We start from the raw sequence: 47,346 nt of genomic DNA, 5'->3' as shown, positions 1-47,346 counted from the left end.
CAAAGCTCAAGGGCCTGAGCCCGGTGCAATACCGAGCCCAGGCCCTCGCGGCTTAGGATCTTATTTGGCCAGTCCAACTATCGGGGACCAGTTCATGACCCGGTCGGGGCTTTCTTGCTGTTTCGGTGGCAGGTGGAGTGTTAGGGCCGAGACGCTGCGATCTCAGCGCGCAGCTTCATGAGGGAGAGGCCGAGATGGTTCTCGCCTTTGCCCTGGTGGCGGGGGCAGGTGCAGGCGCCCCAGATGGTGTTGTGTCAGTGATTGGATTCGATGATCTCGGCTGTTCCCGTCTCCAAAAGCCATTCAGTCCGAGAACCGCCGGGCCACACCTCCGGGTCACTCGTTCGGACCGACGTCATACTCATATGCGTCCCGGGCGGCCTTGAGGTCGTCATACGCGACGACCCAGACCCTGCCCTTGGGTGTGAGCTGGTCCACCCCGGTGGCATCGAGCTCGGCGATTTCCCGGCGGTAGTCTGCCGCGGCCATGCGTTCCGTGTCCGCGGCCAGGCGCACGGCCTCTTCCAAGGCTGCTTTGTCCATGGGACTAGGCTCGCATGCCCGGCCCTCGAATTCCAGAGCCGGGGATCGCCCCTTCAGCGCCCGTCCGGCGACTGCTGCCCGCCTGATTCAGGCCGCTCTCGGCGGAGGTGGCCTTCCGGCAAAGGGACGGAAGTCGTCCCGATCGGGTCCGTAGAAAGCTCTTGGAGCAGCCAAAGCCGCGCGCTAGTATTGGTGCCCCAATCCCGACGCGGAGAGGATCGATGAAGTGAAGATAGAGATAACCGACACCGAGGTTGAGGACCTGGCAGGATACGTCCGCGGGCTGGCCGGCGCCGGTGACGGACCCAGCGCCGAACAGGCGATCCGGGAAGCGGTCACGGAGGTGCAATCCAATCTGGAGGCGCAGGTCGTCGCGCGAGCGATTCTGAAGCTCAAGTGACGCCCTGGCCCGGTCCGGCTCCGCCAGGCTCCCGGACCCTGCAGGACGCTTTGCCAGGACGGAGGACCGGACCTGCAAACCGGAGTAGTGGGCGGAGCGCGGCAAGGCGGCCCGCCGCCGATCGCCCGAGAAACGAGATCGAAGGGGCACCCGCACTCTTTGACCCTTTGACCGCGGTGGTCGAATAGACACAGCAAAAAGAAAGCCGCTCCGGGTGACCCGGAGGGGCTTTGTTGCTGCTCAGAGCGACAGAGGTGCTGCCTGGTCCAAGGGACCGAGGCTGGTGAACTTCCCGGCGACGGGATGCTCGCCCCTGTAAACCCAGACCAGGGGCCACTGCAGCGCCAGCACCGCGTGGTCGCGGCCGCCGGCCCTGTGGAGGTTGTGATACTGGCGGACGGTGAAGTCGACGTCGTAGCTCCAGGCTTCGTCCTGGATGCGTACCCAGCCGTGGTAATCCGCCATGGGGTGCTCTGCGCCTTCTGCCAGCACAGCGATCGCGTTCCAGCCCCGCTCCCGGCTCACGGAGCAGGACCAAGCGTCAAGGCGATCGGTATCCGATCGAGCACCAGCACGTCGGCCACGCACTCGTCCTGGTTGCGGACGTCCCGGCCAGTGTAGTCACCAGGTGGGGTAAGGAAACGGGGGCGTATCCGTTGACGACACGAACCCAGCAGTTGACTATGCGGCGGCTCTGACCGCGCCAGAACCCCCGCCTCGTGGTCCTTGGGCCTTTCGCTTTCATCAAGGGATGGCTCACACTTCTGTGGAACCTCTCACGGCGGCCGTTTTCGGACCAAGCTGACCCACCCAAAGGTCAGCTTGGTCCGAGTCAGGTCAACTAGTTCCGAAAGATCTCAACTAGCTCCGAATCTCGCAGCTCAGCTACTGCGAAATTGCTCAGTTAGGTCGGGGTCTCACAGCGACTTAGAAGTCCCAGTCCTCATCCTCGGTGTTGACAGCCTTGCCAATCACATAGGACGAACCCGAACCCGAGAAGAAGTCGTGGTTCTCGTCCGCGTTCGGCGACAGGGCCGAGAGGATGGCCGGGTTCACGTCGGTGACGGAGGCCGGGAACATGGCCTCGTAGCCCAAGTTCATCAGGGCCTTGTTGGCGTTGTAGTGCAGGAACTTCTTGACGTCCTCGGCCAGGCCCACGGAGTCGTAGAGGTCGTGCGTGTACTGGACCTCGTTCTCGTACAGCTCGAAGAGCAGCTCGAAGGTGTAGTCCTTGATCTCCTGGCGGCGCTCCTCGGAAACCTTCTCCAGGCCCTTCTGGAACTTGTAGCCGATGTAGTAGCCGTGCACGGCCTCATCGCGGATGATCAGGCGGATCAGGTCGGCCGTGTTCGTCAACTTGGCCCGCGAGGACCAGTACATCGGCAGGTAGAAGCCCGAGTAGAACAGGAAGCTCTCCAGCAGCGTGGAGGCCACCTTGCGCTTCAGGGGGTCGTCGCCCTGGTAGTAGTCCATGACGATCTGTGCCTTCTTCTGAAGGTTCTCGTTCTCGGTGGACCAGCGGAACGCCTCGTCGATCTCCTTGGTGGAGGCCAGCGTGGAGAAGATGGAGGAGTAGCTCTTGGCGTGCACGGACTCCATGAACGCGATGTTCGTGTAGACGGCTTCTTCGTGCGGGGTGAGCGCGTCCGGAATCAGCGAGACAGCGCCGACGGTGCCCTGGATGGTGTCCAGCAGGGTCAGGCCGGTGAACACGCGCATGGTGAGCTGCTGCTCGTCCGGGGTCAGCGTGGCCCACGACTGGACGTCGTTGGACAGCGGCACCTTCTCCGGAAGCCAGAAGTTGTTGACCAGACGGTTCCAGACATCCACGTCCTTGTCGTCCTGGATGCGGTTCCAGTTAATGGCTTCAACGTGGCTAAGCAGCTTGACCTTCTCGGTCATGTCATCCCCTCAAGGTTTGGGTTTAGTTCTCTGGTTAAAGCGTACGACGGCGGGCGGGCGCCCGCCGTCGTACCGTAACGATTTAGTTGAAGCTACAACATGCAGCTGACGCAGCCCTCTACCTCAGTCCCTTCCAGCGCGAGCTGGCGGAGACGGATGTAGTAGATGGTCTTGATGCCCTTCTTCCAGGCGTAGATCTGGGCCTTGTTGATGTCGCGCGTGGTGGCGGTGTCCTTGAAGAACAGCGTCAGGGACAGGCCCTGGTCCACGTGCTGGGTGGCTGCGGCGTAGGTGTCGATGACCTTCTCGTAGCCGATCTCGTACGCGTCCTGGTAGTACTCCAGGTTGTCGTTCGTCAGGTACGGCGCCGGGTAGTACACGCGGCCCAGCTTGCCTTCCTTGCGGATCTCGATCTTGGACGCCACCGGGTGGATCGAGGAGGTGGAGTTGTTGATGTAGGAGATCGAACCCGTCGGCGGGACGGCCTGCAGGTTCTGGTTGTAGATGCCGTGCTCCATGACGGAGGCCTTCAGCTCGCGCCAGTCATCCTGGGTGGGGATGTGGATGTTCTTGAACAGCTCCGCGACCTTCTCGGTCTGCGGGACCCATTCCTGCTCGGTGTACTTGTCGAAGAACTCGCCGGAAGCGTACTTGGACTTCTCGAAGCCGCCGAAGGTCTGGCCGGTCTGGATGGCCAGCAGGTTGGAGGCGCGGACCGCGTGGAACACCACCGAGTAGAAGTAGATATTGGTGAAGTCCAGACCCTCTTCGGAGCCGTAGTGGACCCGCTCGCGGGCCAGGTAGCCGTGCAGGTTCATCTGGCCGAGGCCAATTGCGTGGCTCTGGTCGTTACCGCGGGCAATCGAGGGTACCGAGGTGATGTTGGACATGTCCGAGACGGCCGAGAGGGACCGGATGGCCGTCTCGATGGTCAGGCCGAAGTCCGGCGAGTCCATGGTCTTGGCGATGTTCAGCGAGCCCAGGTTGCAGGAGATGTCCTTGCCGGTCTGGTCGTAGGACAGGTCATCGTGGTACGTCGTGGGCTGCGAGACCTGGAGGATCTCGGAGCACAGGTTGGACATGATGATCTTGCCGTCAATCGGGTTTTCCCGGTTCACGGTGTCCTCGAACATGATGTACGGGTAGCCGGATTCGAACTGGATCTCGGCGAGGGTCTGGAAGAACTCGCGCGCCTTGATCTTGGTCTTCTTGATCCGGGAATCGTCCACCATCTCGTAGTACTTCTCGGTGACCGAGACATCGGAGAACGGCATGCCGTAGACCTTTTCGACGTCGTACGGGGAGAACAGGTACATGTCCTCGTCCCGCTTGGCCAGCTCGAAGGTGATGTCCGGGATGACGACGCCGAGCGAGAGGGTCTTGATGCGGATCTTCTCGTCCGCGTTCTCGCGCTTGGTGTCCAGGAAGCGGTAGATGTCCGGGTGGTGCGCGTGCAGGTACACCGCGCCGGCACCTTGGCGGGCACCGAGCTGGTTGGCGTAGGAGAAGCTGTCTTCGAGGAGCTTCATCACGGGGATCACGCCGGAGGACTGGTTCTCGATCTGCTTGATCGGCGCGCCGACCTCGCGGATGTTGGTCAGCGCGAAGGCCACGCCGCCGCCGCGCTTGGAGAGCTGCAGCGCGGAGTTGATCGACCGGCCGATCGACTCCATGTTGTCTTCGATGCGCAGCAGGAAGCAGGAGACCAGCTCGCCGCGCTGCTTCTTGCCGGCGTTCAGGAACGTCGGGGTGGCCGGCTGGAAGCGGCCTTCGATGATCTCGTCCACCATCTGGGTGGCGAGCTTCTCGTCGCCGCGGGCCAGGTGCAGGGCCACCATGCAGACGCGGTCCTCGTAGCGCTCCAGGAAGCGCTTGCCGTCAAACGTCTTCAGCGTGTAGGAGGTGTAGAACTTGAACGCGCCAAGGAAGGTCTCGAAACGGAACTTCTTCTTGTAGGCGCGGTTGAACAGGTCACGGATGAAGTTCATCGTGTACTGGTCGAGGGTCTCGCGCTCGTAGTACTCGTTCTTGACGAGGTAGTCGAGCTTCTCCTCGAGGTCGTGGAAGAACACGGTGTTGTTGTTCACGTGCTGCAGGAAGTACTGGTGCGCGGCCTCGCGGTCGGCCTCGAACTGGATTTCTCCGCTGGGGCCGTAGAGGTTCAGCATGGCGTTGAGCTCGTGGTAGCCCAGGCCCTTGTAGGCGGCCGGCATTTCGGGCTTCTTCTTAGGTTCGACAGCGGTGCCGGCGTGCAGGCCCGCGCCCTCAGTTACTGCTGTGTCTGCGACAGTCGTGTCCAAAACTCTTCCAATCCTTGTTGTACGCGGTTGACGTCTTCCGGCGTCCCCATGAGTTCGAAGCGATATAGGTGCGGGACCTGGCACTTGGCGGCGATGATGTCCCCGGCCATGCAGTAGTTGTCCCCGAAGTTGGTGTTCCCTGCGCCGATCACTCCGCGGATCAGCTTCCGGTTGCCCGGGTCGTTCAAAAACCTGATGACCTGCTTTGGAACAGATCCCTCTCCCCCGGTGCCGCCATAGGTCGGCACCACCAGCACGTAGGGCTCCCGGGCCGCCAGCGGAGCGTCCCTCGCGTAGAGGGGGATCCTGGCGGCGTCGATGCCCAGCTTCGCAACGAAGCGTGCGGTGTTTTCGGAGGTGGAGGAAAAGTAGATGAGGCGGCAGTGCGTTAGCTCGGGAGCCGCTGTGCTGACCGCTTCCCCGCTGTCAGCCGCGGCAGCCACCCGATCTTGAGTTGTTACAGCCACGGTGGTCACCTCATCTACCGTGTAAATCCTGCCTGGTGGCGGCCTTCGGAGCGTTTCAGGCTACAGCGACGGCGGCAGCCTGCGCCAGTTCTTCGATCTTGTCCGGGCGGAAACCGGACCAGTGGTCCTGGTCGGTGACGACAACCGGGGCCTGCATGTAGCCCAGGGACTTCAGGCGCTCAAGGGCCTCGGCATCCTGGGAGATGTCGACGCTCTGGTAGGCGATGCCCTTCTTGTCCAGTGCGCGGTAGGTCGCGTTGCACTGAACGCAGGCCGGCTTCGTGTAAACCGTAACGGTCATGGTCCTGTCCCCTTTGTTGAAGTCTTCTGTGGAGCGCTTTCCCGGCTCCGGCTGTCCCGCGCTGATGCTCTGCTGGAACTGTATGTCGATACTACATGTAGTGCAAGAGCCTCACGCGGACCCCAAGATGATGTATTACAAGTATGTCATTTAACCCACCGTTAATCCACAGGAGGGGGTCCGCCAAATGTCCGGAATTCCGCCATTTTGGCGGACGAAATCCACACCCTGTGGAGTAGTTAGCCACATTAATCACCCCCGCGTGTCGCACCGCAGACGGCGTGTCGCGCCTGTTTGCGGGGAGGCCGGACGGTGGCGCCGGCCACTACATCTGGTGTCCGGGCACACGAAAGGGGCGGGCACCGTGGTGCTCGCCCCAGGGAATCGTGATTGTTCTAACAGCCCGCGTTCCCGGTGCCCCGTGACCGGCGCCACGGGATGCCGCACCAGGGACTTAGCCGAGCGGCTCCGGACGGCTGCAGAGGATCTGGTCCACGCCCATCCGGGCCTCGGCGAAGCTGCGCAGCGCACCCACCAGGTACAACCGCCAGACGCGGGCGATTTCCTTCCCCATCATGGCCACGGCGGCGTCGTGGTTCTCCTCGAACCGGTCATACTAGGCCTCCAGCGTGCGGACGTAATGCCGGCGCATGCCCTGCACGCCCTCGATCTCGAATCCGGCGTCCTCGAGGAAGCCCAGCGTCTCCCCCACGGGCCTCATGTGCATGTCCGGGGCGATGAACGACTCGATGAACGGGCCGCCGCCGGGGTGCTTGCCCTGCCGGGACATCTGCTGGACCAGGACCCGGCCGCCGGGGTTGACGTTGCCGAACAAGGCGGCGGTGTAGATGGGGTAGTTGCGCTGGCCCACGTGCTCGCCCATTTCCAGGGAGGCCACGGCGTCGAAGGGCCCGTCCGGGATCTCCCGGTAATCCTGGACCCTGATCTCCACGCGCCCTTCCAGCCCCCGCTCCTTGACGCGGGCGTCGATGAACGCCTTCTGCTCCACGGAGAGGGTGACGCCGACGACGTCGACACCGTAGTACTGCGCCGCGTGCAGGCTCAGCGAGCCCCAGCCGCAGCCGACGTCGAGCATCCGCATCCCCGGCGCCAGGCCGATCTTGCCGCACACGAGGTCCAGCTTGTCCCGCTGCGCGTCCTGGAGCCCGTATCCGGGGGCGGATTCGGTCCAGTACCCGCTGGAGTAGGCCATCTGCGGGTCCAGGATCAGGGCGTAGAAGTCGTTGCTGAGGTCATAGTGGTGGCTGATGGCCGCCCGGTCCCGGAGCAAGCTGTGCAGCCGACCCTTGACCTTCGCCTGGCTGGCCGGCGGCTGGGGCGGGGTGCCCAGGGCCCCGGTTGCCGTGGCGATCCGGGCGACGCCGGCCAGCAGGACGGCGCGCCGGACGGGCCTGCCTCGCTGCCATCCCAGACGACGAGCCGGACGGGCAGTTCCCCGCCCACGACCGGGCGCAGGACCTCGGCGATGCTGTCCGCGAGCGTCGCCGTCATGCGACAGCGTCCGCGGCCGCGGCCGTGCCGGCGGCACTCTTCGTGGCAGCGTGGTCGAGCACGATCTGCTGCACGTCGAGGTAGCCCGTCTCAAACCCGGCCCGGGAATAGCACAGGTAGAACAGCCACATCCGCTGGAAGACGGCGTCGAAGCCCATGGCCCCGACCTCGTCCGCGTGCGCCATGAATTGCTCCTCCCAGAGCCGCAGGGTCTGGGCATAGTGTTCGCCCATGGCCAGGCGTTCGCGGACGCGCAGTCCGGTCTGCTTCCCGGTGATGTCCTCGATGGCCCGGACGGACGGGATGACCCCGCCGGGGAAGATGTATTTGTGCACCCAGGTGTAGCTGGTGCGGGTGGCCATGAGCCGGTCATGGGCGATCGTGATGGCCTGGATCGCCACCTTGCCGCCGGGGGCCAGGACCCGTTCGATCGTCTGGAAATACGTGGCCCAGTACTGGAAGCCGACGGCCTCGATCATTTCGACCGAGACGACGGCGTCGTACTCGCCCTCCACGGCGCGATAGTCCTTCAGCTCGATCGTGACGGCGTCGGCATAGCCGGCCTCGGCCACGCGCTGGCGGGCCAGTTCCTGCTGTTCGCTGGAGAGCGTGACGGAGTAGACCATGGCGCCGCGGGCGGCGGCGCGCAGGGCGAGCTCGCCCCAGCCGGTACCGATTTCCAGCACGCGGGTGCCTTCCTTTACGCCGGCCTTATCCAGCAGGCGGTCAATCTTGGCCTGCTGCGCTGTGGCCAGCCCGTCCCAGGTCACGTTCCGCAGGGCGTTTCCGCGTTCCGGGAAGAGGGCGCTGGAGTACGTCATGGTGCTGTCCAGGAAGGAGGCGAAGAGCTCGTTGGAGAGGTCATAGTGCCGGGAAATGTTGGAGCGGGTGTTCCTTTCGGTGTTGCGTTCCCGGCGTGGCTGGCGCGGAAGGTACAGGCCGCGCAGCTTCTGCAGCGGCTCGGGTACCAGCGTGCCGACCCGGGCGGCAAAGACCTCCATGACCGCGGTGAGGTCATCGGCGTCCCAGTCGCCGGCCATGAAGGACTCGCCCAGGCCGATCAGGCCGCCGTCGCCGAGCCGGGCAGCGAAGGCCGCCGGCCGGTTGATGGTCATGACGGGGTAGGCGGTGCCGGCGGACGCATCTGCCGCGGCGGCCTTGCCCAGGACAGTGCCGTCCGGGTACCGGACTGCCAGGGGCAGGCTGCGCACGGCCGCCCTGAAGATGGCGTCCGCGGCGCGCCCGGCCACCCGGGCCTTCAGGCTCGAGGGCACGGTCGCGATGCTGGGCCAGATGGCGGCGTCGATGGTGACGGGCGGCTGGGGGACCGTGTACGGCACCCCAGTGTTTACGGTGCTGCCGTTGACGGCGCCGGTGCTCGTGGTGCCCTGTGCCCGACCCGTACCGGATCCGGTGGCTTCGGTCATTGTCACTGAACTGCCTCCTGTGAAGGGTGGTGTGGTTTCTTGATGATCGGAAGGCGGCGCGCCCAGAGCCTGATGCCCTGCCAGCGGATCTGCGCCACGACGCGCAGCGGGGCCAGTGGAACCGCGAGCGCCGCGGACAGGATGTTCCGCACTGTCGCGTCGTGGCGGACGCCGTCCATGGTGGCGACGAAGGGTTGGTGGCCCTCCCGTTCCAGGACGATCGATATGGCGAGCCGGTCGCCCGGTTCGGGGAGCTTCATCCGGTACTCGCCATCGACGTCGTTGAACGGCGAGACGTAGAAGGCTTTCGGGACGCTCGCCCGGCCTGCGCCGTCGGTTTCGAGGAGGTAGCAGTGCCGCTCCCCGTAGGTGTTGTGGACCTCGACGACGACGCAGCGCAGCTCGCCAGCGCCGTCTTGGCACCAGAACACGCTCAGCGGGTTGAACACGTGGCCAAAGACCCGGGCGCTGGCGAGCATCGTGATGCGTCCGCCGTCGAGCCCGATTCCTTGAATGGCGAGGTAGCGTTCGACGTTGCCGCGCAGGGTGCCCTCCGGGTCGCCGAGGTGGTCCTCCACCCGGAAGCCGGCCAGCGGCCGGAGCAGGCGCGGCAGTTGCGGGAGGTGGTCGACGTCGACATACCAGCTGTAGCTGCGGTACGTGAAAGCGTTGCGCAGCGGGGTGCGCCGCACGTGCGAAATGGCGGTGCGGTAGATGGACGAGGTGTGGCTGGCGGTGGGGTGGCCGGCGCCGCGCTGGACGGCGCTGCGTCGGATGGAGTCCCGGGCGCTCATGGCGCCTCCGCTGTGGCCAGCTGGACTGTAGCCGGCTGGTCCCAGTCGCGGCCCAGCCGGGCGGCTGCCTTGAGGCCGGACAGGGCGCCGTCCTCATGGAATCCCCAGCCGTGGTAGGCGCCGGCGAACGCCAGCCGACCGTCGCCGAGCCCGAGGATCCGCTCCTGGGCCTTGAGCGAGTCCGGGGTGTACTGCGGGTGCTCGTAGACCATCCGGTCCAGGACTGTGGCGTCATCGATCAGTTCGGATTCGCCGAGGCTGACGATGTACCGGCCGCCGTCCACCGGCTGCAGCCGCTGCAGCCGGGTCATGTCGTAGCTGACCAGGACCTTGTCCGGCCGGGCGTCGCAGGAGGGCAGACGGTAGTTCCAGGAGGCCCGGGCGTTGGGGCTGGCCGGCAGCACGGCCTCGTCGCGGTGGAAGATGGTCTGGTTCACCGAGTACGGCATGCCGCCAAGGGCGTCCCGCTCGGCGTCCGAGGCGTCGGTGAGCATTCGCAGGGCCTGGGCCGGGTGGGTGGCGATGACGACGGCGTCGAAGCTCTCGCGCACGGTCCCGGCGCCCGGCGCGGAGGTGACGTCGACGCCGTCGGCGTGCCGGTGCACGGCGGTGACAGGGCTGGCGAGCCGGATGTCCGGCAGGGCCGCGGCCACCTTGTCGACGTAGCGGCGTGAGCCGCCGGCGACCGTCCGCCACTGCGGCGAGCCCTTAACGTCGAGCAGGCCGTGGTGGCCCAGGAACGTAAAGAGGTAGCGGGCCGGGTAGGCCAGCGCGGTGGTCGGGTCGCAGGACCAGACGGCGCTGACCACCGGTGTCATGAAGTGGGAGATGAAGTAGCCGCTGAACTTCTCCTGGGCCAGGAACTCGCCCAGGGTAAGTTCCTCTCCGCTGCCCGCGCCTGCTTCTCCCCCGGTGGCGGGTCCCGCCAGCAGGGCGCGGGCCCGGCGGTGGAACCGGGTGATTTCCAGCAGCATCCGCAGGTACCGGCCGCGCAGCAGGGTGGACGGACGGGGAATGATGCCGCTCGCGTTGGGCCGGGCGCCGGCGTATTCCAGGCCGCAGCCGTCGCAGCGGACGGACATGCTCATTTCGGAGTCCTGGGTTTGGACGCCGAACTCGGCGAACAGGCGCAGGAGTGTGGGGTAGGTCCGCTCGTTGTGGACGATGAAACCGGTGTCCACGCCCAGGGTGGGCCCGTCCGGCTGCGGCACGTCGTGGGTGTGGGCGTGGCCGCCGAGCCGCGAGTCCGCCTCGAAGAGGGTTACCCGGTCCTGCCCGTTCAGCACGTATGCGGCGGTCAGCCCCGCCACGCCGCTGCCGATGACGGCCACCCGCCGGCCTGCCGGAATCCCTGCTGCTTGCGACACTGGTCTGCTCTCCGTTGTTAGCCCGAAATTGTTTAGCCCGAAATGTTCCCTGGTCCGAAACGTCTTATGGGCAATTCGTCGCCGTCCGGCGGCCGGATGAGTCTGACTTTGGCAATCTTTTGGCTTCCGCCGGCCGGCAGGGGGTGCCGGATAGAATGAAGCGGCAAATCCGGTCCCTCCGTGGACCCGCGACCAGGCGAAGGGCAGCCCTTGATCAACCCCGTCCATCTGCGGACCCTCGTGGAAGTGATCCGGCTTGGATCGTTTGCGGCCGCCGCTGCCCGGCTCGGCTACACGGCCTCGGCCGTCTCCCAGCAAATGTCGGCGCTGGAACGCGACACCGGCGTCACGTTGTTCCAGCGTGCGGCCCGCAGCATCCAGCCCACGGAAGCCGCCGTCGTCATGACCCGGCACGCCGCCAAGGTGCTCACCGATATCGAGACGCTCATGGCGGCCGCCTCCCGGGCGCAGGAGAGCCCCAGCCAGGAGCTGCGGCTGGGCATTTTCCCGAGCCTGGCCACCTACGTGCTGCCGCCCATCCTGCAGAACCCGGCCTGGAAGAAGCTCGGCATCGACCTGCGGGTCTCGGTCGCGGAACCGGCCCAGACCATCCAGGGGCTGCGGACCGGCGGCGAACTCGACGTCGCCCTGGTGTACCAGGTGGGACAGTCCGGCCTCGCCTGGCCGCACACGGTGGACCGGCAGTGGATCGGCGACGACGACTTCCGGGTGGTGCTGCCGGCGGCCTGGGGCATCGGCACCGAATCCAAGGTGGCCGCCTCCCATCTCTCGGACATGCCCTGGATCCTGCACCACCCGGGCACCTCCGACGCCACGGTGATCGAGCGCCTCTTCGCAAGCTGCAATCTTCACCCCCGCGTGGTGGCGTACAGCGACGACTTCCATGCCAGCCTGGAGATGGCGGCCGCCGGGCTCGGCGCCGCCCTGGTCCCCGAGCTCGCGCTGCGGCACCGGCCGGCCGGCGTGGTGGTCCTCGACGTGCCGGAGATCCGGCTGGCCAGGAATGTTTTCGCCCTGCTGCTGAACGAGAAGCGGACCGCCCAGGTCCAGCTGTTCGTGGAGCTGCTGGCCGAAACGATGCACAAGCTCGGGACCGTGCGGAAGGACTGAGCCGGGGACGGCGGCGGGGGTTCCCTTGGCGGGGCCGATCCAGAAGGATGGGGTTTATGAGCAAAACCTATTCAGCGTCCCGTCCTGTCTCCGCCGACACCCCGGAGGACGTGGCTGCCGCCGTCCGGGCCGCCACCGAGGAACTCCGGGACACCCTGCGGCGCCAGGGCATCGAATCGAGCTTCGAGGACATCGCCCTGCTGGGCCACTCGGAATCCTTTGACAACGAAGGGCAGCGCTGGGTCCACGTCGAATGGGACGGTCCGGAGGCCGGTTAGGGCCTGAGCCGCTTTCCGACCGGCGCGATCAGGGTGCTGATGAGCCGGTGTTTGGTCCGGGTGTACGGCGGGTAGATGAGTTCCAGCGTGTCCGGCCACGGCCGCTTGTCCAAGGTGGGACGCTCATGCGAGAACGTCCGCACCGAATGCTCCCCGTGGTAGGCGCCCATGCCGCTGCCGCCGACCCCGCCGAAGGGAAGGCCGGGGACGGACAGGTGGGCCGCGGGGACGTCGAAGCATAGGGCCCCGGAGGAGGTCCGCTCGGCGAAGGCTCGGCGCGTCTGCGGATCCTCGCTGAAGACGTAGAGAGCCAGCGGCTTGGCGCGCCCGTTGACCTGCCCGATCGCATCCTCGAGCCCGGCCACAGGCACCAGCGGCAGCAGGGGCCCGAAGACTTCTTCGGCCATGACGGCGTCCCCGGGCACCGGCCGGAGCAGGGTCGGCGCAAAGTACCGGCTGGCGGCGTCGCGCTGTCCGCCGTGCACCACCGTGCTTCCGTCCGCCAGCGCAGCGAGCCGGGCGAAGTGGCGGTCGTCGACAATCCGGCCGTAGGACGGGCTCGCCGCCGGGTCCGGTCCGAAGAGCGCCGCGACGGCCTTGATCAACTCGGCCTGCAGCGGCGCCAGGACGTCCTCCCGGGCCAGGACGTAGTCCGGGGCCACGCACGTCTGGCCCGCGTTCATGAACCGGACCCAGGCGATCCGTTTGGCCGCCGTGGCCAGGTCCGTGGTCGCATCGACGTAGGCCGGGGACTTGCCGCCGAGCTCCAGCGTCACGGGTGTCAGGTGCTCGGCCGCCGCGCGCATCACCGCCTTGGCCGCAGCCTCTCCCCCGGTGAAGAAGATGTGGTCGAAGCGTTCGGCCAGCAGCGCCGAGGTCTCCGTGATGCCGCCCTCAATAACCTCGGCGGCGCCGGCGAGATATTCGGGGATCCACCGGGCCAGCGCGGCCGAGGTGGCCGGAGCGTGTTCGCTCGGTTTGAGCACCACAGTGTTCCCCGCGGCCAGGGCGCCGGCCAGCGGGGCGAGCAGCAGCTGCACCGGGTAGTTCCACGGCCCGATCACCAGCACCACGCCCAGCGGGGTGAGTTCGGTCCAGGCACGGGCCGGCTGCACCGTGAGCGGCACCGGCACGCGGCGCGGCCGCAGCCAGTCTTCGAGGTGCCGCTCCATGTGGGCCGCCTCGGCGTCGACAAACCCGATCTCCGCCAGTTGCGCCTCGGTGTGGTGTTTGCCGAGGTCGAGCGCGAGGGCCTCGGCGAAGGCCGCCTGTTGTTCCGCCAGCATGCGCCGCAGCCCGCGCAATTGATCCAGCCGCCAGGTCAGCGGACGGGTGGTCCCGGTGTCGAACACGGCCCGGGCACGGAGAACGGGTGAGGTTACATGCTGCATCCGATCAATGTACAGTCACGCTGCACTCCGCCGGTCCGGTAGCGGATAAAACCTTTCCAACGCTGGAATGGTCCGGTTTTCAGGACTATGTTGAAGATATGAACAAGGTAGCGAGCAAGCACTTCGGCGAGGTCGAGCTCAATCACGGAAGGGACCATAATCTCACCGCCACGCATGAGCTGGCGGGCCAGACCGTGGAGCTTGACTTGAATGTCAACGCGCATGACCACTTCGACGAAGCAGCCATGCATAAAGTTGACTACCGCTTGCGCTTCCTGCCCGAACTTGTGGACCAGGTCCGGGAAATGATCGCAGAGGAACTGGACCAGGAAGGCACCAGCCCGCAGGAGTACCGCCACTTCCATTGCAACGCGATCAAGGCAGAACACCTCAAGAAGGTCTTCGGCGTCGACGACAAGAGCCAGCTGACCGACGAGGTCTTCCTCAAGGCGCTCAAGCTCGGCCACGTGGGCATCTACCCCGGCCAGCCGGAACGCTACTTCGTCCTCGACTTCACGCTGGGCCAGCACTTCACCGACGAAGTGCTCGTAGCCTCCGCGGACGAGGACGGCGTGGTGGACGACGAGATCCTCTGGGAATCCTGAATCCATTGCTCCATAGGTGCCCTTTTGAGCGCTCAAAAGGGCACCTACTCAGCAATCGATGACTCAAAACGTACGACGCCGGCCGGCCACCTTGCGAGGTGACCGGCCGGCGTCGTTATTTCAGCTGCGTAGTTCAGCTGCTCGGTTCAGCTGCGTGTTACTTGGCGCCTTCGAGCAGTTCGGCGCGGACCGTCTTGGTGGCCGTGACCAGGTTGCGCAGGGACTCCTCGGTCTCGGCGTAGCCGCGGGTCTTCAGGCCGCAGTCCGGGTTGACCCAGAGCTGGCGGGACGGGACGTGCTTGACGGCGGTGCTGAGCAGCTCGGTGACTTCCTGCTCGCCCGGGACGCGGGGCGAGTGGATATCGTAGACACCCGGGCCCACGCCGCGGCCGAAGCCGTGGGACTCGAGGTCGTGCACAACCTCCATGCGGGAGCGGGCAGCCTCGATCGAGGTGACGTCGGCGTCGAGGCCGTCGATCGCGTCGATGATGGCGCCGAACTCGGAGTAGCACAGGTGCGTGTGGACCTGGGTGGCGTCCGCCGCGCCGGCGGTGGACAGGCGGAAGGACTTCACGGACCAGTCCAGGTAGGCTGCCTGGTCGGCCTTGCGCAGCGGCAGGAGCTCGCGCAGGGCGGGCTCGTCCACCTGGATGACCTTGATGCCGGCGGCTTCGAGGTCGGCGATCTCGTCGCGGAGGGCCAGGGCCACCTGGTTGGCGGTCTCGCCGAGCGGCTGGTCATCGCGGACGAAGGACCAGGCGAGGATGGTGACCGGGCCGGTGAGCATGCCCTTCATCGGCTTGTTGGTCAGGGACTGGGCGTACTTGGCCCACTCCACCGTGATCGGGGCGCTGCGGGTGACATCGCCCCACAGGATCGACGGGCGGGTGCAGCGCGAGCCGTAGGACTGGACCCAGCCGTGCACGGTGACGTCGAAGCCTTCGAGGTTCTCGGCGAAGTACTGGACCATGTCGTTGCGCTCGGGCTCGCCGTGGACCAGGACGTCGAAGCCGAGCTCTTCCTGCAGGTCGACGACGCGCTTGATCTCATCCTTCATGAGCTGCTCGTACTGCTCCGTGGTGAGGTCGCCGCGGTTGGCGCGGGCCCGGGCAGTGCGGATTTCCGAGGTCTGGGGGAAGGAACCGATGGTGGTGGTGGGCAGCGGCGGCAGGTGCAGCGCCTTCTCCTGGGCGGCTTCGCGGACCGCGTAGGCGGAGCGGTTGAAGTCGGCGTCGGTCAGGGCGGCCGTGCGGGCCCGGACCTCGCCGCGGCGGACGCCCTCGGCCTCGGCGCGGGAGGCGATGACGCGGGTGGCCTCGTCGATGGCCGGCTGGACGGCTGCCGCGTCGGTCAGCAGGCCGGCGAGGGTGACAACTTCAACGGCCTTCTGGTCGGCGAAGGCGAGCCAGCTGCGCAGCTGCTCGGAGAGCTGGACTTCCTCCTCGACGTCGTGCGGTACGTGCTGGGTGGAGGTCGAGGTGCTGATGGCCAGCGTGGCCACCGACTTCTTCAGTTCGGCGATCTTGGCCGCGGAGGCGGCGAGATCGTTGCGCCAGATGTTGTGGCCGTCCACGACGCCGGCGACGAGGGTCTTGTTGCCCAGCGCCGCCAGGGCAGCGGCCGAGGGGACCTCGCCCTTGAAGACGTCCAGGTGCAGGGCGTCGATGCCGGTGGCGGCGAGGGTGCCGAGCTGGCCGTTGAGTGCGCCGTACGGGGTGGAGACGAACAGCTGCGGGCGCTGGGCCGCGGCGGCGAGAGCCTCGTAGGAGCGGGCGACGGCGGCCTGGATTTCCACTGCCGGGGTGTCCTGGTCCACCACGAGGGCGGGCTCGTCGAGCTGGACCCAGCTGGCGCCGGCCGCGGCGAGCTTTTCCAGCAGTGCCGTGTAGACCGGGAGGATGTCCTCCAGGCGGGACAGCGGGCTGAAGCCGGCAGGGGCGTCATCGGAGGCCTTGCTCAGCAGGAGGAAGGTGACCGGGCCGACGATGTACGGGCGGGTTTCCACGCCGTTGGCGAGCGCGTACTCGAATTCCTCGACGATCCGGCTGGAGGTCAGCGCGAAGTTGGTCTCCGGGCCGATCTCGGGCACGAGGTAGTGGTAGTTGGTGTCGAACCACTTGGTCATTTCCAGTGGCTGCTGGTCCTTGTTGCCGCGGGCCAGGGTGAAGTAGCCGTCGATGTCGAGCTGTCCCTCGGCGTTGAGGAGGTTCCCGAAGCGGGCCGGCACAGCGCCGAGGTGGGCGGCGGCGTCGAGCACCTGGTCGTAGTAGGAGAAGGTGCCGGGGACGGCGGCGGCCTCGCGCAGGCCCAGACCCTGCAGGCGCTTGGCGGTGCCGAGCTGGATTTCCTTGGCGGCCGCGTCCAGGGCGGCGGCGTCGATCTTGCCGGCCCAGTAGGCCTCGACGGCCTTCTTGAGTTCACGGCGGCGGCCGATGCGCGGGTAGCCGAGGATCGAGGCGGACGGGAAGGGGGTGGTGAGCTGTTCAGTCATGGGAAGTCCTTGAAGTTGTCGTTGACAGATGACGAGGGTGGGGGTGGTCAGCTGGCGAGCTGTGCGCCGGCGGCACGCCGGGACGCGGTGGCGCGGCCGGCGCCGTGCCTGTTGCCACTCAGCCGGTTGCCGCTTCGCGGCCGGGGCAGAGCAAGTTTGTCCAGCACGTCCAAAGCGGCGGCGTGCTCGTTGAACGTGTAGAGGTGGATGCCGGGGGCCCCGGCGGCCAGCGCGGCGTTGGCGAGGTCAACCGTGGCGCTGACGCCGATGCGGGTGCGTTCGGCGTCGGTATCGGCGGCCGCGAGGCGTTCGATGAGTTCCGGGGCCGGTTCCACGCCGGTCAGCTCGCCGAGGCGGGCGAGCCGCCGGAGGCTGGTCAGCGGCATGACCCCCGGAATGATCGGGATGGTCACCCCGGCACGGCGTGCGCGGGTCAGGAGGTCGGCGTACTGCTCGGTGTGAAAGAAGACCTGGGTGATGGCGAAGTCGGCGCCGGAGCGCTGCTTGGCCAGCAGGACCTCGACGTCGTGCGCCTCACTGGGCGATTCCGGGTGCCGGGTGGGGTAGGCGGCGACGCCCACCGCGACCTTGCCGGCGCACAGCAGCGCCGAGCGGCGCTGCTCCACGCGGCGGATGAGTTCGATCAGGTCCTGGGCGTACCGGAGCGATCCGGGCGGCGGGGTTGCGCCGTCCTTGGGCCGGTCGCCGCGCAGTGCGAGGATGCCGCGGACGCCGACGTCGAGCAGTTCGCCGATGATCTCCGCCAGTTCCTGCGGGGAGTTCCCGACGCAGGTCAGGTGGGCCAGGGGCCGGAGCGTGGTTTCCTGCACGAGCCGGTTGATGAGTTCGACGGCGGTGCTGCGGTTGGAGCCGCTGGCGCCGTAAGTCACGGAGACGTAGTCCGGATCGGTGGCTTCCAGTTCGCCGATGGTGGTCCAGAGCGATTCCGCGGCCGCGGGCGACCGCGGCGGGAACAGCTCATAGGACAGCGCAACAGGGGCCGCGCCGGCAAGGTTGGGATGGGTATCGATAAGGCTTGGTGGTGACATTTGCGTCCTTGGCTGTGAACACTGATGTCAGGAGACCGGAAACGGAACTACTGCCGTCAGTGAATTGAGTTTGGGGAACACGGAGGGAACTTCAGCAGGGCGCAGCCGCGACTGGTACGCCTGAAAAGCGAAGTTGTCCGTGAGCAAATGTCAGGCCCACATGGGGGCACCCACACCCTCCTGGACTGCCTGTGGAATTTTCCCAAAGGACAGCTTTCAGCGGAGGATCGCTGACACGTTACTGAGGTAACTTGTTTAGAACTCTAAGGCCCGGCCGCGGGGCCCTTCAAGTCGGCGCCCGAATTAAGACGCACCTTTACGGCCGTTTGCGCTGCCCGGCAGAATAATGTTCGCCGGCAGCGCCCTTTTCGGCAGGCGAGGGTTTCGGCAGGGCGCCGGTATCGACTGGCGCGGGCTGCTCTCCCCATCGCTCCCGGTCAGGGCTATCCTGTTGCAATGATTCAGCTTCCAGCCAGCTATCAGGAATACCTCGCCGGCAAGAGCGAGAGTTTCATCAACACTGTCCGGCCCGTCCTCATGCAGTCGGCCGCAGACAGGCTGCACGGGGTCCGGATTCTCGTGCTTCCGCATGGCCACCAGGCGCATCTGGATGACACCATCCCATATGGAACGGTGGTGGAGGACATCGACTGACGCCGGTTGGCGTCCGGGTTGAACTATGGCTTTGCCGTTCGGACCGGGTCAGCCTTCCAGGAGCAGCCGCTGAGAGCGCGGGGCCAGCGTGTGCTCCAGCACCAGGCAGGCCGCGCCGACGGCACCCACGTCCTCGCCTACTCCCGTGCCCACGACTTCGATTCCGTGGATCTTCCGGGTGGCACTGTTCGCGTCCACCAGGGCAGGGATCAGCTCCAGGTATGCCTCGGACAGGCACGTCCAGAACGGCCCCCCGAACACCACGCGGTCCACGTCCAGTGCATTGGTAACGGCCGAGACAGCACGGGCCACAAGCACAGCGGATCGTCGAATGATTTCCTTGGCCTCTTCGTTGCCGGCGTCGGCGATTGCGCACAATTCCGCGAAACGCTCCTGAACCGCCGGCGCGCTCCTGTCCTGGGGCGATCCGTTGAGCACCCCGGCCGCCTCGGCCTGCGCCACGAGGACCTGCGGAATGGCGGAGGACTTCACGCAGCCGTGCTGTCCGCAGTCGCAGAGAGCGCCGCCGGGGTCCACGATGATGTGCCCGATTTCCCCGGCGTTGCCCGAGGTCCCGCGGACCACTTCGTCATTGAGGACGATCCCGCAGCCGATCCCGGTACCCATGTACATGAAGACAAAGCTGCCCTCGCCGCTGGGGCCGCCGGCCCAGGTTTCGGCCACGGCCGCGCTGGTCACGTCCTTGTCCATCAGGGTGGACAGCCCCGTGGTCTCTGCGAGGGCATCCCGCAGCCCCACGTGATCCCAGCCCGGCAGGAGCGGCGGGTCCACCACGGCACCCTCGTTGAGGTCGATGGGGCCCGGCGACGCAACCCCCAGCCCGGCGATCCGTTCCGGGTCCACCCCGGAGTCCGTGATGAGCCTCTTTATTTCGTCTGCGATGGTGTCAATGACCGCGCGGGGGTCGGTGCCGGGCGGGGTGGAGATCCGTGAGTGCCGGACGACGGCGCCGAGCAGGTCGAGCAGGACGAAGGTCAGTACGGCGGGGTCCAGGTGGACGCCCACCGCGTACATTCCCGCAGGGTTCAGCCGGAGCATGGTCCGTGGCTTGCCCGGGCCGGTGCCCTCCTTGCCTGCCTCGACGATCAGGTGCTGGTCCAGCAGGCGGCGGGAAATGTTGGAGATGGTCTGCGGCGACAGTCCGACGATCTGGGCGAGCTCCACGCGGCTCAGCCCGCCCGGCGCGCGGCGGATGGCGTCCAGGATGACGGTGAGGTTGAAATCACCCATCTTCGGTAGGTTGGTCCCTCGCCTCGGCGAGGGTTGCCGGAACTCGGTCACTGATACCTCTAAACGTCTTGGGCCACGCACAGCAGTTGTCAGAATCGTACGTTACGTGCAGGCGTGCGCCCACACTTGTGCTTTACAGACACAGTGTTTCACCCATTAGGGCCGCCGGGTGCTGGCTGTCACGGTGAATTTCGGATTCCTGCCGACCTCGCGCGTGGGCCCGATCAGGCGTTCGAGCGCCGGCCGGTAGTGCAGGTGGCTGTTGAACACGGTCCAGAGTTCCCCGCCGGGCGCGAGCACCCTGCCGGCAGCTTCGATCAGCTTAATCCCGGCGCCGGAATGGACGGCCGCCTCCAGATGGAAGGGCGGGTTGAGCAGGATCAGGTCCGCGCTGGCGTCAGGCAGGGAGCTCATGGCGTCGTCCTGGAGCACGCCGATCCGTCCTTCCAGGCCGTTGGCGCGGGCTGTGGCGAGGGCCGAGTCGACGGCGGCGGCGGACCGGTCGGTGGCGGTGACGCGGGCGCCGGGGTTGCCGCGGGCGTACATCGCGGCGAGGATTCCGGTGCCGCAGCCCAGGTCCACCGCATGGGTGGCGTGCGGCATCCGTGGCAGGAAGTCGAGCAGGAACCTTGTCCCGATGTCCAGCCCGGTGCCGGCGAAGACGGCGCCGCGGGCGCAGACCGTGAGCCCGAGTTCGTCGTTGGCCTCCGTGACCGGGAAGGGAGGTTCGGCCGGGACCGGTTTGGGGCGCCGGGCCAGCAGGAGCCGTGATTTCTGCCGGGCCAGTTGCGGCTGGACGTCCTCGAAGTAGCGCGCCAGCACGGCGTTCATGCCCAGGCTCATGTGCTTGACGCGTCCGCCCGCCAGCAGGACGACGTCGGGCGCCGCGTAGCGGGCCACGGCGTCGGCGATTTCCTCCAGTTCCGCCAGGGAGCGGGGCAACTGCAGCAGCACCAGGGAGGCCCCCGCCAGCAGGCCGGCGCCCAGCGGGAAGTGTTCATAGCCGGTGTCGATGGCCAGGGCCTCGGCGTTGGCCCGCAACGCGCGTTCACCGGTGATGAGGTCCTGGTGGACCCGGACGGACTCCGCCCCACATGTCTGCGCTCCGAATGTCAGGGCCCCGAGTTCCAGTGCGCCGAGCGTCAGGGCACCGTACCGGTCCCCCACTACCGCGAGCCGTCCGCCGGGCTGCAGCAGCCCGGCCGCGTGCATCTCAAGGGCGGTGTCGAGCAGGAGCCGGTCCGTGGCGTCCCAGGCCTGCAGGTTGGCGGCCTCGACGTCCGGGAATCTACTCAGCCGGGCAAAGAGGGATTCGAAGCTGGTGTCCGCCACGCGCGTTGTGCCGCCGTTCTTTGTCGGGCTTGGTTAACTGCAACGTCCTACGTTATCCCGGACCGGCCAGCAGTGCGACGATCCCCGCGACGGCTGCCCGGCCGGCACGGTTGGCGCCGATGGTGGAGGAGGACGGCCCGTAGCCGACCAGGTGGACCCGCGGCTCGGCCGCGACCTGCGTGCCGTCCATCGCGATGCCGCCGCCGGGTCCTCGCAGGTGCAGCGGGGCGAGATGTTCGAGTTCCGCCCGGAATCCCGTGGCCCACAGGATCACCCCGGCGGCCAGGAAGCTGCCATCAGCCAGCCGGACGCCGTCGGGCTCGATCGCGGTGAACATGGGGTGCCGATCAAGGACGCCGCGCGCCGCGGCGGCGCGCAGGGCCGGGGTCCAGATCAGCCCCGTGGCCGAGACGATGCTCTGCGGCGGGAGGCCCTGGCGCACCCGCTCCTCGACGAGGGCGACGGCGTCGTGGCCAGCCTGCCGGTCGAAGGCAGCCTCGCGCCAGACCGGTTCCCGGCGGGTGAACCAGGTGGTGCTGGTGACCTGGGAGATTTCATCGAGCAGCCCGACGGCCGAGATCCCGCCGCCGACCACAATGACATGCTGGCCGCGGAATTCCTCGGCGGAGACGTAGTCGGCGACGTGCAGTTGCCGGCCGCGGAAGCTGGCCTGGCCTGGATAAATGGGCCAGAACGGCCGGGTCCACGTTCCGGTCGCGTTGATCACGGCGCGGGCCGACCACCGGCCGCGCGAGGTTGTGATGTTCAGCCGCCCGGCGGGGTTCCCGTCCTCCCGGCTCACCGACCGGACTTTCACGGGCCGCTGAATTGCGAGGCCAAGATCGTGTTCGTACCCGCCGAAGTAGCGGGTGAGGAAACTGGAACTGGCCTCGGCAGGGTCCACGGCGGGCTGCGGGATTCCCGGCAGGTCACTGATGCTGTTCACCGTGGCCATGAGCAGGCTCTTCCAGCGGTGCCGCCACGCCCCACCTGGGCCGTCCTCGGCGTCGAGCACGATGTACGTCCCCGCCGGCCCGTCCCCTGCCGCCGAGGCGCCTTCCGCGCCGGGCTGCGCCGCGCCGGGCTGCGCCGCGCCGGACGCGGCAGAGCCTTGCCCGGCTGCGCCGGCCGGGCCGGTGCGGGCGGGGACGAAGCCGCGGCGCTGCAGGTGGTAGGCCGCCGACAGCCCTGCCTGGCCGGCACCGACAACTACCACGTCGGCCGGCAGCACCGATTCCGCATTCATCGTCCGGGCCGCCCTAGAACGGGTTCAGCAGGCGGTCCACGAACTGCCGGGTGCGTTCCTCGCGCGGGTCGCGCAGCACGGTGTCCGGGTGGCCGCGCTCGACCACCACGCCGCCGTCCATGAAGATGACTTCGTCAGCCACCTGGCGGGCGAAAGCCAGCTCGTGGGTGACCACCACCATGGTCCAGCCTTCGTCCGCGAGCTCCTTGATGACGGCCAGGACCTCGCCCACCAGTTCGGGGTCCAGCGCCGACGTGGGCTCGTCGAAAAGCAGCAGCTGCGGGCGCAGGGCAAGGGCCCGCACGATCCCCACACGCTGCTGCTGGCCACCGGAAAGCTCGAAGGGATAGCTGTTCTCCTTGCCGGCCAGGCCGACGCGGGCCAGCAGTTCCCGGGCCTCCTGGGTCGCCTCAGCCTTGGGCCGCTTCTGCACCTGGACCGGGCCCTCGATCACGTTCTCCAGGACGGTTTTGTGCGGGAAGAGGTTGTAGTGCTGGAACACCATGGCGCTGCGGTCCCGCAAGGCGGGCACCTGCTTCTTTGCCACCGGTGTGGAAAAGTCGACGGTCAGTTGCCCCGCGAATTCGGCGACGCCGGCGTCGGGCACTTCGAGCCCGTTCAGGCACCGCAGGACTGTCGTCTTGCCTGACCCGGACGGCCCGATCAGCGTGACCACCTCGCCGCGGCGGACCTCAAGGTCAATGGATTTCAGCACTTCATGCTGGCCGAAGGCCTTCTTCAGGCCCCTGACGGTCAGCAGCGCCTCCTGTGGAACAGCGGCCTCCGGGGCGCCGCCCTCCGGGAGCGGGGGCTGCGTGGGAGGGAGTTCAGTGGGCGACATAGCGGTCCAATCTCTTCTCCAAGGCGGACTGTCCGCTGGCGAGGACGAGGCAGATGATCCAGTAGATGACGGCCGCCTCCAGGTACAGCAGCATGAATTCCTGGCTGAACGCGGCCACCTGCTGCGCCACGCGGAACAGTTCGGTGACCAGGATCAGGGACGCCAGCGAGGTGTCTTTGACCAGGCTGATGAAGGTGTTGGACAGCGGCGGGACCGAGACCCGGGCGGCCTGCGGCAGGATGATCCGCACCAAGGTCTGGTGGCGCGACATCCCGATCGTGTGTCCGGCCTCCCATTGCCCCTTGGGGACGGACAGGATGGCTGCCCGGATGACCTCCGCGGCGTAGCCGCCGACATTCAGCGAGAACGCGATGATGGCGCTGGGCCAGGGGCTGATGGTGATCCCAACGGACGGCAGCCCGTAGAAAATGACGAACAGCTGGACCAGGAGCGGGGTCCCGCGGATGACGGAGATGTAGGTCCGCGCCACACCGGAGACCACGCGATTGCGGCTCAGCCGCATGAGGGCGACCACCAGGGCCAGCAGCAGTCCCAGGCCGAAGGACGCCAGCGCCAACGGGATGGTGCCGGTGATCGCACCTGACAGGAGGGGTCCCAGCGAGGACCACACGAGTTCCCAGTTGATATTCATGCCCGAACGCTGCGTCCCTCGGCGGTTTCCACAGGGTTACTTCGAGACGTCGGCGTCGAAATACTTCTGCGAAATCTTCGTTAGTGTGCCGTCGGCCGCCAGTTCTCCGAGGGCCTTGTTGATGGCGTCGGTGAGGCTGGTCGATCCCTTGCGCAGGGCGATGGCACTCAGGGACTTGTCAGTGGTCTCGGCGGCAATCTTGATGCCGGTGTCGTGGTCGGTCTTCTGGTAGTCCAGGTAGGTCAGCTTGTCGTTGATGGTTGCATCCACACGGCCCTGCTTGAGCAGCGTGATCGCCTGCGCCCATCCCTCCACAGCCTCGACATTCGCGCCGCTCTGCTGCGCCAGCTTGTACCAGTTGCTGGTCAGGGACTGCGCGGTCGTCTTGCCCTTCAGGCTGTCGAAGGAAGTGATGTCGTTGTTGTCAGCCTTGGTGACGACGACGCCGGTGCTCACCGTGTAGGGGGTGGAGAAGTCGTACTTCGCCTTGCGTTCGTCCGTGATGGACACCTGGTTGGCGACGACGTCAAAGCGCTTGGCGTCGAGGCCGGCAAAGATGGCGTCGAACTGGGTTTCCTGGAAGGCCGGCTTGACGCCCAGCTTCGCGGCGACGGCGTTGATGATCTCCACGTCGTAACCGGTCAGTTCACCGCTGCCGTTGGCGTGGAACGTGAACGGCCTGTAGGTGCCCTCCGTGCCGACCTTGAGCACGCCCGCGCTCTTGACGTCGCTGAGGGACGTGTCCGCACCGGCCGCAGGCGCCGAGCTGGCCGGAGTGGTGGACGCGGAGCCGCAGCCCGCAAGGGCGAGTCCTGCTGCCGCAATGAGGCCGATAACGGAAAGTCGTGTGCGCTTCATGATGGTCCTTAGTCTTGGAGCCGGAAATGGCCTTCCGGCTAAGCCGCGTGGCGGCTATCTGCTAGCGACGATAGCAAGGTCCTGCTCGCGGCGCAGAGCTTAAATGACAGTTTGTGACATCCAGTCATGAGACAGTCTTGACGGATGCGCCGTCCGGTGTCCATCGCGCGTGCGCAGGGTACGAAAAAGGGAACCACCGCTAAACGGTGATTCCCTTTCCTGGTGGAGCTGAGGGGACTCGAACCCCTGACCCCCTGCATGCCATGCAGGTGCGCTACCAGCTGCGCCACAGCCCCTCATTTGCCTTGGAAGTTTTTCTCTTCCCTGAAGCAACCTGTCTAGCTTAAACCACAAATCGCGTTCGCGCTAATCGGCGCGCTGACCGGTCAAAATGGTGACCGGTACGCCTTTGGGCAACCGCGCTCCCCCGTTCCGGGCATAAAAAAATCCGCCGGAATCTTACGATTCCGGCGGATTATCCGGTGGAGCTGAGGGGACTCGAACCCCTGACCCCCTGCATGCCATGCAGGTGCGCTACCAGCTGCGCCACAGCCCCGAATTTTCGCTGCTCCGATCACGCCTAATGACGCGTAATGATCCGGTCTTTCGTTCGGATCTCTCCGAAGCAACTCAAATATCTTAGACCAGCCATTCCGAAAATTCCAAATCGGGCATATTCGCCCCGATCGGGCTGGCCGAGGCGCCGTTTTGCTACTCGGTGTCGGTGCTGGCGGTGGCCTTGGCGGAGGCGTCGTCACCCAGCTGCAGGTCAACGACCGGGCAGTCCTTCCAGAGGCGCTCGAGGGCGTAGAAGACGCGGTCTTCCTCGTGCTGGACGTGAATGACTACGTCTGAGTAGTCCAGCAGCACCCAGCGGCCGCCGGAGCGGCCCTCGCGGCGGACGGGCTTCTGGTCAAACTTGGAGAGTTCGTCCTCGATGCCGTCCACGATCGCGTTGACCTGGCGTTCGCTCGGCGCCGAGGCGATCAGGAAGACGTCGGCCAGGGCCAGCCGTTCGCTGACGTCCAGGGCCACGATGTCTTCGGCGAGCTTCTCCGAGGCAGCGCGGGCTGCGTGGCGGGCGGTAGTGATGGATGAATCGGTTGCAGACACGGGACTCCTTGTAGTGATGAAAACCTATAAATGAAAAACTCGGTGATGAAAAAATCTATGGTGGTGAAACAAAACCTGAACTGGGAAGCCGCATGTGAAACGCTCCGCCGGGTATCGGCCGAGCGGCTGGGGTGCCACTTCCCGTTCCATTCGACGGTGAAGCATCGAAGCCCATCTGGCCTAGCGCGCCATCCCGGTGACGATCAGTGTGATGCCGGCGATCAGGGCAACGATCCCCAACGCCAGGACGCCGAGTTGGAGCAAGCGCAGGCGCCGCGCCCGGCCCAGTCCGGCGGTGGCAGCATCCAGGGGATCCAGTCCGTAGGCGGAATTCGCTGCCACGGGCTCCCCGCCAACGGGGGCCTCGTCGGTCCCGCCCGCGGAAACGTCGGCTGGCCGGGCCTTTCCGGCCTTGGCGGCTGCTTCTGCGCGGGCCAGGACACCACTTTTGCCAGCGGCAGAACCCGTTGCAGGGCCAGCGAGGCGCTGGCGGGACAGGCCTGGGCGCCGCCCGCCGGGTTTCCGTGTCGCGTCCACCCGGGGGCCCGGGTTGGTGACAACCGGAACATACGACGTGGCAGGGCGCTTCATGACGGGCCGCTCCACGCCGGGAACATTCTCAAATTCCAAGGGTGTGACCATGGCCAGGTTGTTGGCCGTGGTGGGATCGTTGCGGGGCACTGCGGGCTGGCTGTTTTGTTCGGCGAGCTTCTGCTTGGCGGCGGCGCGGCGGTTCAGCACTGCGGCGCGCTCGGCCAGGGCGATCTGCTCGGCCAGGACGGCGGGGTCGACGGCGTCGGGATCCGTCGCCGCGATGTGCTCCATCTTGGCCACTTGGTTCTTGGCCTGCGCTGCGAGCAGTTCCCGCGCGGCCAGCGCCTGCTCGACGCTCATGCCCTCGGGCGGCTTCCCGCCTGGGCCGGCGCCGGCGGGATCCGCTGCGGGAGCTTTGGGGGCCGGGGCGCCTGACACAGCCGGAGCCGCGCCCTTCCCGGCTGGGTCTTTCTTGGCCGGGGAAACCACCGGATTGGCCCGGGTACGCGGGGACACCGGGACGATGGTGTTGGCCTGGGTGGCGGGGGCGGTTTCGGTCGCCAATTCCAGAAGCCGCAGCTGGCGCCGGGTGGGCGGTCCTCCCTGCGCCAGTTGGCCTTCCTTCTCAGCCAGTTCCTTGATGGTGCGCAGCGCGGCACGGTCCCGTGCCCGGATCTGGGAGGACCGCTCGGCACCGCCAGGCACAGAGTCCACGGGAGCGTCGGCAACACGACGGCTCCGGCCGGTGATTTCGGCCTCGGTCGGCTCGCCCGGTCCCGCAGTGTCCAGGCGTTCATCTCTGGCCTGCCGCAATTCGCGGCGGCTGCGGATCGGAGGCTGTTCCTGACTCATGGCAAACTCATTCAGTGCTGGCTGGTTGGGTTATCTCGAAGGCTGGATCGTGCTGTGTCGGGTCAATCCCTGCCGGACCAATTCCTGCCGCGGCGCGGCGGGCGCTGTTGGCCTCAGCGTGTCCGGCATCGAGGCGGACCGCGTCGGGGCTGGTGTGGTACAGGCCGTACTTTGCGATGTACTGGACCACCCCGTCCGGAACCAGGTACCAGACAGGATTGCCTTCGGCCACCCTCGTGCGGCAGTCCGTGGAGGAAATGGCCATGGCCGGGACCTCCAGGAGGCTGACGTCCTTGCGGCCCATGCCGTCCAGGACGTGGCCCGGCCGGGTGACACCCACGAAGTGCGCGAGCGACCACAGTTCGTCGATGTCTTTCCAGGACAAAATCTGGGCCAGCGCGTCCGCGCCGGTGATGAAGAAGAGATCGGCGTCCGGGCGCAGCGTGCGGAGGTCGCGCAGCGTGTCGATCGTGTAGGTCGGTCCCGGACGATCCACGTCCACCCTGCTCACGGTGAAGCGCGGGTTCGAGGCCGTGGCAATGACGGTCATGAGATATCGGTGCTCGGCTTCGCTGACCTTCTTGGCCGACTTCTGCCAGGGCTGGCCGGTGGGCACAAACACGACTTCGTCCAGGTCGAACTTGGCCGCGACCTCACTGGCCGCGACAAGGTGTCCATGATGGATGGGATCGAACGTGCCGCCCATCACACCCAGACGCAGGCGGCGCTGGGCGCCGCGCTGCCTCATGGTGGCGGAAATATTAGTGACCCTGGCTGTGATCGTGCTTGTTCGGGTGCTGGCGGTGCGGATCCGAGTGCTCCTCGACGGCCACGTGGCGCCTGCCCAGGTTGGAGTAGGACAGCGTGATCAACAGCAGGAGCACCAGGATGGCGAACATGGTCCCGCCAATGACAAACGGCGGTGCAATGAGCGGCGCGAGTTCCTCGTGGCCTGATTCGCCGGCGGCGGCGACGAAAGTGGCGATCTGCTGCGACAGCATGTTCTCCCCTAATGAGTTTAAAATTTGACGACGGCGGAGGTGTCCGCCGTTCCGATCTTCCGTTCCATGTTACAGCGTTGCTAGCCCCGGATCTGGCCCTCGCCCTGCACGATCCACTTGGTGGTGGTCAGTTCCGTCAGTCCCATGGGGCCGCGGGCGTGAAGTTTTTGGGTGGAAATCCCCACCTCGGCGCCGAGGCCGAGTTCGCCGCCGTCGGTGAAGCGGGTGGAGGCGTTCACGATCACGGCGGCCGAATCGATCTCGGCGATGAAGCGCTCGGCGTTGGCGAGGTCGTTGGTCAGGATCGCCTCGGTGTGGCCTGTGGACCACTTACGGATGTGCCTGACGGCTTCGTCCAGGCTGTCCACCATGGCCACGGCCAGGTCCAGGTTCATGTATTCGGTGGCCCAGTCTTCGTCGGTGGCCGGCACGGACTGGATCGACGCCGGCAGCGCGGCGCGGACGCGCTGGTCCACGTGCAGGGTGACGCCGGCGGCCCGCAGCGCGGCCGCGATGGCGGGAAGGACGGTGGACTTGGAGTGCACCAGCAGCGTTTCGACGGTGTTGCAGACGCTGGGCCGCTGGGTCTTGGCGTTGAGGAGGATGTCGACGGCCATGTCCTCGCTGGCCGACGCGTCGACGAAGATGTGGACGTTGCCCTCACCGGTCTCGATGACCGGCACGGAGGAGTTCGTCACCACGGTCTGGATCAGATCGCGGCCGCCGCGGGGAATGAGCACGTCCACCCGGCCGCGCGCCCGCATGAGGGCGTTGGCGCCGTCGCGGCCGTACTGGTCCACGGTCTGGACGGCGTCGGCGGGCAGGCCCACCGATTCCAGGGCGTCCCGGAGGATCGTGATGAGGGCGGCATTGGTGGCCGCGGCGGCGGATCCGCCGCGCAGGATGACGGCGTTGCCGCTCTTGAGGGCCAGGCCGGCAATGTCGACCGTGACATTGGGGCGGGCCTCGTAAATCGCGGCCACCACGCCCATGGGGACGTTAATCTGGCGGAGGCGCAGCCCGTTGGGCAGGGTCTGGCCCCGCACGACGTTTCCGACGGGGTCAGGCAGGGTGGCGAGGTTTTCCAGTGCCGCGGCGAGGGCCGTGATGCGTGTATCGGTCAGCGTCAAGCGGTCCAGCAGGGCGGCGCTGGTGCCGGCGGCCCGGCCGGACTCGACGTCCTTGGCGTTGGCGGCCAGGATCTGGTGCTTGTGTTCCACGAGCGCCTTGCCGATGGCGCGCAGGCCGCGGTCCTTCCAGGCCCGGTTCGCGTGGGCCATCTTCCGGGCGGCGTGGCGGGAGCGGTCAGCGATCGCATGGACGGCCGCTTCGATCTCTGTTGCCGTGGCCGGCGTCCCTGCCGGATCCGGCGCCGCGAAACCCTCGGCGGGCACGGATTTGCCGGCCGGGACAGTGTTAACAGGCAGGTCAGCGGGCACGGCGGCGGAAGTCAGGGCCTCAGTCATGCTTCCAGTTTAGGCGTCCAGTGGACCTAGACCAGCACCAGGTCGTCAACATGAACAACTTCGCGGTCATATCCGCGGCCCAGCGCCTTGCCCAGCTCCCGCGTGGAGCGGCCCAGCATTTGGGGCAGCTCGGCGGCGGAATAGTTGACCAGCCCGCGCGCAATCACGGTGTTGTCGACCGACACCATCTCGACTGCGTCGCCGGCCTCGAAGTCGCCTTTCACCTCGGCAATTCCGGCCGGGAGCAGCGAGGTGCGGCGGTCACGGACGGCCTCAACCGCGCCGTCGTCGAGCACCAGCGTGCCCTGCACCGACGCCAGGTGGGCCAGCCACAGGAGCCGGATCGGCTTGCGGGCGCCGTTGACGGAGAACCACGTCCCCACATCCTCGCCGGCCAGTGCGGCGGCCGCGTTATCCGTGGACGTAACCAGGGCGTGGATGCCTGAACCCGCGGCGATCGTGGCGGCTTCGACCTTGGTGACCATGCCGCCGGTGCCCACACCGGCCTTTCCGGTGCTGCCGATCGAGACGCCGTCGAGGTCGTGGGGGCCGGAGACGTGCGGGATGCGTTTGGCGCCATGCGACGGCGGGCCGTCGTACAGGGAGTCGACGTCGGAGAGCAGCACGAGTGCGTCTGCGCGGACCAGGTGGGCCACCAGGGCCGCGAGGCGGTCGTTGTCGCCAAAGCGGATCTCGTGGGTGGCCACGGTGTCGTTTTCGTTGACCACGGGGACGACGCCGAGGTTCAGCAGTCGGTCCAGTGCGCGGAACGCGTTGGTGTGCTGGCTGCGGCGCATGAAGTCATCCGCGGTCAGGAGCACCTGGCTGACCGTGACCCCGTGCGCCCCGAACGCGTGGGTGTACCGGGCCATCAGCAGGCCCTGGCCGACGCTGGCCGCGGCCTGCTGGGTGGCGAGGTCGCGGGGGCGCTTCTCCAGTCCCAGCGGGGCGAGGCCGGCGGCAATCGCGCCGGAGGACACCAGGATGATTTCCGTGCCGGCGTTGCGCTTGTGCGCGAGTGCGTCGGCGAGGCCGGTCAGGGCCTCTTCGGAGATCCCGCCCTTGATGGAGGTCAGCGAGGACGAGCCCACTTTGACGACGATCCGGCGGGCCCCGGAGAGCGCGGTGCGGTCGGGGGCGTTGTGGGTGTAGGCCGTATGCGGCTGTGACCGGTGCTCGACGACGGCCTTACTCGTCATCGTCTGCGCCCAGTCCACTCTCCTTGAGCGGCTGCCGTGCCCGGCGGCCGCTGACGGACTCGGTCCAGATCCCGGCTTTGCGTTCGGCTTCGAGCTCGGCGCGGGCGGCTGCCTTGGCGTCGCGGCGCTCCTGCTGTTCGTCGCGCTTCTGGCCACGCGTCGGGCGGTCGCCGATGTCGGCGAAGCGCACGTCGGTGCCACGCGGCGAGGCGAGCAGTTCGGCGCCGGCCATCATGGTCGGCTCCCAGTCGAAGACGACGCCGTCGTCGTCGCCGATCACCACCATGTCGCCGGGCTTGGCGCCCTGTTTGAACAGCTCATTTTCGACGCCCAGCTTGGCCAGGCGGTCGGCGAGGTAGCCGATAGCTTCCTCGTTGGTGAAGTCGGTCTGCTTGACCCAGCGCACAGGCTTCTCGCCCTGGACGCGGAAGAGCGGCTCGAGGCCCTTTTCCTCGCGGCGGATCGTGAAGCCGGTCTCGTTGACGGCGCGGGGGCGCAGCACGGGGGCGGCCACCTTCGGCGGGGTCGCGGCGACAGCGTCGCGGGCAGCCTGGACGATTTCGGCCATGGCGAAGCCGAGCTGGCGGAGGCCTTCGTGGCTCGTCGCGGAGATTTCGAAGACCCTGTAGCCGCGGGATTCCAGTTCCGGGCGGACGAACTCGGCCATGTCCTTGCCGTCGGGCAGGTCCACCTTGTTCAGGGCCACCAGCCGGGGGCGGTGGTTCAGCGGAACCACTTCGCCGTCGGCCCCGCTGTAGCTCATGTCCACGGCGTACTTCTCCAGCTCGGTCTCGATGATGGAGAGGTCGGAGAGGGGGTCTCGGTCCGATTCGAGTGTGCCGCAGTCCAGCACGTGCACGAGGGCGGCGCAGCGCTCGACGTGGCGCAGGAAGTGGTGGCCCAGGCCCTTGCCCTCGCTGGCGCCCTCGATCAGGCCGGGGACGTCGGCAATGGTGAAGCGGACCTCGCCGGCCTGGACGACGCCCAGGTTCGGGATCAGGGTGGTGAAGGGGTAATCGGCGATCTTGGGCCGGGCGGCCGACATCGCGGCGATCAGGCTGGACTTGCCGGCGGAGGGGAAGCCGACGAGGGCGATGTCAGCGATGGATTTCAGTTCCAGGACGACGTCGCTGGATTCGCCCTCGATGCCGAGCAGCGCGAAGCCGGGAGCGCGGCGCTTCTGGGAGGACAGCGCCGCGTTGCCGAGGCCACCGATGCCGCCGGCCGCGGCGATGTATTCGTCGCCGTCGCCCACGAGGTCGGCGAGGACTTCGCCGGACTTGGACTTGACAACGGTACCCACAGGCACCGGAAGGATCAGGGTTTCGCCGTTCTTGCCGCCGCGCCAGTCGCCCATGCCGGGGCCGCCATTGGTGGCGTGCCGGTGGGGGGCGTGATGGTAGTCGAGCAAAGTGGTGGTCTGCGAGTCGACGCGCAGGATGACGTCGCCACCGTTGCCGCCGTTGCCGCCGTCGGGACCGCCGAGGGGCTTGAACTTCTCACGGTGAACGGAGACACAGCCGTGGCCGCCGGTACCGCCGGATACATGCAGTACTACCCGGTCTACAAAGCTCGCCACGTAAATCTCCTCAGTGCTGTTCCCCGGACCCCAAAGCGGCCCAAGATGATTGTAATGCGGTTAAAACACCGGTGGAGCGGACCTAATGGCCCGCTCCACCGATTTAGAACTTATTGCTACTCTGCAGCTGCAGCAGCCACGATGTTCACAACGCGGCGACCACGGCGGGTGCCGAACTCGACAGCACCGGGGGTCAGGGCGAACAGGGTGTCGTCCCCGCCGCGGCCGACGCCGGCGCCCGGGTGGAAGTGGGTGCCGCGCTGGCGGACGATGATCTCGCCTGCGGAAACTACCTGGCCACCGAAGCGCTTGACGCCGAGGTACTGGGCGTTGGAGTCACGACCGTTGCGAGTGGAGCTCGCGCCTTTTTTATGTGCCATTTGAAATGCCTGCCTTCAAAAATTCTGGGGAAACTGCTGGAGCCTGTTCAGTAACGAAGAGTTACTTGATACCGGTGATCTTGACCTTGGTCAATTCCTGACGGTGACCCTGGCGCTTCTTGTAACCGGTCTTGTTCTTGAACTTCTGGATGACGATCTTCGGACCACGGAGGTCTTCGAGGATCTCAGCCGTAACCGTTACCTTGGCCAGGTCCGCAGCAGCAGACGTGACTTTGTCGCCGTCCACCAGGAGCAGTGCGGGCAACTCAAAGGTGCTGCCGGCTCCACCGGGGACGCGGTTCAGGGTAACGAAGTCTCCAACGGAAACCTTCTCTTGGCGGCCGCCTGCGCGGACAATCGCGTACACCACTGGGGAACTCACTTCTCTCGACGTTTATTACTAGATTTGCGTGCGGAACCTGGGGCCAAATTGTTTGGACCGGCTCACGCTGTGCCTCAACGCCGGTGGATTCCCCGGGGGAACCCATGAGCTATCCCCGGAACAAGTCCAGTTGGAATTCCAAGCGGACAGTTCTCAGGGTCATAACCCAAGTGTTGGCGTAAGCACCGAAGATCTAGAATACGCTAATTTTGCCTTCGGCCGCAAATGAGGCTGGCTCCGGGGGCAGTCCGTGACAGGCGCCACAACGCCTCTTGATGTTGTGCTGCCGCACCGACTTCCGGAACCGTGCCCCATCATCGTACCGGCTGTAGAAGCCGGCTCGCGTCAGGCGTGCAGCCGCGGCGCGTCGAAAAAGTCCACTTCGTAGCGCGAGGACTGCCGGAAGGCCAGGGCCATGGCCTCCCGCTCGCTCCCGGATGCCTGCCGGGCCGCCGTGTCCGTGTACGCGATGGCCTGCCGTGTTGCGGCGGCGAAGTCCTCATCGGCGTAAGTCCGCAGCCAGTCGGCGTAGGGATGCCCAGCGGGGGCCCCGCCGGCCAGGAACTCCCGGTGCAGGGTGGAGCCGACCTCGGCGTAGAGCCAGAAGCACGGCAGGGCCGCTGCCACGAGGACCCCGTAGCTGCCGGACACCGAGGCGGCCAGCAGGTGATCGACGTAGGACTTCGTCACCGGGCCCAGGGTGGCCGCCGTGGGGCGGGTGCTGAGCCAGGAACGGTGCAGCTCGGACTCGACCTCCAGGCAGGTCTGCGCCGACCGGGCCCAGAACAGCTGCTCGGCCTCGGTGGGGGCGATCGCGGCGGCCCGGGCCAGGACCCGGGCGTAGCCGTTGAGGTAGATGGCGTCCTGGGCGAGGTAGTACGCGAACTCGTGCTCGGGCAAGGTCCCGTCGCCCAGTCCGCGGATGAAGTCCAGGGCATAGATGGCGTCGAGATCGCCGGCGGCCCCCGCGTAAAGGGCAGCCGCGAACTCACCCTCCGCCGGAGCGTGGCTGTCAGTGCTGTGGCTCGCGGGACCGTGGCCCACATGACCGCTACCGACATGGTGGAAGTGATGGACCGGGCCGTTGCCGGTGCCGACGTCCAGGACCGAGGCCTCGCGGAGTGCGCCGAGCAGCCACGGCTTGACCTCCCGCAACGCCGCCTCCCAGTCCCCCACCCTGGCCTGCACGGTGGCCATGGCCGAGGACAGGGAGCAGCCGGTGCCGTGGCTGTTGCGCGTGGCGATCCGCTCCCCCGGCACCACCACCGTTTCCTGGCCGAGCAGGCCCCCGGTATTGACCAGGGCATCCGGGCAGCCGGCGTCGGCGTTGGCGTTGGCGTCGTTTCCGGCGCCCGCCGCATCGACAGCACCGCCCTCGAGGTGTCCGCCCTTGACCAGGACGGTGGTGCCGGTGAGGGCGGCCAGCCGTTTGCCCTGCGCCAGGGCCTCGGCCCAGTCGACCGCGACGGGCTCCTTGAGCAGGATGCCGAGTTCGGCGAGGTTCGGCGTGATGAGGTCCGCCAGCGGCAGGAGGGCCTGAAGGGCAGCCTCGGCCGATTCCTGCAGGAGCCGGTCACCGCTCGTGGCGACCATCACGGGGTCCAGGACGACGACGACGGGGCGCACCTTTTCCAGCCAGATGCGGACGGCGTCGATCACCGCGGCGTCGCCGAGCATGCCGATCTTGACGGCGTCGATGCCGATGTCGTCGCTGATGGCCTCCAGCTGGGCCGTGAGGAACGCTGCCGGAGGCACGTGGACGGCGCGCACCCCCTGGGTGTTTTGCGCGGTCAGCGCCGTGATGGCGGCCATGCCGTAGCCGCCGTTGGCCGCGATGCTCTTCAGGTCGGCCTGGATTCCGGCCCCGCCGGACGGGTCGGACCCGGCGATGGCCAGCACGCGGGGAATGCGCGGCGGCGCGGACGGGGACGGCCCGGAGGGCAGAAAATTGGCCGGCGGAATATTGTTGGGCCGGAACTCGGACGGGTTGGTTCTCGCGGACAAGTCAGACATCCCTTCGCCGGTGCTAACCGGACAGGTTCAACGGGTCTGGATCTCAGCCGGCCCGATGCGCGGCACCCCGTGTCAGTGTTCCAGCCTAGTCGTTGCCACCCGGCGGCCCCGTTAACGCACGTGCGGGCCCGGGCCGGGCGGACGTATTGTTACGCCCGCTCCGGCCCGGACCCGCATCCCGACCAGTCGAAAGGTGACCAGTCGGCGGCAGTGCCTTGGCCGAAGACGTGATCAGCCGTGGAGGACTACAGCTCCGATGCCGGCACGCCGACGCCGAGGATGATCGGCTCGTTGCCGGCGGGGACGGACGCCGGACCGGCCGCGGCGGGCGCCTTGGCCTCGTGAACCGATCCGGCCGCAGCAGGACGCGTGGCCTCGCGGTGTTCCACGGAGGTCTCGTTGGCTGCGCCCTGGGCGCGGCTGGCGCTGCGGTTGCGGCGTCCGCGGCGGCCACGGGTGGTGGTGTCCGCTGCCCGTGAAGCCGGGGCCTCCGCGGCGGGAGCGGCGGCCGGCGGTTCGGGTGCCTGCGGTGCCTGGGCCTCATCCTGCCCGTCGGCCGGCTTGCCGGGCTCGGCCTCGCCCAGGTTGGCGAAGGCCTCGGTCAGCAGGTCCAGGGTCAGGGCCGGTGCCGGTGTGTCCTCGGCGTGCTCGACGAAGGGCAAGGCAACCTGCTCGCCGCCAAAGGTCAGCACGGTCGCGGGACGTCCGGCCGCTTCGTCCGCGGCGGCGAGCTGCGTGACGGCGTCCACGGCGGCCTGGCGGGCGCCGGCGTCGCTGGCGGCGGCTGCCTCGCCGTCGTGCAGGTGCGCGGCGTGCGCGGCGGCGGCGATGTTCGCCAGCGCGGCCCGCGTGGCTTCGGCCTTGGCGTGGCGTTCGGCCTCGGTGGGCTCGGGGTGGACGGCCGCGGGCGTGGACGGCGCGGACTCGGTGCCCTGTCCTCCCCTGCCGCGGCGGCGGCTCTTGCGCTCGGTGCGGGCAGCAGGCTGGGCGGCCTCGGTGCGCGGCACATAGTGCTCGGCGGCGACGGTGTTGGCGCGGCGGTGTTCCACGGGCTCGTCATGGGTGACGATGCCGCGGCCGGCGCACGCTTCACACTGCTCGCCGAAGACTTCCAGCAGCCCGGTGCCCATCCGCTTGCGCGTCATCTGCACGAGGCCCAGCGAGGTCACTTCCGCCACCTGGTGCTTGGTCCGGTCCCGGCCCAGGCACTCCACCATGCGGCGCAGCACGAGGTCGCGGTTGGATTCGAGCACCATGTCGATGAAGTCGATCACGATGATGCCGCCGATGTCGCGCAGGCGCAGCTGCCGGACGACTTCCTCGGCCGCTTCCAGGTTGTTCTTGGTGACGGTTTCCTCGAGGTTGCCGCCGGAGCCGGTGAACTTGCCGGTGTTGACGTCCACCACGGTCATGGCTTCGGTGCGGTCGATCACGAGGGATCCGCCCGAGGGCAGGAAGACCTTGCGGTCCAGGGCCTTGTGGATCTGCTCGTCGATGCGCCAGGCCGCGAAGATGTCCGTGTCCTTGGTCCACTTCTCGAGCCGGCCCACCAGGTCCGGCGCCACGTAGGTGACGTAGGCCTCGATGGTGTCCCAGGCTTCCTCGCCGGAGACGATCAGCTTGGAGAAGTCCTCGTTGAAGACGTCGCGGACCACCTTGATGGTCAGGTCGGGTTCGCCGTAGAGCAGCTCGGGGGCGAGGATCTTGGTGGACGTCGACTGGCTTTCGATGCCCTCCCACTGCGCGCGGAGCCGGTTGATGTCGTGGGTCAGCTCTTCCTCGGAGGCACCCTCGGCCGCGGTGCGGACAATGACGCCCGCGTCCTCGGGCAGGCGGTCCTTGAGGATCCGCTTGAGGCGGTTGCGTTCGACGTCGGGCAGCTTGCGGGAGATGCCGGTCATCGAACCGCCGGGCACGTACACGAGGTAGCGGCCGGGCAGCGAGATCTGGCTGGTGAGGCGGGCGCCCTTGTGGCCGACCGGGTCCTTGGTGACCTGGACCAGCACGGAGTCGCCGGACTTGAGCGCGTTCTCGATCCGGCGCTGCTTGCCTTCGAGGTTGACGGACTCCCAGTTCACTTCGCCGGCGTACAGCACGGCATTGCGGCCGCGGCCGATGTCCACGAAAGCGGCTTCCATGGACGGGAGGACGTTCTGGACCTTACCCAGGTAGACGTTGCCGATCAGGGAATCCTGCTGGGTTTTGGACACGAAGTGCTCGGCCAGGACACCGTCCTCGAGGACACCGATCTGGATTCTGTCGTCGCGCTGGCGGACGATCATCTGCCGGTCCACGGACTCGCGGCGGGCCAGGAACTCGGCCTCGGTGATGACAGTGCGGCGGCGGCCGGTGTCGCGGGATTCGCGGCGGCGCTGCTTCTTAGCTTCCAGGCGGGTGGAGCCCTTGACCGACGTGACGCGGTTGTTGACCGGCGCCTCGGCCATCGCACGCGGTGCGCGGACCCGGGTCACCGTGTTGGGCGGGTCGTCGCCTTCCCCGCCGGTCAGCTCCAGGTCCTGGTCACCGCGGCGGCGGCGACGACGTCGGCGCGAGGTCACGCCGTCTTCGAGGGTTGCCTCGGAGCCTTCGTCGCCCTCTTCGTCGGTGCCTTCTGAATCGGTCTCGGACTCGGCGGAGGTGCGGGTGCGCCCGCGCCGGCCGCGGCTGCGGCGCCGACGGCGGCTGCCGGCGTCCTCGTCCTCCTCGCCTTCCTCGCCTTCCTCGTACTGGGGTTCCGCTGCGGCAGCGGGGGCCGGGCGCACCACGGTGCTGAGGTCGGGGGCCTGGAAGATCACGGACGTGAGGGCACCCGGTTCCATGAACAGTGACGCGGCCGGGCTTTCCTCGGGCCGGGCCTGCGGCTCTTCGGCCGGGGGCTCTTCGGTTTGGGTTTCTTCTGGCTGCGTCTCGGCAGGCTGGGCCTCCGCCGCGGGGGCTTCCGCGGGTGCTTCCGCAGAACCTTCCGCCGCGGCGGCTTCTTCGGCGGGGACGGCTGCTGCCGGAACCTCGTCGGCCTTCGGGGCCGCCTTCGCACGGCTGGCCCGGCGGCGGACCGGCTTCTCTGCGGCCTTCTCTGCGGCCTTCTCCGCTGTCTCTTCCTCGACGGACGCAGTCTCGGGAGCTTCTTCTGTGGCTTCTGCAGCGGCAGGCGCGCTGGCGTCGGGCTCTTCGGCGAAGGCGGGGAGCGGTTCCGGGGCGGCCACAGTCTTGCGGGCCCGGGTGCGCCGTGCGGGCGCTTTGACGGCAGTTTCGGGAGCTGCGGCCTCGGGGGCGGCTTCGCGTGAGGCGATGGGCTCGTCCGAGCCAGCCGCTTCGGCGAGGGCGGCGGCTTCAGCCACAGCCTCCGCCGCGGCTGCGGCGTCAATCTTGGCTACCGGGGCCTTCCGGCGGGTCCGGACGGCCCTCTTCGGCGCTACCGGAGCCTCTGTTTCCGCAGTTCCTTCTGCTTCCCCGGCGGCTACTACGTCTTCGTTACCCGTTACAACCTGGTCATTATCCATATGTGGCGACACTCCTGCCCCTGATGCGCCGCCACATTCGGCGCCCGTTGGGGCAAATATGCGTCAACACCCGCGGGCATTGACAGAAGTCAATTGGATACCCTCAGGTTCGCACCGGCAGTGGGGTGCGGCAGCCCTGGAGGGCCGGCGAGATTGTTATGGAACCCGTTGGCCTACATGCCACAACCAGGTGCCGACCAATGGCATTGCGGGACAGCTGGAATCAGAGGATCCGCAGCTCCCTGCTCATCATTGGCGGTCTTGAAACAAAATCGCCGGACCGGAATCCGGATGTGGATCGGGTTCCAGCCACGATCATTGTCTCACAGGAGGCGTCAAAGCTGGCGTAGGCAAGGCCGGAAGTGCTTCGGCAGTCGCGGAGAGCGCCGGGCGGCGCTGTTCTCCGGCACTCCCCAGTCTGCGGCGTTACAATCGGGCCAGAAGCACACCACCGACACGACTAAAGGGACTCATATTCCATGCCCAGCATCTCCAGCACTGCCGGCGACGCGACCGTGCACCAACCAGGTTCCGGCCCGGCTCCTGAGGACCGGTCCCTTCCCACGATGACCCGCGACCGCCCGTTCGCCTGGCTCCTGCTGATCACCGGCGTCATCGGCTGGCTCGCATCCGGGGCCCTGGTGCTGGAGAAGCTGGAAGTTCTGAAGGATCCGAACCACGTCACGGTCTGCGACGTGAACCCGTGGATCTCCTGCGGCCAGGTCATGCAGACACCGCAGAGTTCGGTGTTCGGGTTCCCCAACATGTTCATCGGAATCGTCGCCTTCGCCGTGATTATCACCACAGCCATGGGCATCCTGGCCGGCGCGAAATTCGCCCGGTGGTACTGGCTGGGGCTTCAGGCCGGCGTGACGCTGGGCTTCGCGTTCGTGGTCTGGCTCTGGTCCCAGGCCCTGTACTCCATCCACATCCTCTGCCCGTTCTGCATGGTGGTGTGGGCCGTGATGATCCCCATGTTCGTCTGGGTGAGCGTCCGCAACATTTCCCACGGTGTGATCGCGCTGCCCGCCGGTCCCACCAAGGTCCTCGGCGACTCGGGCTGGATCATCACGGCGTTGCTGTACGTCGCCGTGATCGCGACAATCTTCTTCGCCTTCATCCAGGTCTTCATCGGGACCTCCGGATACTAGGCGCCCCTCAACGCACCAAGACAGCAGACGCATCCGGACAACAGATGCACCCAGACAACAGATAAGGCCAATGTTCGCTCTGAACATTGGCCTTATCTGTCACCTCTGGGAGGAACGGATCGGGAAAGCCCCTAGAACCAGATCTTGATCTCGCGCTCGGCGGACTCCACGGAGTCCGAGCCGTGGACCAGGTTCTGCTGCACCTTCAGGCCCCAGTCGCGGCCGAAGTCGCCGCGGATGGTGCCGGGCGCCGCCGTCGTCGGGTCCGTGGTGCCGGCGAGGACGCGGAAGCCCTCTATCACGCGGTGTCCCTCAAAGATCGCGGCAACCACCGGGCCGCTGAGCATGAACTCAACCAGCGGCTCGTAGAACGGCTTGCCGATGTGCTCCTCGTAGTGCTGTTCCAGCAGCTCGCGGCTCGCGTCCACTTTCTTGAGCTCGGCCAGGGTGTAGCCCTTGGCTTCGATCCGGCTCAGGATGGCGCCGGACAGGTTGCGGGCGACGCCGTCGGGCTTGATCAGGACGAGGGTGCGCTCAATGCTCACAGTTGCTCCAATGTGTTGGGTGGGATTCGGGTCAAGTCTAAGGGGTCCGGGACTACGGGTTCGCGGTGCCGGGCGTTTGTTCCGGCCCGGAGCCCGCGGGATGGGCCGCGTCCCATTCAGCCTGCTCGCGGTCCCGCTGGGCGGCTTCCCGGTCAATCCGGATGCCGGTCCGGATGCCGTACCACCACGCCACGGCAAAGAGCGCGCCGACGACGTACATGGCAGGCTCCAGGACGCCGCCGAGGATCAGGACTAGCTGCAGGATCCAGCCCAGGGCCACCCCCCAGGGTTTTGAGAGGACAGCGCAGGTGAAGATGAACACCAGGCACAGGCCGATCCCCACCGAGAAGACCAGTCCTGCGGGGTATTCATTGCGGTGCAGCCCAAAGATGGCCAGCGTCCCGAAGAGCACCACGAACGCTTCCAGCAGCAGGACCGTGGAGGCGAACATGACCTTCGTGGACCGCCGCTTTTTGGGCATGCCCGGGCGCCACTCGCGCTGGGCTTTGGTAAGTTTGGCCATCGCTTACGCGTCCGCCTTTCCGAGCAGGATCCGGGCGTCGGCGACGAGCGTGATGGAACCGGTCACGAGGACCCCGCCGGCGGGTTCGTCATCGGCGTCGGCGCGTTCCACGGCCCATTCAAGAGCGTCGTCGAGCTTCGCGGCGACGTGGATGCTGTCCTCGCCGAAGCCGAGGTCAACCGCGATCTCGGCAAGGTCCTCGGCCGGCACGGCCCGTGGCGAGTTGGACTCGGTGAAGCAGTATTCGGCGGCCAGGTCGCCCAGGGACTCCTTGAGTTGGCGGAGGATCTCCTCGGCGTCTTTTTCCCGCAGGACACCCACCACCACCACCAGCTTGGTGAAGTTGAAGGCCTCGTGGATGGCCTCGGCGGAGACCCGGATGCCTTCGGGGTTGTGGGCCGCGTCCACGATGATGCTGGGCGAGGTGCGGACCACCTCGAGCCGTCCCGGGGAGGTGACGGAGGCGAAGGCCTCCTGCAGGATCTCGGCGTCGATCGCCTTTTCTCCGCCGAAGAAGGCTTCCAGCGCGGCAATCGCGACGGCGGCGTTCTCGGCCTGGTGGGCGCCGTGCAGGGGCACCAGCAGGTCCTCGTAGCGTCCGGCGAGGCCCTGGATGGTGACCATCTGGCCGCCCACCGCGACGGTGCGGGATTCAACGCCGAACTCCACGCCTTCGAAGCGGAACGGCACGTTAACCTCCTTGGCCTTCTCGAGCAGGACCTGGGCCGCGTCGACGGGCTGCGCGGCGCTGACGAGGAAGCCGCCGGGCTTGATGATGCCGGCCTTCTCGTAGGCGATGTCCCCGGTGGTGTCGCCGAGCAGGTCGGTGTGGTCCAGGGAGATCGGGGTGATGACGGACACCTGGCCGTCGCCGACGTTCGTGGCGTCGGTGATGCCGCCCAGGCCCACCTCGATCACCGCGACGTTGACCGGCTGGTCGGCGAAGACCGCGAAGCCCAGGATGGTCAGGCACTCGAAGTAGGTCAGCCGCGGCTGGCCCTGGGCTTCGAGTTCGCCGTCCACGATCTGCAGGTAGGGCCGGATCTCGTCCCAGATCCGGACGAAGGTCTCGTCCGGCACCGGGGCGCCGTCGATGCTGATCCGCTCGGTGACCTTGGACAGGTGCGGGCTCGTGTAGCGGCCGGTGCTCAGGCCGTGGGCGCGCAGCCCGGCCTCGATCATCCGGGCCGTGGAGGTCTTGCCGTTGGTGCCGGTGACGTGGATGATCGGGAACGCCTTGTTCGGCTCCCCCAGGATTTCCATGGCCCGGAACAGCGGGGCGAGCCGCGGTTCCATTTTATTTTCGGGCGCCCGGCCCAGCAGCTCGGCGTAGACGCTCTCTACGGAGAATTCGTCGGTCATGGCTTAGGCCCCAACTTTCTTGGCGACACTGACCTGGGGGTCCTTGACGTCGGCCGTCACGGTTTCCAGGTCGATGGTGAGGGTTTCGGTCTTGACGAGCTCGGCGTTGGCCAGCAGGGCCTCGACGACGTCCGGTTTCGCCGTGACGGACGTGCGGATCCGGTCGCTGACGTTGAGTCCGGCGTCCTTGCGGGCCTGCTGGATGGCGCGAACCATGTCGCGTGCCATGCCCTCGGCCTCCAGCTCGGGGGTGACCTCGGTGTTCAGGACCACGAAGCCGCCGCCGGGAAGCACTGCCGCGGCCCGGGAGCCTGCGCCCTCCGCGGCCTCGGCCACGACGGTCTCCAGGGTGTACTCCTGCGGTTCGAGCTCGAGCCCGCCGGCGGTGACCACTCCGGCTTCGCTGACCGACCAGTCGCCGGACTTGGAGCCCTTGATGGCCTGCTGGACGTTTTTGCCCAGGCGCGGGCCGGCGGCGCGGGCGTTGACCACGAGCTTCTGTTCGATGCCGAACTCCTCCGGGGAGGCGCTCTCGGCGTCGAGCAGGCGGACCGAGCGCAGGTTCAGTTCATCGGCGACGACGGCGGCGAAGCCTCCCAGCGCGTCCGCGCCGGGTGCCACGACGGTGAGTTCCTGCAGCGGCAGGCGCACCCGCAGGTTAGCGGCTTTGCGCAGCGAGGAGCCGGTGGAGCAGATCTGCTGCACCCGGTCCATCGCCTCGACCAGTTCGGCGTTGGCCGGGAACAGTCCGGCGTCCGGCCAGTCGGCCAGGTGCACGGAGCGGCCGCCGGTGAGGCCACGCCAGATCTCCTCGGAGACCAGCGGCAGCAGGGACGCGGCCACGCGGCAGACCGTCTCCAGCGCCGTGTAGAGCGCGTCGAAGGCGTCCACGTTCTCATCGAAGAAGCGCTGGCGGCTGCGGCGGACGTACCAGTTGGTGAGCATGTCCAGGTAGCTGCGCAGCTCATCGCAGGCCCCCGAGATGTCGTAGCTGTCCAGCTGGGCGGTCATGTTCCGGACCAGGTCCCCGGTGTTGGCCATGAGGTACTGGTCCAGGGTGTCGGCGTAGCCGTCGTAGCGCAGCTTCGCGTCGTATCCATTCCCGCCGTCCGCCGCGTTCGTGTACAGCGTGAAGAAGCTGTACACGTTCCACAGCGGCAGGATGACCTGGCGGACGCCGTCGCGGATTCCCTGCTCGGTGACCACGAGGTTGCCGCCGCGCAGGATGGGGCTGGACATCAGGAACCAGCGCATGGCGTCGGAGCCGTCGCGGTCCAGGACCTCGGAGACGTCCGGGTAGTTGCGCAGGCTCTTGGACATCTTCTGCCCGTCGGAGCCCAGTACGATGCCGTGGCTGATGACGTTGCGGAAGGCCGGCCGGTCGAACAGCGCGGTGGAGAGGATGTGCAGCATGTAGAACCAGCCGCGGGTCTGGCCGATGTACTCGACGATGAAGTCCGCCGGGTTGTGGGTGTCGAACCATTCCTCGTTCTGGAAGGGGTAGTGCACCTGGCCGTAGGGCATGGAGCCGGAGTCGAACCAGACGTCCAGGACGTCCTCGACGCGGCGCATCACGGACTGGCCCTGCTCCGGGGTGCGGGGGTCGTCCGGGTTCGGGCGGGTGAGCTCGTCGATGAACGGCCGGTGCAGGTCCACCTCGCCGGCCTTGTTCAGCGGCAGGCGGCCGAAGTCGGCCTCGATCTCGGCCAGGGAGCCGTAGACGTCGGTCCGCGGGTAGTCGGGGTCGCTGGACTGCCACACCGGGATGGGGCTGCCCCAGTAGCGGTTGCGGCTGATCGACCAGTCGCGGGCGTTCGCGAGCCATTTGCCGAACTGGCCGTCCTTGACGTTGCCCGGGATCCAGTTGATCTCCTGGTTGAGTTCGGACATGCGGTCTTTGAACTTGGTGACCTCGACGTACCAGGAGGACACGGCGCGGTAGATCAGCGGGTTGCGGCAGCGCCAGCAGTGCGGGTAGCTGTGCTCGTAGCTGGCCTGGCGGACCAGGCGGCCCTGGGCGCGGAGCACCTGGGTGATGGGCTTGTTGGCCTCGAAGACCTGCAGTCCGGCGATCTCGGCCAGCGGGCCGTGGCTGAACAGCGGCAGGAACTTGGCGCCCTCGTCCACGGAGAGGACCACGGGGATGCCAGCCTCTTCACAGATTTTCTGGTCGTCCTCACCGTAGGCGGGCGACTGGTGGACAATGCCGGTGCCGTCGGTGGTGGTGACGTAATCGGCCTCGAGGAAACGCCAGGCGTTCTGGTTGCCGTACTTCTCGTTGTCGTGGAAGTAGTCCCAGAGCGGCTCGTAGGCCAGGCCGTCGAGCTCGGCGCCGGTGTGGCGGGAGGTGATGGCAGCTTCCGCGGCGGCGACGCCCTCGGCGCCGTCGCCGTAGCCGAGGTCCTTGGCGTAGGCGCCCAGGAGGTCCGCGGCAAGCAGGAAGCTGCCGGTGACCGGTGCCTCGGCAGCGGCGGCCTTGATCCCGAGCGGTCCGGCGGGCAGGACCACGTAGGTGATGGAAGGCCCGACGGCGAGCGCCGCGTTCGTGGGCAGCGTCCAGGGCGTGGTGGTCCAGGCGAGCGCCTGCACCCCGGCGAGCCGCTGGGACAGCTCCGACTCCCCCGCCGTGATCGGGAAGGTCACCGTGACGGTCTGGTCCTGGCGGTTCTTGTAGACGTCGTCGTCCATGCGCAGCTCATGGTTGGACAGCGGCGTCTCGTCCTTCCAGCAGTAGGGCAGCACGCGGTAGCCGTTGTAGGTCAGGCCCTTTTCGTGCAGCTGCTTGAAGGCCCACAGCACGGACTCCATGTACTCGACGTTGAGCGTCTTGTAGTCGTTTTCGAAGTCGACCCAGCGCGCCTGGCGGGTGACGTAGCTCTTCCACTCGTCGGCGTACTTCATGACGGAGGCACGGCAGGCGTCGTTGAACTTGTCGATGCCCATGGCCTCGATCTGGGTCTTGTCCGTCATGCCCAGCTGCTTCATGGCTTCCAGCTCGGCGGGCAGGCCGTGGGTGTCCCAGCCGAAGCGTCGCTCGACGCGGCGGCCGCGCTGGGTCTGGTAGCGGCCCACGAGGTCTTTGGCGTAGCCGGTCAAAAGGTGGCCGTAGTGCGGCAGTCCGTTGGCGAAGGGCGGGCCGTCGTAGAAGACGAATTCGTTGCTGCCGTCTTTGCCAGCATCCCGCTGGTCGATGCTGGCCTGGAAGGTGCCGTCCTGGTCCCAGTACTTGAGGATGCGCTCTTCGATCTCCGGGAACTTCACGGAGGCCGATACACCAGAGGTGCTGGAAGTAGCGGTGGTGGAACCGGCGCCTGTGGGTGCGGCGGAGGCCTTGGGGTAATAAGTCATCTCGACATCCTGGGTTGAGCGGCGAACACATGTATTCATTCAGGATGCGAGGACGGCCCCTGCACTGTCTTTCGACAACACCGGCACCGCGGTACCACCTCACTTACCGCCACCGGTGTGCACCTTTTCGAGAAAGGGCTGCACCGGCGTCGGCCGCTCATTACTGCTGTGACGGGCTTACCCGTCCGGTTCTACTGGCCTCAGCGATCTCATGCTCAGCGATCTCATGCCTCGCGAGGGCGTTCTTCCGGAAGCTCACCGGTGATGGCCGGGTCGAAGCTGCTAAGACGATGGTACCGGAGAAAATACGGCGATTCACAGCGCGGCAAACACAGCCGGGAGGGGGCGACGCCGGGGGCCCGACTGCATAGACTCGTGCCATGACCGCCCACCGGCCGCCTCGGGCCGCCCCGTGAAGAGCCGCAGCTCGAGCCGCCGCTGGCAGCTGTCCTCTGCACTTTGCGCCGCACCTGTCGCGGCGGTGTCCATCTTCCGGGCGGTCCCGGCGCCCTGGCCGGCCCCCGTGGTGCAGCTCGTAGCCTTCACACCCTGGTTCGTGCTCCCCGCCAGCGCGGCCGTCCTGCTGGCGCTGCGGGCGCGCCGTCCGTGGGCGGCCCTCCCGGCCGGTGCCCTCCTGGCCTTGCAACTGCTGTGGCTGTTCCCGCCCGACCGCGTGGCCGACCGGCTCCTGGCCCGGCAGGCGGATCCGCCGCAGGAGCTGTCCACCGGACAGTCCACCGAACAGGGCACAGGACTGAACACCGGGCTGGGCGCCGGACAGCTGCCAACCGCAGACCTGACAGTCATGAGCCTCAACGCCTGGAAGGGCCAGGCGGACGCCGCGGAGGTGGTGCGGCTGGTGCGCGAGAACGGCGTCGAGCTCCTTGCCGTCCAGGAACTCTCCCCGGCCCTGGAACGACGGATGGATGAGGCGGGGCTGGGCGCGCTGCTTCCGCACCGCATCAGCCGCACACGGGACGGCGCGGGCGGCGGCGCCGTGTACTCTTCCCGCCCGCTCCGTCCGGTGGACTCCGTGAACGGTTCCGCCTTCCACATGCCCACGGTGCAGCTGGAGCTCGACGCCGGCGGCCGGCCGGTGTCCCTCAGCGTCACCAACGTGCACACCAAGGCTCCGGTGTGGGGCCGGGCCGGGCAGTGGCGGAGCGAACTGGCCGCCTTGGGCCGCCGCGCCGCCCGTCCCGGCAACGTGCTGCTCCTGGGCGACTTCAATGCCACGCTCGACCACGCCGAGTTCCGCCAGCTGCTGGACGGGACCGGCGCAGGATCCGACGGGACCGCGCCAGACGGACCACTCGTCGATGCCGGGGCCGCGGCCCTGGCCCGCCTGGTGCCGACCTGGCCCATGGCCGGTCCTCCGCTGCCGGGCGTGGTGATCGACCACATCGTGACCGGCCCGCAGATGCGAAGCCGCGGCTATGCCGTGCTGCCGGTGGCCGGGTCGGACCACGCGGCGGTTCTGGCCACGTTGTCCGTGCCGGCGGAGGACTAGCTGTACTAACCCGGTTGGTTGGTGACGCGGCTGGCGGGTGAGGCGCCTTTGAGGGCGGTGTGGGGCCTGTGGTGATTGTAGTGCTCGATGAAGTCC

Annotated in this window: 43 protein-coding genes, 2 tRNA genes and 1 riboswitch; of the genes, 7 read left to right on the top strand and 38 right to left on the bottom strand. The window is 67.3% G+C overall.

Going from position 1 to position 47,346, the window contains the following annotated elements:
* Window positions 1-336: 336 nt before the first annotated feature.
* The gene (locus tag ACFVTM_RS22310) at window positions 337-543 is read right to left on the bottom strand and encodes a hypothetical protein (RefSeq protein ID WP_390206349.1); all 207 of its coding nucleotides are present in this window, start codon (window positions 541-543) and stop codon (window positions 337-339) included.
* 226 nt (window positions 544-769) lie between these two features.
* On the opposite strand from ACFVTM_RS22310, the gene ACFVTM_RS22305 reads away from it, so the two are divergent.
* On the top strand, window positions 770-943 hold the full coding sequence (locus ACFVTM_RS22305) for a hypothetical protein (protein WP_390206348.1): 174 nt from the start codon (window positions 770-772) through the stop codon (window positions 941-943).
* Between the two features lie 240 nt (window positions 944-1,183).
* On the opposite strand, the gene ACFVTM_RS22300 is transcribed toward ACFVTM_RS22305, so the two are convergent.
* The 10 genes from ACFVTM_RS22300 to ACFVTM_RS22255 all read right to left on the bottom strand — a co-directional run bounded on the left by ACFVTM_RS22300 (window position 1,184) and on the right by ACFVTM_RS22255 (window position 11,013).
* On the bottom strand, window positions 1,184-1,468 hold the full coding sequence (locus ACFVTM_RS22300; protein ID WP_390206346.1) for a hypothetical protein: 285 nt from the start codon (window positions 1,466-1,468) through the stop codon (window positions 1,184-1,186).
* Between the two features lie 402 nt (window positions 1,469-1,870).
* Window positions 1,871-2,845: a class 1b ribonucleoside-diphosphate reductase subunit beta gene (gene nrdF / locus ACFVTM_RS22295; protein ID WP_390206344.1), complete on the bottom strand. Its 975-nt coding sequence runs from the start codon at window positions 2,843-2,845 to the stop codon at window positions 1,871-1,873.
* A 92-nt stretch (window positions 2,846-2,937) separates the two neighbouring features.
* Window positions 2,938-5,058 (bottom strand): class 1b ribonucleoside-diphosphate reductase subunit alpha, encoded by a 2,121-nt coding sequence (nrdE, locus tag ACFVTM_RS22290; RefSeq protein ID WP_390206354.1) that lies wholly within the window; start codon window positions 5,056-5,058, stop codon window positions 2,938-2,940.
* Between the two features lie 56 nt (window positions 5,059-5,114).
* The gene (gene nrdI / locus ACFVTM_RS22285) at window positions 5,115-5,588 is read right to left on the bottom strand and encodes a class Ib ribonucleoside-diphosphate reductase assembly flavoprotein NrdI (protein WP_390206352.1); all 474 of its coding nucleotides are present in this window, start codon (window positions 5,586-5,588) and stop codon (window positions 5,115-5,117) included.
* A 79-nt stretch (window positions 5,589-5,667) separates the two neighbouring features.
* Entirely contained in the window at window positions 5,668-5,913 is a 246-nt protein-coding gene (gene nrdH, locus ACFVTM_RS22280; RefSeq protein ID WP_018773329.1) for a glutaredoxin-like protein NrdH, read from the bottom strand.
* A 454-nt stretch (window positions 5,914-6,367) separates the two neighbouring features.
* Window positions 6,368-6,496 carry a hypothetical protein gene (locus ACFVTM_RS22275; RefSeq protein ID WP_390206343.1) on the bottom strand — a complete coding sequence of 43 codons (129 nt, stop codon included), beginning with the start codon at window positions 6,494-6,496 and terminating at the stop codon, window positions 6,368-6,370.
* Between the two features lie 33 nt (window positions 6,497-6,529).
* Window positions 6,530-7,204: a class I SAM-dependent methyltransferase gene (locus tag ACFVTM_RS22270; RefSeq protein WP_390206341.1), complete on the bottom strand. Its 675-nt coding sequence runs from the start codon at window positions 7,202-7,204 to the stop codon at window positions 6,530-6,532.
* Between the two features lie 217 nt (window positions 7,205-7,421).
* Window positions 7,422-8,858 (bottom strand): class I SAM-dependent methyltransferase, encoded by a 1,437-nt coding sequence (locus ACFVTM_RS22265; RefSeq protein ID WP_390206340.1) that lies wholly within the window; start codon window positions 8,856-8,858, stop codon window positions 7,422-7,424.
* A complete protein-coding gene (locus ACFVTM_RS22260; RefSeq protein WP_390206338.1) occupies window positions 8,855-9,646 on the bottom strand; it encodes a DUF1365 domain-containing protein in 792 nt (263 codons plus the stop codon). The genes ACFVTM_RS22265 and ACFVTM_RS22260 overlap by 4 nt, the downstream gene beginning before the upstream one ends.
* The gene (locus ACFVTM_RS22255) at window positions 9,643-11,013 is read right to left on the bottom strand and encodes an NAD(P)/FAD-dependent oxidoreductase (protein ID WP_390206337.1); all 1,371 of its coding nucleotides are present in this window, start codon (window positions 11,011-11,013) and stop codon (window positions 9,643-9,645) included. The genes ACFVTM_RS22260 and ACFVTM_RS22255 overlap by 4 nt, the downstream gene beginning before the upstream one ends.
* Before the next feature lie 210 nt (window positions 11,014-11,223).
* Here ACFVTM_RS22255 and ACFVTM_RS22250 point away from each other — a divergent pair, with 210 nt between their 5' ends.
* Window positions 11,224-12,144, top strand: coding sequence for a LysR family transcriptional regulator (locus ACFVTM_RS22250; protein WP_390206336.1), 921 nt, complete (start codon window positions 11,224-11,226; stop codon window positions 12,142-12,144).
* A 56-nt stretch (window positions 12,145-12,200) separates the two neighbouring features.
* Window positions 12,201-12,422, top strand: coding sequence for a hypothetical protein (locus tag ACFVTM_RS22245; RefSeq protein WP_390206334.1), 222 nt, complete (start codon window positions 12,201-12,203; stop codon window positions 12,420-12,422).
* On the opposite strand, the gene ACFVTM_RS22240 is transcribed toward ACFVTM_RS22245, so the two are convergent.
* Window positions 12,419-13,813 (bottom strand): aldehyde dehydrogenase family protein, encoded by a 1,395-nt coding sequence (locus ACFVTM_RS22240; protein ID WP_390206333.1) that lies wholly within the window; start codon window positions 13,811-13,813, stop codon window positions 12,419-12,421. The two genes, ACFVTM_RS22245 and ACFVTM_RS22240, sit on opposite strands and share 4 nt — an antisense overlap.
* A 98-nt stretch (window positions 13,814-13,911) precedes the next feature.
* Here ACFVTM_RS22240 and ACFVTM_RS22235 point away from each other — a divergent pair, with 98 nt between their 5' ends.
* On the top strand, window positions 13,912-14,418 hold the full coding sequence (locus ACFVTM_RS22235) for a DUF2004 domain-containing protein (protein WP_390206332.1): 507 nt from the start codon (window positions 13,912-13,914) through the stop codon (window positions 14,416-14,418).
* Between the two features lie 157 nt (window positions 14,419-14,575).
* Here ACFVTM_RS22235 and metE read toward each other — a convergent pair whose 3' ends face one another.
* Together metE and ACFVTM_RS22225 are read right to left on the bottom strand one after the other, a co-directional pair.
* The gene (gene metE, locus ACFVTM_RS22230) at window positions 14,576-16,909 is read right to left on the bottom strand and encodes a 5-methyltetrahydropteroyltriglutamate--homocysteine S-methyltransferase (RefSeq protein ID WP_390206330.1); all 2,334 of its coding nucleotides are present in this window, start codon (window positions 16,907-16,909) and stop codon (window positions 14,576-14,578) included.
* A 47-nt stretch (window positions 16,910-16,956) separates the two neighbouring features.
* Window positions 16,957-17,958 (bottom strand): methylenetetrahydrofolate reductase, encoded by a 1,002-nt coding sequence (locus ACFVTM_RS22225; protein ID WP_390206328.1) that lies wholly within the window; start codon window positions 17,956-17,958, stop codon window positions 16,957-16,959.
* 456 nt (window positions 17,959-18,414) lie between these two features.
* Between ACFVTM_RS22225 and ACFVTM_RS22220 the strand changes: the two genes are divergently transcribed.
* Complete coding sequence (locus ACFVTM_RS22220) at window positions 18,415-18,612, top strand: hypothetical protein (RefSeq protein ID WP_390206326.1); 198 nt, start codon at window positions 18,415-18,417, stop codon at window positions 18,610-18,612.
* 48 nt (window positions 18,613-18,660) lie between these two features.
* Here the strand turns inward: ACFVTM_RS22220 and ACFVTM_RS22215 are convergent, their stop codons facing one another.
* The 19 genes from ACFVTM_RS22215 to ACFVTM_RS22125 form a co-directional block, all read right to left on the bottom strand.
* Window positions 18,661-19,863, bottom strand: coding sequence for an ROK family transcriptional regulator (locus ACFVTM_RS22215; protein ID WP_390206324.1), 1,203 nt, complete (start codon window positions 19,861-19,863; stop codon window positions 18,661-18,663).
* A gap of 156 nt (window positions 19,864-20,019) precedes the next feature.
* Window positions 20,020-21,195 (bottom strand): class I SAM-dependent methyltransferase, encoded by a 1,176-nt coding sequence (locus ACFVTM_RS22210; RefSeq protein ID WP_390206323.1) that lies wholly within the window; start codon window positions 21,193-21,195, stop codon window positions 20,020-20,022.
* Between the two features lie 52 nt (window positions 21,196-21,247).
* Complete coding sequence (locus ACFVTM_RS22205) at window positions 21,248-22,441, bottom strand: NAD(P)-binding domain-containing protein (protein WP_390206322.1); 1,194 nt, start codon at window positions 22,439-22,441, stop codon at window positions 21,248-21,250.
* 13 nt (window positions 22,442-22,454) lie between these two features.
* Entirely contained in the window at window positions 22,455-23,282 is an 828-nt protein-coding gene (locus ACFVTM_RS22200) for an amino acid ABC transporter ATP-binding protein (RefSeq protein ID WP_390206320.1), read from the bottom strand.
* Complete coding sequence (locus ACFVTM_RS22195) at window positions 23,269-23,934, bottom strand: amino acid ABC transporter permease (protein WP_390206318.1); 666 nt, start codon at window positions 23,932-23,934, stop codon at window positions 23,269-23,271. Before ACFVTM_RS22195 ends, ACFVTM_RS22200 begins: the two co-directional genes overlap by 14 nt.
* A 36-nt stretch (window positions 23,935-23,970) precedes the next feature.
* On the bottom strand, window positions 23,971-24,792 hold the full coding sequence (locus tag ACFVTM_RS22190) for an amino acid ABC transporter substrate-binding protein (RefSeq protein WP_390206317.1): 822 nt from the start codon (window positions 24,790-24,792) through the stop codon (window positions 23,971-23,973).
* Window positions 24,793-25,012: 220 nt separating this feature from the next.
* Window positions 25,013-25,088, bottom strand: a tRNA-Ala gene (locus ACFVTM_RS22185).
* 187 nt (window positions 25,089-25,275) lie between these two features.
* A tRNA-Ala gene (locus tag ACFVTM_RS22180) sits at window positions 25,276-25,348 on the bottom strand.
* Between the two features lie 155 nt (window positions 25,349-25,503).
* Entirely contained in the window at window positions 25,504-25,905 is a 402-nt protein-coding gene (gene rsfS / locus ACFVTM_RS22175; RefSeq protein ID WP_390206316.1) for a ribosome silencing factor, read from the bottom strand.
* Between the two features lie 180 nt (window positions 25,906-26,085).
* Window positions 26,086-27,291, bottom strand: a complete 1,206-nt coding sequence (locus tag ACFVTM_RS22170) for a hypothetical protein (protein ID WP_390206315.1) — start codon at window positions 27,289-27,291, stop codon at window positions 26,086-26,088.
* Window positions 27,292-27,298: 7 nt separating this feature from the next.
* On the bottom strand, window positions 27,299-27,997 hold the full coding sequence (gene nadD / locus ACFVTM_RS22165; protein ID WP_390206351.1) for a nicotinate-nucleotide adenylyltransferase: 699 nt from the start codon (window positions 27,995-27,997) through the stop codon (window positions 27,299-27,301).
* Window positions 27,998-28,052: 55 nt separating this feature from the next.
* Complete coding sequence (locus ACFVTM_RS22160; RefSeq protein WP_390206314.1) at window positions 28,053-28,292, bottom strand: hypothetical protein; 240 nt, start codon at window positions 28,290-28,292, stop codon at window positions 28,053-28,055.
* An 80-nt stretch (window positions 28,293-28,372) separates the two neighbouring features.
* Complete coding sequence (locus ACFVTM_RS22155) at window positions 28,373-29,758, bottom strand: glutamate-5-semialdehyde dehydrogenase (protein WP_390206313.1); 1,386 nt, start codon at window positions 29,756-29,758, stop codon at window positions 28,373-28,375.
* Between the two features lie 26 nt (window positions 29,759-29,784).
* A complete protein-coding gene (gene proB, locus ACFVTM_RS22150; protein ID WP_390206312.1) occupies window positions 29,785-30,957 on the bottom strand; it encodes a glutamate 5-kinase in 1,173 nt (390 codons plus the stop codon).
* Entirely contained in the window at window positions 30,947-32,536 is a 1,590-nt protein-coding gene (gene obgE / locus ACFVTM_RS22145; RefSeq protein WP_390206310.1) for a GTPase ObgE, read from the bottom strand. Before obgE ends, proB begins: the two co-directional genes overlap by 11 nt.
* Before the next feature lie 116 nt (window positions 32,537-32,652).
* On the bottom strand, window positions 32,653-32,916 hold the full coding sequence (gene rpmA, locus ACFVTM_RS22140) for a 50S ribosomal protein L27 (protein ID WP_009372867.1): 264 nt from the start codon (window positions 32,914-32,916) through the stop codon (window positions 32,653-32,655).
* Window positions 32,917-32,977: 61 nt separating this feature from the next.
* A complete protein-coding gene (rplU, locus tag ACFVTM_RS22135; protein WP_018773353.1) occupies window positions 32,978-33,286 on the bottom strand; it encodes a 50S ribosomal protein L21 in 309 nt (102 codons plus the stop codon).
* Window positions 33,287-33,643: 357 nt separating this feature from the next.
* Entirely contained in the window at window positions 33,644-35,311 is a 1,668-nt protein-coding gene (locus ACFVTM_RS22130; protein WP_390206309.1) for a bifunctional hydroxymethylpyrimidine kinase/phosphomethylpyrimidine kinase, read from the bottom strand.
* A riboswitch (TPP riboswitch) is annotated at window positions 35,294-35,391 on the bottom strand. Its footprint overlaps the gene before it by 18 nt.
* Window positions 35,392-35,556: 165 nt before the next feature.
* Window positions 35,557-38,811 carry an Rne/Rng family ribonuclease gene (locus ACFVTM_RS22125; protein WP_390206307.1) on the bottom strand — a complete coding sequence of 1,085 codons (3,255 nt, stop codon included), beginning with the start codon at window positions 38,809-38,811 and terminating at the stop codon, window positions 35,557-35,559.
* A gap of 479 nt (window positions 38,812-39,290) precedes the next feature.
* Between ACFVTM_RS22125 and ACFVTM_RS22120 the strand changes: the two genes are divergently transcribed.
* A complete protein-coding gene (locus ACFVTM_RS22120; RefSeq protein ID WP_390206305.1) occupies window positions 39,291-39,962 on the top strand; it encodes a vitamin K epoxide reductase family protein in 672 nt (223 codons plus the stop codon).
* 131 nt (window positions 39,963-40,093) lie between these two features.
* Here the strand turns inward: ACFVTM_RS22120 and ndk are convergent, their stop codons facing one another.
* From ndk to ileS, 4 genes are read right to left on the bottom strand one after another with little or no spacing between them, the layout of a single operon-like run.
* The gene (gene ndk / locus ACFVTM_RS22115) at window positions 40,094-40,507 is read right to left on the bottom strand and encodes a nucleoside-diphosphate kinase (protein ID WP_390206304.1); all 414 of its coding nucleotides are present in this window, start codon (window positions 40,505-40,507) and stop codon (window positions 40,094-40,096) included.
* 52 nt (window positions 40,508-40,559) lie between these two features.
* Window positions 40,560-41,030: a DUF4233 domain-containing protein gene (locus ACFVTM_RS22110; RefSeq protein WP_390206303.1), complete on the bottom strand. Its 471-nt coding sequence runs from the start codon at window positions 41,028-41,030 to the stop codon at window positions 40,560-40,562.
* A gap of 3 nt (window positions 41,031-41,033) precedes the next feature.
* The gene (locus ACFVTM_RS22105; protein ID WP_390206302.1) at window positions 41,034-42,392 is read right to left on the bottom strand and encodes a bifunctional folylpolyglutamate synthase/dihydrofolate synthase; all 1,359 of its coding nucleotides are present in this window, start codon (window positions 42,390-42,392) and stop codon (window positions 41,034-41,036) included.
* Between the two features lie 3 nt (window positions 42,393-42,395).
* Window positions 42,396-45,740, bottom strand: a complete 3,345-nt coding sequence (ileS, locus tag ACFVTM_RS22100) for an isoleucine--tRNA ligase (protein WP_390206300.1) — start codon at window positions 45,738-45,740, stop codon at window positions 42,396-42,398.
* Between the two features lie 412 nt (window positions 45,741-46,152).
* On the opposite strand from ileS, the gene ACFVTM_RS22095 reads away from it, so the two are divergent.
* Window positions 46,153-47,250 carry an endonuclease/exonuclease/phosphatase family protein gene (locus tag ACFVTM_RS22095; protein WP_390206298.1) on the top strand — a complete coding sequence of 366 codons (1,098 nt, stop codon included), beginning with the start codon at window positions 46,153-46,155 and terminating at the stop codon, window positions 47,248-47,250.
* A 5-nt stretch (window positions 47,251-47,255) separates the two neighbouring features.
* Here ACFVTM_RS22095 and ACFVTM_RS22090 read toward each other — a convergent pair.
* Window positions 47,256-47,346: integrase core domain-containing protein (locus tag ACFVTM_RS22090; RefSeq protein ID WP_390204589.1), on the bottom strand; the 91-nt coding region annotated here is incomplete at its 5' end.

The sequence above is a fragment of the Arthrobacter sp. NPDC058130 genome (assembly GCF_042884475.1).
GTDB lineage: Bacteria > Actinomycetota > Actinomycetes > Actinomycetales > Micrococcaceae > Arthrobacter.
Note: the sequence above shows the minus strand (reverse complement) of the source record. Positions and strands in the feature narration are given on the sequence as shown.

Excerpts from the sequence above, each read along its gene's own strand:
- ACFVTM_RS22310 (WP_390206349.1), bottom strand. The coding sequence starts at position 543 with ATGGACAAAGCAGCCTTGGAAGAGGCCGTGCGCCTGGCCGCGGACACG.
- nrdF (WP_390206344.1), bottom strand. The coding sequence starts at position 2,845 with ATGACCGAGAAGGTCAAGCTGCTTAGCCACGTTGAAGCCATTAACTGG.
- nrdE (WP_390206354.1), bottom strand. The coding sequence starts at position 5,058 with ATGCCGGCCGCCTACAAGGGCCTGGGCTACCACGAGCTCAACGCCATG.
- nrdH (WP_018773329.1), bottom strand. The coding sequence starts at position 5,913 with ATGACCGTTACGGTTTACACGAAGCCGGCCTGCGTTCAGTGCAACGCG.
- ACFVTM_RS22260 (WP_390206338.1), bottom strand. The coding sequence starts at position 9,646 with ATGAGCGCCCGGGACTCCATCCGACGCAGCGCCGTCCAGCGCGGCGCC.
- ACFVTM_RS22245 (WP_390206334.1), top strand. The coding sequence starts at position 12,201 with ATGAGCAAAACCTATTCAGCGTCCCGTCCTGTCTCCGCCGACACCCCG.
- ACFVTM_RS22240 (WP_390206333.1), bottom strand. The coding sequence starts at position 13,813 with ATGCAGCATGTAACCTCACCCGTTCTCCGTGCCCGGGCCGTGTTCGAC.
- ACFVTM_RS22235 (WP_390206332.1), top strand. The coding sequence starts at position 13,912 with ATGAACAAGGTAGCGAGCAAGCACTTCGGCGAGGTCGAGCTCAATCAC.
- metE (WP_390206330.1), bottom strand. The coding sequence starts at position 16,909 with ATGACTGAACAGCTCACCACCCCCTTCCCGTCCGCCTCGATCCTCGGC.
- ACFVTM_RS22225 (WP_390206328.1), bottom strand. The coding sequence starts at position 17,958 with ATGTCACCACCAAGCCTTATCGATACCCATCCCAACCTTGCCGGCGCG.
- ACFVTM_RS22220 (WP_390206326.1), top strand. The coding sequence starts at position 18,415 with ATGATTCAGCTTCCAGCCAGCTATCAGGAATACCTCGCCGGCAAGAGC.
- ACFVTM_RS22215 (WP_390206324.1), bottom strand. The coding sequence starts at position 19,863 with ATGGGTGATTTCAACCTCACCGTCATCCTGGACGCCATCCGCCGCGCG.
- ACFVTM_RS22205 (WP_390206322.1), bottom strand. The coding sequence starts at position 22,441 with ATGAATGCGGAATCGGTGCTGCCGGCCGACGTGGTAGTTGTCGGTGCC.
- ACFVTM_RS22200 (WP_390206320.1), bottom strand. The coding sequence starts at position 23,282 with ATGTCGCCCACTGAACTCCCTCCCACGCAGCCCCCGCTCCCGGAGGGC.
- ACFVTM_RS22195 (WP_390206318.1), bottom strand. The coding sequence starts at position 23,934 with ATGAATATCAACTGGGAACTCGTGTGGTCCTCGCTGGGACCCCTCCTG.
- ACFVTM_RS22190 (WP_390206317.1), bottom strand. The coding sequence starts at position 24,792 with ATGAAGCGCACACGACTTTCCGTTATCGGCCTCATTGCGGCAGCAGGA.
- ACFVTM_RS22170 (WP_390206315.1), bottom strand. The coding sequence starts at position 27,291 with ATGAGTCAGGAACAGCCTCCGATCCGCAGCCGCCGCGAATTGCGGCAG.
- nadD (WP_390206351.1), bottom strand. The coding sequence starts at position 27,997 with ATGGGCGGCACGTTCGATCCCATCCATCATGGACACCTTGTCGCGGCC.
- ACFVTM_RS22160 (WP_390206314.1), bottom strand. The coding sequence starts at position 28,292 with ATGCTGTCGCAGCAGATCGCCACTTTCGTCGCCGCCGCCGGCGAATCA.
- ACFVTM_RS22155 (WP_390206313.1), bottom strand. The coding sequence starts at position 29,758 with ATGACTGAGGCCCTGACTTCCGCCGCCGTGCCCGCTGACCTGCCTGTT.
- proB (WP_390206312.1), bottom strand. The coding sequence starts at position 30,957 with ATGACGAGTAAGGCCGTCGTCGAGCACCGGTCACAGCCGCATACGGCC.
- rpmA (WP_009372867.1), bottom strand. The coding sequence starts at position 32,916 with ATGGCACATAAAAAAGGCGCGAGCTCCACTCGCAACGGTCGTGACTCC.
- ACFVTM_RS22130 (WP_390206309.1), bottom strand. The coding sequence starts at position 35,311 with ATGTCTGACTTGTCCGCGAGAACCAACCCGTCCGAGTTCCGGCCCAAC.
- ACFVTM_RS22125 (WP_390206307.1), bottom strand. The coding sequence starts at position 38,811 with ATGGATAATGACCAGGTTGTAACGGGTAACGAAGACGTAGTAGCCGCC.
- ACFVTM_RS22120 (WP_390206305.1), top strand. The coding sequence starts at position 39,291 with ATGCCCAGCATCTCCAGCACTGCCGGCGACGCGACCGTGCACCAACCA.
- ACFVTM_RS22110 (WP_390206303.1), bottom strand. The coding sequence starts at position 41,030 with ATGGCCAAACTTACCAAAGCCCAGCGCGAGTGGCGCCCGGGCATGCCC.
- ACFVTM_RS22105 (WP_390206302.1), bottom strand. The coding sequence starts at position 42,392 with ATGACCGACGAATTCTCCGTAGAGAGCGTCTACGCCGAGCTGCTGGGC.
- ileS (WP_390206300.1), bottom strand. The coding sequence starts at position 45,740 with ATGACTTATTACCCCAAGGCCTCCGCCGCACCCACAGGCGCCGGTTCC.